The sequence below is a fragment of the Mucilaginibacter sp. PPCGB 2223 genome, from assembly GCF_001705515.1.
Classification (GTDB): Bacteria; Bacteroidota; Bacteroidia; order Sphingobacteriales; family Sphingobacteriaceae; genus Mucilaginibacter.
In genome coordinates, this window is the sequence record NZ_MDJS01000006.1 from 1 (window position 1) to 57,671 (window position 57,671).

The window sequence follows — 57,671 nt, forward strand, 5'->3', positions numbered from 1 at the left end:
TGCCCGGGAGTATCAAGTAGCAAGTATCGAGTATCAAGATGGGGGTGAGCAAGAAGGCGGAAGCATGAAGCGAGAAGCTTTTTTGAAGGATGGAACTGAAAACATCGAAAATATGCTTACAATTTCCTCCCTGGCTGGGAGAAGTCCGGAAATCGGAAAGTCGGGAAAGACCGAAAGTAAAAAGCATCTTGCGGACTTTCGGACACCGGACTTTCGGACTGAAACTGCGTTAGGGATGGCAGCGGATACCGGCCCGTGGCTAAGGCCTGTGCAGTATGAGCGTACAGCCCGGGCCGCAGGCAACGCCCTTTAAAAATTCAAAAGGAAAAACTCAAAAGTCAAAATAACTTGCAAACGTCTCTGCCTGTGGGGTGCTGAAATAAGTTCAGGGCGGCTTTTTGGTTTTCTGTCAATTTGGCAAAAAACGCCCCTTTGGAACAGGTATTGTTAGCCTTTACGCCGAACTATAGTAAACAAACAAATCCAAAATAATAACTATGCAAGAAAAAGGAACGATCTCGATACATACCGAGAACATTTTCCCGATCATCAAAAAGTTTTTATACTCCGATCATGAGATATTTTTGCGCGAGCTGGTGTCGAACGCTGTCGACGCGACGCAAAAGATCAAGCGCCTGGCCTCGCTCGGGCAATACAACGGCGAACTGGGCAACCTGCAGGTTGAGGTAGCTTTCGACGAAAAAGCAAAAACCATCACCATCAGCGATAATGGTTTGGGCATGACCGCCGAGGAGATCAAAAAGTACATCAACCAGATCGCTTTTTCGGGCGCTACCGAGTTTATGGAGAAGTTTAAAGATGCCAAAGACGCGAACGAAATTATCGGCCGCTTTGGTTTAGGCTTCTACTCGGCATTTATGGTGGCCGATAAGGTGGAGATCCAAACCCTGTCGTACCAGGATGGCGCCGAAGCAGCCCGCTGGATTTGCGACGGCAGCACCGAATTCGAGATAACCGAAGGCAGCCGAACCACCCGCGGTACCGATGTAATACTGCACATCAACGCCGAAGGCGAGGAGTTTTTAGATAAGCACCGCCTGCAGGAGATACTGAACAAATACTGCAAGTTTTTGCCCGTGCCGATCAAATTCGGTACCGAAACCGAGCGCGAGCCTGATGGTGAAGACGAAGAGGGCAAACCGAAATATACCGAGGTTATTGTCGATAATATCATCAATAATACCAACCCGATCTGGACCAAAGCGCCTTCGGAACTGATCGACCAGGATTACCTGGACTTTTATAAAGAACTTTATCCATTCTCGGAAGAGCCGTTGTTCTGGATTCACCTCAATGTGGATTATCCGTTTAACCTGACGGGCGTGCTATACTTCCCGAAAGTGAAGAACGACTTTGAGATCACTAAAAACAAGATCAAGCTCTTCAGCCGCCAGGTGTTCATTACCGATGAGGTGAAAGACATTGTGCCCGAATTCTTGATGCTGCTGCACGGCGTGATCGACAGCCCGGATATCCCGCTGAACGTATCGCGCAGCTTCCTGCAAGCCGACAGCAATGTTAAAAAGATCAACAACTACATCACCAAAAAGGTAGCCGATAAACTGGCAGAGCTGTTTAAGGCCGATCGTAAATCGTTCGAGGAAAAATGGAGCGATATCGGTTTGTTTGTGAAATACGGCATGATCAGCGAAGATAAGTTTTACGATAAAGCCAAAGATTTTGCCCTGCTCACCAACACCGCCAACGAATTCTTTACTTTGGACGAATACCGCGAAAAGGTAAAAGCTACCCAAACCAATAAGGATGATACCGTAGTTTACCTGTACACCAACGACCCGGCCAAACAGGATACCTTTATACAGAGCGCCAACAAAAAGGGTTACGATGTGCTGCTGATGAACTCGCCCATCGATAACCATTTTGTGAGCCAACTGGAGCAGAAGCTCGAAAAAACAGCGGTAAAACGGGTGGATGCCGATGTGATCGATAAACTGATCAACAAAGCCGATACCCCGGCGCATGCGCTCACCGAAGAGCAATCGACTAAGGTTAAGGCGATCTTTGAAAAAGCGATCACCAAACCGAATATGAAGGTAGAGATCGAAAGCCTGAGCCCCGATGAGTTACCGGTAACCGTTACCATGGACGAGTTTATGCGCCGGATGAAGGATATGGCCGCAATGGGCGGCGGTATGAGCTTTTATGGTTCGCTGCCCGATAACTACAAGGTATCCATCAACGGCAACCACAAGCTGATCAGCCGCATATTAAACGACGAGAACGAAGAAGAACAAACGGCCCTGGCCCGCCAGGCTTTTGACCTGGCCCTGCTTTCGCAAGGGATGTTAACAGGCGCTGAGCTGACTGATTTTGTTAACCGGAGCGTTAATTTGATCTAAACAGAATTAGATATAGAGTAAAACAGCCCCGGCTTTTAAAGCCAGGGCTGTTTTTATGAAGCATCATTCGTCGACTCGAGACTTTAGACTCAAGACTCCGGACTAATTCCCTACCACACTGCTACGCGCTCGGCTTCAGGGCGGTAAAGCTTGTCGCCGGGCTTAACATCGAAGGCTTTGTAAAAAGCTTCCATGTTTGACAGCGGGCCGTTTACACGGTACATTTCGGGCGAGTGCGGGTCGCTGCTGATACGCATACGCATGGTCTCGTCGCGGTCCTTAAGGCGCCATACCTGTGCGAACGACAGGAAGAAACGCTGATCGGGCGTAAGGCCGTCGATCTTGGTATCGCCTTTACCCTGCGGCGTGTTCTTGAACGCCTGGTAAGCAATGGCTATACCGCCAATGTCGGCCATGTTCTCGCCGGTGGTCAGGCTGCCGTTAACGTGCAAGCCATTTAACACGGTGTAAGCATCGTATTGTTTAACCACCACTTGCACGCGTTCTTTGAATTTTTTGTTGTCGTCGGCGGTCCACCAGTTTTTCAGGTTGCCATCTTTATCGTATTGTGCGCCCTGGTCGTCAAAACCATGGGTCATTTCGTGGCCGATTACTGCGCCTATAGCGCCGTAGTTGATGGCGTCGTCGGCATCCTTATCAAAGAACGGGAACTGCAGGATACCTGCCGGGAACACGATCTCGTTGAACGATGGGTTGTAGTAAGCGTTCACGGTTGGCGGCGTCATGCCCCATTCGGTACGGTCGACCGGTTTGCTCAGTTTGTTGATCATCTCCTTATAATCGTGTTTGGCTATTGATTGCTGGTTGGCAAAGTAGGTTGCCTTGTTGATGGTTACGTCGTCGTACTTTTTCCACTTGTCGGGATAGCCTATCTTTTTGGTAAAGGCCGCCAGTTTTTCTTCAGCTTTCTTTTTGGTTTCGGCGCTCATCCATGGGTTTTTCTCAATGCGGTCCTTATAAACAGCCTGCAGGTTGTTCACCAGGTCGAGCATGCGTTTTTTAGCGTCGGGAGTAAAGTATTTTTCAACGTATACCTGGCCAAGCAGTTCGCCTAAGCCATTATCAACGCTCGATACCATCGATTTCCAGCGTGGTTTAGGCACTTTCTGGCCGCTCATGGTCTTACCCCAGAACTCGAAACGGGCATCGCGGAAAGCTTTGCTCAGGTAAGGGGCCGAGCCATTCAGCTCGCCGAATTTCATTTCGGTTTTCCAGGCGTCTATCGGCTGGCTTTTCAGCAAACCATCCAATGCTACATAATACTTAGGCTGGCCAACCAAAATAGTATCGGTTTTGGCGCCAAGGCGGTTCAGGACGTCTTTCAGGTCGATATCCGGCACCTGTTTCTGAAAATCGGCAACGGCAAATTTGTTGTAGTTTTTAACCGGGTCGCGCAGTTCAACCGGGGTCGAGTGCGATTTGGCTATCTCGGTTTCCAACTTCAGCACCGCATCGGCGTTTTTTGCTGCAGTTGCGGCATCAACACCGGCAAGCGTAAAGAGCTTGGTGGCATATTTCACAAATTCGGCGCGGATCTTCACGCTCGCGCTATCTGTTTTAAAGTAGTAATCGCGGTTAGGCAGGGTTAAGCCCGACTGGCCGAACTGCGCGGCATTTTTGGTGCTGATCTTGTCGTCGGGCGCAACTGCGAACCCGAACAGAAAGCCGTCGCCGGTTTTGAAACCATCAGCCGAAAGCGCTATGAGGCCTTTGTAATCTTTTACCGCATCAATTTGGGCAAAGATGGGCTTCAACGGGTCGGAGCCTAATTTTTCTATCGATACGGTATCCATGCCGCTGGTGTAGTAATCGGCTACCTTTTGCTCGTTCGATCCATCAGGGTTGCTATGCGAAGAAAGGTCTTCCAGTATCTGGTGAAGGTTTTTCTGGTTATCATCGTACAGTGTGTAAAATGAGCCCCAACCGGTTTGCGATGCCGGTATTTCGGTATTTTTCATCCATTTACCATTGGCATACAAAAAAAAGTTGTCGCCGGGTTTAACGGTGGTATCCATACCGCTTTTGTCGAAAAATACAGTCCGGGCAGGAGCAGAATCTGTACTGGTTTTGTTTTTGCACGACACGGCAAGGGCTAATGGGATTGCCAGCCACACAGAGGATCTTGTTTTCATGAAATAATGATTTAATCAGTTTTTTTGAAAGTTAGAGATTATATTTCTGAAAGCCAAAACCGGCATCGTTAAAAGGTGATTTTCACACATCAATAAAACAAAATATTGCTATAGTTTCAATCTGTTTTTTTGTGACGCCTAAATTCAGGTGCCAGGCAACTATACCGGCACCTGCAGCGTAATTCCTGTAATAAATTGATGAACGAGCGCAAAACATTGGTGATACTGAGCCCCGGCTTCCCCGAAAACGAGGCCGATACTACGTGCATGCCGTTTAGCCAGGTGTTTGTGCGCGGGCTTAAGCAAAGCTATCCGCAACTCAATATCGTGATTGTTGCGTTCGAATATCCGTTCAAAAAATCGTCTTACAGCTGGGAAGGTATACCTGTGATAGCTTTGGGCGGCAAGAACCGCAGCCGTTTATACCGCTGGGCCAACTGGACGCGTGTATGGAAAACGCTGACCAGGCTTAATAAGCAATACCAGGTTATCGGTTTGCTGAGCTTTTGGTTTGACGAATGCGCTTTTGTGGGCCATCATTTTGCGCGCAGGCACAGGCTTAAGCACTTTAGCTGGATGCTGGGCCAGGATGCGCGGCCGGGCAACCGGTATTTCAGATGGATAAGGCCCCAGAGCGGATCGCTCATCGCTTTATCCGATTTTGTAGCGCAACAGGTATTGGATAATTACGGCATTTTACCGGCCAATACCATCACTACGGGTATAGATGTTTCGTTATTTAAACCTGGCGCCGGGCAGCGCGATATCGATATCCTGGGTGCCGGGTCGCTGATCCCGCTAAAGCAATATGATGTTTTTATCGATGTGGTAAAATTCATGAAAGAATTCATACCTGATATTAACACCGTTATTTGTGGCAAAGGGCCCGAAAAAGAACGGCTGCAAACACTCATCAGGCAAAACAGGCTTGAAGGCAATATTACCTTGCGGGATGAGGTGCCGCATGCCGAAGTACTCTCGCTGATGCAGCGCTCGAAGGTGTTTTTGCATACCTCGTCGTACGAAGGGTTCGCTGCAGTGTTCCAGGAGGCTTTGTACGCCGGGGCACAGGTGGTTTCGTTTGTTAAACCTATGGCCGGCAGGATCGAACACCTTCACCCGGTTAGCGATTTAGTTGAAATGTGCCATAAGTTACTGGATATATTCGACGCGGCAGAGCCCGATCACGAGCCTGTACTGGCTTACCCCATTCAAAAAACGGCAAGCAGCATTATGCAGTTATACGCGTAAACCGGCGGCAATCGCTTCAAACTTTCCGGCTATCGCTTCGAACGAGAGGTGCGACTCAAAAAACGCCAGCACTTTTTCGCGTTCGGCAGTCATATCCAGCCGTTCTGTTTTGGCCAGGGCCGCCAGTAACTGTTGCTGGTTGCCTGCCTCGTACAGCAGTCCTGTCCGGCCATCGCCGGTCATGGCCCTGAACGAGAAAATATTGGTCAGGATGGGTACGCACCCGCAGCTCATAGCCTCGCAAACGGCTGTACCGCTGCCTTCATAGTGCGAACCGGATACCATGAAATCGGCGCTGTTGTACCAGTAAAGCAATTCGTCGTGGGGCTTTTTACCAACAAGAGTTACCGTATTGCCATTTGAGTGGATGTTGAGGATGGTTTTTATGTCGTTCAGCAATTCTTCGGTATGGTAGATCATGTACAACCTGGCGCGGGGGCAGCTATCGGTAAACCGCAAAAAGGCCTTTACTACATTTAGCGGATCTTTATTATGATCAAGACGGCCTACCCATAAAAAAGACGGGTCGCCTGTCATCCCGGTTTTTGTCCTGGCAAGCGACGGGTCTATGGGGTAAAAGCCGGATGATATTTCCATCACCTCGTGGATTTTTTTTGCCGAAGCCAGGTTACCGCGTTTTACCCAATCCATGCCCATCGTTTTTGAGGCAAACAGGTAAGCGCCTATATAACGGTCGGCCAGCCTTTGCAATACTTTTCGTATGCCGGACGATGGCTTTTCGGCATGGTTCTGGGCCATGATCTTAACATTCCGCGGAAGCGAAAAACGCAATTGAATAACTTGCAGCGGGTTATGCAGTCCGTGTACCACCACAATATCCGGGTTTAAACCTTTAAGCAACTGATGCAGCTTTCGCGGAAAGTGCCGGCTGCGGGCGCCAAAGTTTACAAATTGGTATTGCACACCGTTTACCTCGCACGTATAATTGTCGCCGATCTGCTTGATGCGGATCACCTCGTGATTGTTTTTAGCCAGGCACGAAAGTATACCAACATACCCCCCGATCTGATCGAACCAGGCATCGGGTTCTTTAAAACCGGGGTCGTAACTGTAGCTTACAAAAACAAATTTCATAATCATTAGGATTACCGTTTTTATATAGCAATGGTTGCCTCCGCCAAAAGCTAATTACCGACCGGCAAAGCAACCATAGCCTGCTCCCAACCGTAATCTAAATAAAATGGCCGGATTGAATTTATGATAGGATTGCTGATCAAAAGCTTATTTTTTGAACCCGGTGCGGTACGGACCTTTTTTGTAACGCGCCTGCGCGAGGCCGATATCGGCGAACGGGTTTTTTTAGAGAGCCGGGGTGCCTGTATCGATGTAACCAACCGGCACAGCATGATCTGCCTCGATCCGTTTTGTATTGCGGTATGGCTGCCTCCGGACCAGGCGCCGGCATTGCACACGCAGCAGGTAAACATTCAATTTAGGCAGGAGAAAAAGTGTAATGCCGAAATGCGCGTAACACGCATAGAAGAATTACCTGCCGGTAACGGGCGGCTGTTGTTATACCGGCTCGAAAGTGTAAAGAACCACCAATTAACGGCGCTGCACCGGCTGGCGCTGTTCGGCTATTTTTTACGGTCGAAAACAAACACCTATCAAAGCCGACGCGTGATCAGCTCGCTATACTCGTACCCCAGGCAAATCATTATGGTTTCGTACCAGGATAACGATTATTACAACATCTTCCCGATGGATATCCAGGGGTATATCCCCGAGGCAGGCCTGCAGCTTTTGGGCCTGCGTACCACCAATATAACGCTCGATAAAATTCTGGCTGCTAAAAAGGTAGTGATCTGCGATACCGATAAGATCGACCTGGAAACGGTGTACCGGTTAGGGAAACACGGCAGTAAATCGCCAACAAAAAAACAGGATATGCCTTTTGATATCAGCGATAGCGAGATATTCGGCTTCCCGGTTCCGGCAACGGCGGCATCTTATAAAGAGCTTGAGATCATAGGGCACCGCAAAATGGGATACCACATGCTATTGCTGGGTAAGGTGGCTAACCAGAAGGTCATCACGCCCGATGCTGCATCGTTGTATCACGTAGGTTTTCTGCAGTTTCAAAAAAGCAACTATCAAAAAATAGATGGATTATACTAAAGCCCGTTTGGTTGTTACCGGGTCAATGGTATCTACAGGGAATGCGGCCCCGGGATGGTAACTTTTTACCTGGCCGATCAACCCGGGCAGGTCGCCCTGCACGTATTTACAGCTATTACCAACATAGATTTTACTGTAAACCCCGGTATCTGTGCCATTATTTTGGACCTGATCATACATTTCTTCGTCGAACAGGCGGATATTACCCTGGTGGATAACCATCAGGATATCGGCCGGTGTAAGCCCGCCCAGGTCTTTATCGCGGGCTATTACGATATCAGCATCCCTGCCGGGCGCTATCTTACCGCTGTTGAGCTTCCACACCTTAGCGGGATTCTCGGTCAGGGTATCATATAACTCCTCATCATTCATCATGCCGGTTTTTTGCGCCAGGCGGATGTGGTCCCACAGGTCCCAGGCCGAGGTCAGGGTCGAGTCGGTACCGAATAAGATAGGCAGGTGCTTTTTGATCGTGCCGATATCGGCGGTTTTATTGAGCAGGTAGTAGTTTGATGCCGGGCACCAAACCAAAGCTTTAAAACTGCCGGCCTGGCTGGGTTTCATGGCTACGCCATGTACGGCAACCAGGTCGCGGTTAAACAGCGCCCACCGCACCAATGTGTTGATCTCAATAAATGCATGAATGTCTGACCCTTCACCGACATGGATTACCGCCGGTACTTTAGCTTTCAGCGGGTTATTGATCCGCAGTTTCCAGTTCTTTTCGAGCGCTACCGAATGCAGGCTTTGGCATCTATCGAACACCGTGATCAGCGGATCGTTGGTTTGCAGCCGCTCGCCATGGTTAACAACCGTGGTAATGCCGCAAAGCAGGTTTTTGTAGATACCCCACTGCGTACGCAAATGTTTCGGGATGTTCAATACGGCATCTATTTCAGCTTTATAGTTATCATGGATGTATTCGCTCCATTCGACATAGTTACGGTATATTCTGTTGCCTAACTGCGGGAAGAGGTTAAAATCCAGGTGATCGTGCGAGTTGATCAGACCCGGAAAAACAACGGCATTTTTAAAAGTAAAACCGGCTGCGGCAGGCTCCTGCGATACAGAGATAATCTCTCCGCCCGAAATACCGATGCTTACCATCGCATCGCCCCCCATCAACCGCGCGCCGCTAAAAACCATCACAAACGTTTTAAGTGTATACCATAGATCATGGGCCTGCCCTCAAAATCATTGTAAACATGCAGGGCGTCCTGTTTCTCGTAAAAATGTTTAACCGATTCGTCAATCACCCGCTCGGTTTCGCTTATCACGGTAAACCCGCTCCTGATGAACAGCTCTTTTAAGTCAGCAGTTGAATGCACATGGTTACGTATACCGATCAGCTTACGATCGTGCTGAAAAGTGCGTTTACCACCCGCCGCCAAAGCCTGCGGGTGAAAATCGGTAATGATGATCTCGCCCTGCGGCTTCAGTATCCGGCACCATTCGAGTAATGCGTATGCTAAATTTTCGATGTGTGCGATGGTAAGCGTCGAGATAATCGCATCGTAAGTGGCATCGGGCACATCGGTCAAAAAGTCATCACTGATGATCTTTACCAGCCCGGCGTCGGGGAACTTGATATGCAAGCGCTCCAGCATCCTTCCCGAAACATCGTAACCTGTAAGGTTACCCACCTGTTGCTGATAAAGCAAAGGCCAGTGCCTGCCGGTACCGCAGCCAATATCGGCAACATTTTTACCTTTCAGGTTCACGGTAGTCATCAACTCGCCAAATATCCGGTTGTCGAGGTAAAACATTAGGTTATCGGGCTGGTCGTCATAACTGCCGGCCCACAGGTCATAGGCCTCAACCGATCCCTTCTCGTGAATCAGCGCAGTATTGCGGCGGATAAAACCCCTGATGGTTTGCAGTACAGACATTCGTTATAAAAATTATTTATACAGGGGATACGGCGTGTTTTTTACAAGGGTTGCCCTCTATTTTATTTTTAGGCGAGGCAACGCTGTTTTTACGGGCAACGTAATCCCTGATACAATACATTAATTGATGCAATGAATAAGGTTTTGCTGTTTAATCCACGGAGCGCTAACAATACCTTCAGGATACCCAACTCCATCCTGAATATTGCCGCATCTATCGAGGGCAAATACGATTGGGTGATCGTGGATGGTAACCGCGAAACCGATCCGCAGCAAACCATCCTCAATTACCTGGCCACCGGCGAGTTTAAATACCTGGGGTTTAGTGTAATGCCCGGCCCGCAACTGCGCCAGGCCATTCCCATCGCCAAAACCGTAAAACAGCAGTATAAAAACACCACGATGGTTTGGGGAGGGTACTTCCCCTCGAACCATGCCAGGGTGGTGCTTGATTCGGGCTACGTCGATTTCATCATCAACGGCCCCGGCGATAACTGTTTCCCAAGGCTGCTGGATGCGCTCGAGAATTTTCAGCCGTATGAGTTTTTGAAAAACCTGATCTACAAAGCCAACGGGCAGATTGTAAAAAATGCCAAAGAGGATCTGATCGACCAGGATTCGCTCCCGCCGCTGCCCTATCACCGTTTGGACCGTTTTTACCCGATCGAAAAATATCTCGGTAAAACTTACTTAGGCGAGAAAACCTTTGCCTATCACAGCAGCATAGGCTGCCCGTTCACCTGCTCGTTTTGTGCGGTTGTGCCTATTTACGAGGCGCGCTGGAAAGCCAAATCGGCAAACAATGTATACCAGGATATAAAATATATCAAGGATAAATGGGGCGCCGATTCGATCGAGTTCCACGATAATAACTTTTTTGTATCCGAAAAGCGCGCCGTCGAATTTTCGCGTCTGATGAAAGACGAGAACATGGTATGGTGGGGTATGGCCCGCATCGATACCATGAGCAAATACTCCGACGAGTCGCTGCGCACCATCCGCGCCGCAGGATGTAAATGCATTTTCTTTGGCGCCGAAAGCGGTAACGACGAGGTGCTCGCGCAGATGGATAAGGGCGGCACGCAAACCGGTGCACAGATATTAGCGTTTGCCGAAAGGTTAAAAAAATTCGATATCATACCCGAATACTCCTTTGTGCTGGGCACGCCTGCCGAAACGCCCGAAAAGGTAAACGCGCAGATCGACTTTGATATCGACTTTATCAAAAAGATCAAAGCGGTGAACCCCAAAACAGAGATTGTAATGTACACCTACAGCCCGGTACCTACCGAAGGTTCGGAATTGTATGAGCAGGTAATTGCCGGAGGCTTCAAGTTCCCCGAAAAGCTGGAAGACTGGGTAAGCCCGGCCTGGGAAAACTTCGACCTGCGTAAAAACCCGCTCACGCCGTGGCTTACACCCGAAATGATCGATAAGATACGCAATTTCGAAACGGTACTCAACGGCTATTACCCAACCGTAACCGATATCCGGATGAATAGTTTAAAACGCCGCGCCATCCGGTTTTTGGCTGGTGTGAGGTATAAGATCAACGTGTTCGATTATCCGTACGAGATCAAGCTGCTGCACCGGTTGTGGAGATACCGCCAGCCCGAGATACAGGGTTTTTAATTAATGACTATGGCTTCGTTACTGCATACCTATAAGCGTTACCACACCCTGCAAACCGATGTGATTTCGGCCCTGCCGGTAGTGATACTGATGCCGCATAGCGCCTGTAACTGCCGTTGCGTAATGTGCGATATCTGGAAGGATAACAAAAACCTGAAGCAGCTAACTGAAGCTGATGTAACCGGCCTGATGCGCTCTCTTAAAAAACTGGGCACACAGCAGGTGCTCATGTCGGGCGGCGAGGCTTTATTGAATAAGAACTTCTTCCGCCTGTGCGAAATACTCAAACGGCAAAATATCAGCATCAGTTTATTATCTACAGGGCTCACGCTAAAGCACCATACCGACGAACTGCTCCGATGGGTCGACGATATCATCGTTTCGATAGATGGCGATGAGCCTTTGCATGATGCCATCCGCAACATCCCCGGCGCTTTCGCCAAATTGCGCGAAGGTGTGCAATACCTCAAAAGCCGCAACCCCGATTATAAAATAACCGGCCGCAGCGTCATACACCGTATCAATTTCCGCAACTGGGAGAATATCATCATGGCGGCAAAAGAGATGGGCCTCGACCAGGTGAGCTTTTTACCGGCCGATGTAAGCAGTGAAGCCTTTAACCGCCAAACCGCCTGGGCCGAACCCAAACAACACGAAATATTACTGGCTGAAGATGAGTTGCCCGAGTTACAGCAAATCATAGCGCGCATCATACCCACCATCGACCGGGGCGAGCGTTTTATTGCCGAAAGCGATACCAAGCTGCGCGATATACATGCGTACTATGCGGCCTTTTACAATATCAACCCGTTCCCGTTTAAAAAGTGCAACGCACCCTGGGTATCGGCAGTTGTCGAAGCCGATGGCAGCGTAAGGCCATGTTTTTTTCACGACACTATCGGCAATATTCATGATGATGAACTGGCGGATATCCTGAACAGCGATACTGCCATCGGTTTCCGCAAAACATTAAACATGGGCGGCAACCCAACCTGCGTAAAATGCGTGTGCTCGTTAAACCTGCACCCGCGTACCAATTTAAACTGAACTATGAGCACGGGGCCGATCAGCAATACAACCAGCAGATTGTCGCGGATTAAACCGCTGCATATTATTGTCGTACTGGTGGTGCTGCAACTGTTGCTCAGCTTGCTGACCAATGGTTTCACTTTGTCATCAGATGAGGCGATGTGGCATTATATCGGCCGTAACTGGTTCAGGCATGGGCTGGTTCCATACCGTGGTGGCGTAGATATTAAGTCGCCCGTGCTTTTTGCAGTTTTTGGGGTTTCCGATTGGTTATTCGGCATCAACTATTGGTTTCCGCGGGTGCTGGGCGTTATCTGCCAATCGATCGGCATATTTTACATTTATAAAATAGCGGTCAAACTTGCCGGAGACCGTGCGGGCGTACTGGCCATATCCTTTTACGGCCTGGCCGTCCTCTGGCATTGCGTGGATGGGCGGTATACCTCCTACGATGAAACCTACGATGTATTGTTCATGATCCTGTCGGCATATTTTTATATCGATAAAACAAATAAAAGCTTTTTAATAAGCGGGGTTTTGGCTGCGATAGCGGTTGGATTTCGTTTATCGGCAGGTTTCGGCACGGCGGCTTTGCTCATCAACCTGCTTTATCATAACCGCAGGCAAGCCCTGTTTTTTTGCATAGGCGGCTTAACAGGTATTTTGCTTTTGGCAGCAGGCTATGGCCTGGCCGGGATCGATCTGTACAGCATTTACAGGTATGAAATCGGCGATAATTTCGGCCCGGGCAGCACAACCGATCATGGTTTTTTATGGCGGATGCAGCAGATGCTGAACACGTTCTTTTATTCGGAGCTGGTATTGTTCTATCCTTTTGTACTTATCTATCTGTTCGTCAAAAAGAAGGCCGACTGGCTGGTGCTGTGGCTGGTATTTCAATTTATAGCGATGAACGTGGTAGGCAATTATGCCCGTGTGCAACTGCGTGATCTGCTGCCTGCTTTTTCGCTGATGAGTGCGATTGCCATGGCGCATATTGTCGAAACTTACCGGGTACCGATGAAATACCCGATGACCATCATCTGGCTATGTTTTCTGCCCAAACCATTGGAGCCTTTTGTTAATTTTAAAAAGCTGTTCGTAACCGAACAGGTGAATACGGATGCCTACAGCCACCCGCCTTTTATCCAGCCTGATGAGTACGTTTGGAAAAAACTTGGTTTATGGATAAAAGCAAACACCTCTGTTGATACCAAAGTATTTATAGCGGGATATAGCGCAACCCCGCTATTATATTCGGAAAGGCTTTCGCCGACTATTTATTTTAATGCTACGCAAACCCAGTTGGCTAAACAAACGCTTTACCGGGATATTGCGTTAAATAAGCCTGGGATGATATTAGTGCCATTATTCCCGGAGTATAAGCAATATATAGACGCCGACCTTCGCAATTACATCGACCGGGTTGTCGCGAAAAATTACCATTTAGACCGTACCCTGTACAGTTATAATATTTATCGACTCAATTAGCCATGAATAAGATCCTGTTCAGCCACTCGTACTTCTTAAGGTTCGATCCCAAACAATGGGAGCTGGGCCAGCCGTATGCGCCCCTGGGCACGCTGTACGCCGCAAGCCTGATGCGAAGGAACGGGTATGAGGTTTCGCTGTTCGATACCATGTTCGCGAGCGCTGCGCGCGAGGTTATGCCCGCCTTATTACAGCATCAGCCCGATCTTTTCGTGGTGTACGATGATGGCTTTAACTACCTCACCAAAATGTGCCTCACCAATATGCGCGGGGCCGCTTTCGAAATGTTCAGGCTGGCAAAAGAGCAGGGCTGCACCGTTATCGTATCGAGCAGCGATTCGACCGATCGCTATAAAGACTACCTGCACGCCGGCGCCGATTTTGTATTGATCGGCGAAGCCGAAACCTCCCTGCTTGAGCTGGCAAACGCTATTAAACAGGGCGCAACTGATTATGACCATATTGAAGGCATAGCTTTTACCGAAGGCAGCTCAATAAAAAAAACCGCCGGCCGGCCTGTATTAAAGGATCTCGACATACTGCCTTTACCCGCCTGGGACCTGGTCGACATCGAACCCTATCGCGAGGCGTGGCTAAAAAGCAAAGGTTATTTTTCGATGAATATGGGCACCACACGCGGCTGCCCTTTTAAATGCAACTGGTGCGCCAAGCCTATTTACGGCAGCCGGTATAACTCGCGCAGCCCGGAAAACGTGATAGCCGAGCTTAAATATCTCAAACAACATTATAACCCCGGTCACATCTGGTTTTGCGATGATATTTTTGGTTTGAAGCCGGGCTGGGTACACCGGTTTGCAGAACTGGTTGCCGAAGAAAACCTGCATTTTAAATATAAGATACAAAGCCGTGCCGACCTGCTTTTGAACGATGACCAGATAGAAGCCCTGGCGGCATCGGGCTGCGACAATGTATGGATAGGCGCCGAAAGCGGTTCGCAAAAAATACTGGATGCCATGGATAAAGGCACCACCATCCAACAGATACGCGAGGCTACAAAACTGCTAAAGAAACATCTGATCAAACCCTCGTTTTTTATCCAGTTCGGTTACCCGGGCGAAACAAAAGCAGATATCAGCCTTACCATTAAAATGATAGCTGAGCTGTTGCCCCACGAGATCGGCATATCGGTATCATACCCTTTACCCGGCACGGTATTTTATGACAGGGTAAGAACCGAGCTGCAGAAAAAAACCAACTGGACCGACTCGGACGAGATGGCCCTGATGTACAAAAACACCTACTCACCGGCCTTTTACAAACAGTTGCACCGTTATGTACATCAAAACTATCATCAGCACCTGGCTAAGGACAGTTTGCTGAAGCTGATCAGAAATCCGTTGGCAGCAACTTACAACAATTTAAAAAAGGCAGCTTCCATACTGTATTATGTTCCGCTTGCGCTGATCGAAAAGTATAAGCTGCAGCGTGCAGAAAGGCTGACGGCATGACGGAGATCGGCAACCCGGTTAATGAGCAGGCATCTGCCGAAGCGTTCAGCAAACAGTCGGTGGTATTTGATGATATCTACGCCGGCAATACTATTGTTGCTTACAAACGCGAACGGATACGATCGCATGTATTGCAGCATTTGCAACCGGGCAGCCACATCCTCGAACTCAATAGCGGCACGGGCGAAGATGCCTTGTTTTTTGCGCAGCAGGGGCACAGTATCCATGCTACCGATATTGCGCCCGGTATGCAAAACCGCCTGCGGCAAAAGATTCTGGAAGCCGGTATGCAAAATAAGGTAAGCGCCGAGTTACGCTCGTTTACCCAGCTCGATCATTTGCAAAACCGCGGCCCGTACGATCTGATCTTCTCCAACTTCGCGGGGTTAAACTGCACCGGTGAGCTGGATAAAGTACTTGCGTCTTTCGCGCCTTTACTAAAACCACGCGGTATGGTAACCCTGGTTGTGTTGCCAAAATTTTGCTTATGGGAAGCATTGCTGGTTTTTAAAGGCAAATTTAAAACGGCTGCGCGCCGTATGTTCAGCAGCAACGGCGTAACCGCGCATGTTGAGGGAACTTATTTTAGATGCTGGTATTATAACCCGTCGTACATCATCAATTGTTTGAAGGATGATTTTGATGTATTAGGCATAGAAGGCTTGTGTACAATCGTACCGCCATCATACATCGAAGGCTTTGCCGAAAAATATCCGCGTATCTACCGCTTCCTGAAAGCTAAAGAAGAACGCCTGAAGAGCTCCTGGCCCTGGCGCTTCATCGGCGATTATTATATTATTTCGCTGCGTAAAAAAATGGTTTAACTGTGAGCAAAACCTGCTTCGTAGCTTTGCAGCAAGGCACCAACCTTGTTCTGGTAACGATCGATCAGCTTATTTTGAAAATTGGTTGGATCGGGTTTGGCACAATGCTCGCTGGCGTCCATCCCCATAATAACCCCGCGCGCATTGCGTTTGTGCTGCTGCGATTTGCGGAGCCATCGGCTGGCCGTGATGTGCATAAACTGCCTGTCCAAAAACGAACCGAACCGGTTATTCAGCAAAGCCTCTGCCACTGTTTTAATCAGCGTGTTCTTCACGGGTTTGGCCGAGGTTACACGCATGCAGTTATTAGGCAGGTAGGTGCGTGTCCAGGTATTGGCCGAGTAAAATTTCTCAAAAGCGATATCGCCTTCAATGGGTATTAAGGTAGCTACCTCTATAGCTGTATAAATGTTCTTCTCAACAATTTCGAGCCCCTGTTCATCGATAAAATAATTCATACAGAACAGGTGCTGCTTGTTAACCAGGAAGGTCATTTTTTTGAAGAAGTGCAGCAATGTCCTGGCAATCCACAACCGGTTGCCGGTCGTAATGATAAACAGGTCGATATCCGATTGCTCATCGGCAAAATTTTTGGATAGTGAACCCGAAATACCGATCCCACGGACATAAGGAAACCGTATCAATAAGCTACCCACCCGCTCGGCAACCTGGATAAGCTCCGTTGCTTTTTTATTACCCGCGCTGCGCCTTTTGGCTATGCCCAGGTCGTTTTTGAGCGTATAAAAATTATCGAACTTATAAACCGCACGCTCAGCTATCAGCGATAACAAAGCATTCGAAAAAACCGCCGGGTCATACCTTTGCGAAAGGAACAGGAATATTTCGGACTGTGTTAACGGGTAATTAAACACATCAAAATAAGCGAGGGCCGCTAATATGTTTTTTTTGATGTCCGACACGATTTATAAAGTTTAAATACTTTTTAATATACCCGTTTAAAAACACCCGGCTTGCTTAAAATTTCACTCGGGGGCGCTTAAGTAACAACCGTTGAACCCTGTGCTATATCGCGCCCCGTTGTGAAAAATCAAACCTTGTTCAATCCAACAACTACATGGAATCTAACATAATATAACACGTACAGATTAGCACACAGGTTGCCCATCAGCCAAAATATTTTTTTGTATTAATGCCGGTTTTGATACGGTTACATCCTGCTGCGAAAAAACAAGCAGAGGAAAAAACACACCATAAAACATAGTGCCCTTATCAACGTCGAAAATGTTTTCGGATAAAGATACCACGGCGATCAGCAGCATAAAGGTTATAAATACCACGTCGGCCGCTTTGAACGCCATGTTAAAGCCGTAACCCAGGGTTAGCAGGTAAATAAGCAGGCCCCAGATGCCCGATTTCAGCCAGAAACTTAAATACTGGTTGTGCGAGTTCAGGCCGTTTAAAAAAGAGTCGTAAAGCTTGTTTTTAAAAAAAGCATCCTTTAATAACGGGATCTCCGATCCGGGGCCATAACCGATAACCGGTGATTTTTTGATCAGTTGGATAACGACTGCCCAGCGTGTTATCCGCGAGTCGGTGGCTTCGGGGCCTCTCTTTTCCGAGAGGTCTTTACCGAACGAAGTGAAATAACGCTCCTTAAAGTTAGGCGAATGCGAGATCACGATTATCGCCAGCAGGGCAATGCCAACAGAACCGGTAATAAACCCAATACGTTTACGCCCGGTAAGCATCACCACCGGCAGCACAAAAGCAATGGCCGCAAACATAACCGCCACAACCGATTTTGCACCTAACTGGATAAGCCCTGCAATTAATATCGCACAACAAAAAATATACAACGCTCTTGTTGCGGCAGGCAATGGTTTAACAACCACCGATAAAAAGCTCATGAGCGCAATGGCTACCTGCATCGAAAAAAAGGTAGCATGCATCCCGATCGGATCCGAAAAATTATGATTGGTAAAGGCGTGTGAAAATATAGCCTGCAGCGGGAAATGAAAATACCTGATCAGATAAAATGCGTAGGCGAATAAACCGCTTACCGTAACCGTGCACGACAGTGCAAATAAAATAAGGAGCTGGCTGCGGTATTTGCTGATGTTTAACGGGTTAAGGCAGAAAAGTATCGGGAATATAAAAATGGCTGCCTGCCGCCCCATGTCGTTAAATGCCTCACTTTTATAGTGGCTGTAGACGGATGCGAGAACCGTAACCAGGAATACCGACTGCAATAAAAAAGTGCGTAAAGTGATAACCGGTTTAACCTCACTTTTTTTTAGATGTATCAGGGTATGCAGGGCAAAGCTTGCCAGGATGATATGGCTGTAGAAATAATCGAACGGCAGGCTGACCAACAGCAGCAGCAAATGGTAAAAGCTTATTTTGTTGGCCAGCGTATCATCAATGAACAATAGCTTTCGCATAATTTGAATGATAATAACAATCGATGATATATTCTTCGTACTGGTCGATGATGTTTTCCCAGTTAAACTGGTATTGTATTTTATGCAGGTTGTTTTTAACCATGCGGCTGCCTGCTTCATCGCGCTGTACGGTCTCCACAATTTGGCGCACCTCGGTCGAATCGGAAAAATAAAACGCGTCCGAATTAAGTACTGCCTTGTTGAACGGATTGTTATGCGCCGCGATCAAAGCCTCGCTGGCCATGGCTTCCAATAACGATGGATTGGTGCCGCCCACGCTGTGCCCGTGGAAATACAGGTACGAGTTGTTTTGCAAGGCGCGCACCTTCTGGTTATCAAATATCGCTCCCTGGAACTGTATGCGCTCGTCGTTTTTAAAGCGGTTGGTAATAAACTTGCCGAAACGGTTGGAGGTATCGCCCAGCACCTTAAAATCTTTTTTCGAGTTGCTTGTATTAAAGCCTTCCAGTATGGTTTCGATGTTGTTTTCGGGTTCCATACGCGCCATCAGCAAAAAGTAATCGGGGTTTACATTTCCGGGCAGCTTTCCCGATTTTTCGTCTTCGGTCAGCAAATCGGCGCCGTAAGGGATGTAGCGGCTGTCGATGCCGTATTTTTCGCCCAGGTAGGTTTTAATCGCTACCGCATCGCTGATGTAATAATCGCTGTGTTTTACGGCCAGCTTTTCGGCATATTTTAAAAACTGCTGTACCGGTTTCGAGTATTTTGAACGCTTCCATTCCATGCCATCCATATTGGTGATGATGACGCTTTGGGGCGGATACATCTTTCCCCATATTGAGCTGCTGGTATAACCCATAATGAGTACCACATCGAAGTTTTTTCTGCGGGCATCTTTAATACAGTTATAATCGTAAATAAATTGCCCAGCCGTGCCGATCACGTATTCGGGGTCGTAACAATGTACAATATCGACGCCGTTCCAGGTATCGTGCTGGTAAGGATGGTTGTGCGAGTTGTACACCGTTACCGAGTGGCCGCGTTTAACCAGTCCGGCCGATACGTACTCGGATATGTGTTCGAACCCCCCGTAAAAATTTGGGATGCCGCGTGTGCCTAATATTGCAATTCGTAGTTTCATAGTTGGTTATCAGTTTGTAACAGATCATAAAATAGTTCGCTGCTGCGCTGCCATTGATATCGGTTGGCTACGGTTTCAGCTATGTGGTTTAGGGTGGTTTCGGTTGGCGGGGCATCTATCATCTGCAGGTATTGATGCTCAAAATCGTACTCATCTTCGGGGTTAAAGGTGTGAGGTTCAAAAAAATCAAAATTGCTCATGGCTGTCGCCGATGAGCATAATACCGGCGCCCGGCAAATGGCGGCCTCGAGCGGAGGTATGCCAAAGCCTTCGGCTTTCGAAGGGTAAACAAACAGGCGGCAGGCGCTGTAAAAGGCAGTCAGGTCGTCCTGTGCTACCTGCGGCAAGCAGAAGAACAGCGCTTTTTGTTTGGGCGTAAGTGTTGCGATCAGCCCTTGCAGGGCGTCTACGTTAACCGAGTCGTCCCCGATAAATACCAATGCGATGCCGCGGTCGAACAAACCAAGGCTGATGTGCTTTTTTAACAAGAGCGCATGGTTTTTTCGCGGCTCGACCCGGCTCACGTAAAGTACGAAATTGCGGATGCCGAACTTTTCAGCTATCAATTCTGCCGCAGCCTTTTTATCATAGCCAAACTTTGCGAAGGCCTCGTTTACACCATTGGGGATAACATGTATCCTGCTCGGCGCGATATCGTAATACCGGGCTATTTTTTGCTGCGAATAGGTTGATACAGTGGTTTTTATGGCGGCATCTTTAATGCTTTTGCCGAACAGAAAATTACGTGCCGCGCGATACGTCCACGAAAAATCGCCGGGGAATGTTTTATACAGCACATCGTGCAGGGTAACAATGTACCTGCAGTTATCCTGCTGCCGCGGCGATATGTACTGAAAATGCGCAAAGTTAAACCGGTGCTGCTTCAGGTATGCCGGGATATCAAATAAAAATCGCCTGAGGCCCCCGTTCTCCTTTTTATAGGGCAAAATATTGACGGGGTTTACCGATGGAAACGCCGCCTGTATGCGGTCGGCATGGTAGGCTCCCCAATAGATATCAAGCTCAGGGTGCAAGCCGATGAGGCTGGTATATAATTCCCTGATAAAGGTTTGCGTACCCTGAAAGCCCGCATCAAAAGCATGGGCATCAACAAATATTTTCATCCGGCTGCTCATAGTCTGTTGGGGCTAAGTTTATGCAGCCAGGCTATGAGCCTTTCGGGCAGATAGCTTACCGTGTATAACAAATAGTTGTCAAAACGCAGCGGGTATATCCTGATGGCCTTGCGTACATGCTTACGGGCCTTTTCGGGCTCATAATTGTTAGCTAAAAATTTCTTCCCGCAAAGGGCATGGTACGATCCCTGCTTAATTTTCCAAACATCCTGCTTTTTAATGATGGCGAGCAGTTCGTCGGCCTCATGGGTGGTTATCGACCCGCGTTTTATAGCCGTGCGCTTAATCTCGCGGAAACGTTTGCCCCGCCACCGCTCATCAATAGTTACCGAAGCAGGGTTAAGGCGGTATTTGATGAGCGGCTGGGGCATATTGTATAATTTGCCCGCTTTGGCGATGTTGGTCCAGAGCAGGTAATCTTCAAAATTGTGGGCGTTATCAGGGTAGCCCCCGGCATTGCTTACGCTTAGCTTTTTGTACATTACCGTTGGGTGCAGAAACGGGCAGTAGAAATACAGCTTGGCCATAATTTCATCGTGCGTATGCGCGATGCATTTAAAATTGAACAGGAAGTCGCCGTTCTCGGTAATGTACTCGGCATCGCTGCCTACCAGGATGTATTCGGGATTGTTTTGCAGAAAATCCAGCTGCTTTTCGAGCCTTTCGGGATAACAAATATCATCGGCATCAAAGCGCGCAATGTAAGGCGCTCCGGCATGCTTAAGCCCGGTGTTTAAGGCTGCGGCCACACCCATGTTAGGCTGTTCGATCAGTTTGATGCGCGGGTCCCTAAAGGTTTTAACGATGTTGCGCGTGCCATCTGTCGAACCATCGTTTACGATGATCAGCTCAAAATTAGTATAGGTTTGCTGCAGTACCGATGCGATAGCTTCGGCTATGTAATGCTCGGCGTTATAAGCGGGCATTAAAACGGTGATCATCGGGTTAGTTTCCATGGGGCATTAAAGTTTGGTTTTCTTTAATATTCAGAAACATCATCAGCTCAAACATCACCACAACGGATAATTGCTCAAACCAATAGTCGATGAAAAAGAACGTACCTATCACAAATAACAGCGGGATACCATAAGTGAGCACCCGGTAATTGCGGGCAAAAAACCACAGGTAACCGGTAATCAATGCCAGTAAACCCAATAGCCCGTATTCAGACAGTAACTGATCGTATACCGACGAGGGATTATTGGTGATGGAATGCAGGCCCAGGTCGCGGCTGAAAAAGTTCATGTACAGATCGAGATGGTTGCTTAAAAAGGCCGGACTGATATAGGTGTACTTTTCGGGATATTTGCCGCGCAGGCCCAAACCCGACGCCCTGAAAGCTATCTTCGACGAAAAGTTGCCTATCCCCATACCGGTCAGCATCTCAGCCGGGTTGTGGTATAAGATCAGTACAGATTGAATGAGCCCGGTTAGTTTACCCGGAAAACCGGCCACATATTTTTTGTGCGACGATAGCGGCAACTGCGAGGGGTGCGCGGCAATAAAATTGAGCAGGATTTGCTTTTCGGGCTCAATTACCCAGGCCGGTCGAAACTCATAAGCATACTTCCATCGGGGTTTAATGGTAACTTTCTCCGGGATGGTTGTTTTAACAGGTTTTTGTCGGGTAGTTGCCCGGTTAAGGCTGTCGAGATACAGCGTCGCAAATTTTTCGCGCATTTCTTCAAAATTCAGCGTGCTGTCGGGCCTGCTGGTGATGGGCCTTACCGTATCGAGCCTGAAGCTGGTATCCACCGGTATGTGCATGGCGCGTTCGGCCTGTTCATTAACGTACCTGATGTTTTGAGGGGATATCTTAAACATAAACACCACAAAAAGCATGGCGCAAATAACGATGAGGCTTTTTTGGTCCCTGTTGCTGTTGAAGGCGTAAATAGCCGCCAGCACAAACAGCAGAACCGCCGTTATTAAATTGCTGGTCGTAAGCAATAAGGTCACCATGCAAACCAGCAGCATAACGGGCTGCTTTTTAACTAAAAAATAAATAACTCCTAAAACGTTCAGCGCACCGTTGGTTGATGAAATATCAAAAGTGAGCCCTTTGATATTATCGCCGGTGTTAACAAAGTATAATTGATGCAGGCCCTTAAAAGTGTATGGGTTAACATCTTTAATCTGCCATATGATGAGCAGTAAATTAACTATCGAAACCAGCGCATTAAGTATAAAAAACAAGCTTATAGTGCGATGGATGGTTTCGGTATCGTTTTGTTCGACCATTAGTTTAACCTGGTGTACCGCCAGGATAGAGAGCCCCCAAAAACCTATCCCGGTAAGGAAGACCAGCCAGTAATTAGGGTTTTGATAGCTTTGGCTGATAACGAGGCCAAGCACTGCAATGGGTATAATAACCAGGTAAAAAAGAGGGAGGCGCGAATTTTTTAACGCAAACCCGAATTTGAAATCGAATTGCAGCAGGTAAGCAAAAACAATGGCCAATACTTTTGCCTCGAGTTTGATGTTTAAAAACAGCACCAGGAACACCAATAGTTTCCAATCGGCATAGCTTTTCAGTTTGTTAAAATCAAAACTTAGTTTAAACATTTCTCGTCGGCCGTAATTCAAATCAATATATTGGCACAGTTAAAACAATTACGGCACGGTTTTTCAATAGGTTGCCTGCTATGTGCCTTTTTAAGTGTTATTTAAGGCAGAAAGCAACGGGGCGGTACCAAACCAACGTATACCAGAAAAACACAGCAAACTATTGGCAAAAAATCAGCTATTCGGACGGGTGTTATCATCGGGCATGCAGGCGGTGGCAGTGCAGGTTTTAGGCAGCGTATTTTTCTATTTCGTTTCGGTTTATATCTCTAAAAACGATTTCGGCCTGATCAGCTGGATGAATGCGGTATGTGTTTTGCTGACCACCTTTTTAGGTTTTGGGTTAGAGCAGGTGGTGGTGCGGCGGGTTGCCGCCTCAAAGCAGTCAGACTGGGCCGCAACGGCTTTTTTCGCCCATTCGATAGCCGGATTTATCATCACTCTCTTACTATTGTTGCTGCTCAGAAATCAGCAGGGCATCTATCGTTACCTGCCCTGGTTTTTTGCGGCGCAGGGACTCGCCTATCTCGCGGTGCCCCTAAAGCAATTTTTAAACGCCAAAGAACGGTTTACACCTTACGGCATAATCGCTTTGATAAGCAACGGCGGTAAAATAGCAACCGCTTATCTGCTGCAGCAAAACGGGATGTTAAACCTAAACAACATTATCCTGGTGTTGACAGGCTTTGCGGGGTTTGAGCTGCTGTGCTTGTTTTTATACGTTGCCCTGAAAACCACCTGGAGTTTCAAACTACATTTTAAAGCGTATACCAGGCTCATCAAAGAAGCATCAGCGCAATATATTTCGGTGATATTTGATACGAGCTTATCGAGGATGGACTGGATATTGATGGGTTTTTTGGCGAGCAACGCGGCCCTGGCCGATTACAGCTTTGCCTATCGCGCTTTTGAGCTGGCCCGGCTGCCTATGCTGATCATCGGCCCGCTGATTTTACCGCGACTGGCAAGGTTGATGACTGGCAAACTATCAGCACAAAATGAACAGCAGATTAACGACTTTGCCGGCGTTGAACTGTTTTTAGCCGCGCTGATACCCTTAGTGCTCAATGTTTTATGGGTTCCGCTGGTTGGTGTTTTTACGCATGGGCGCTACGGCGCTACCAACGCTACCGGGTTTTTGCTGCTTTCGTTATGCGTGCCTGTTCAGTTGTTTATTAACCTGCTTTGGTCCATCAGCTTTAGCGCTAAAAAGTACAGGCAGATTACAACCATAACTATTGTATGCGCGCTGTTAAACATCGGGTTAAACCTTGTTTTAATACCAGTATGGGGTGGGGTTGGAGCGGCAGTTTCCTTTTTGTTAACTACGGTTTTGCAAGGCGGGATGTATTATAACCTGGCTCGCAAATTAATCAACGGCGTAACGTTATGGCCTGTTTTTATATTTATTGCAGGAGCTCCGGCTATTTATCTTTTTGTTAGCCGGATAAACGTACATTATGTTTTTCAGCTGGTGATCGCGATCGGTCTTTATGCCTTACTGGGCATACTGTCGCGGCAGCTAAGCAGGCAAAAAACAGAAGGTTTTAAACAGTTTTTAACCCAATGAATATACTTTACCTGTGCGACGAATACCCTCCAGGCCAACATGGTGGCATCGGCACCTCTGTGCAGTTACTGGCCAGGCAGATGGCCGTGATGGGCCATCGCGTAATTGTAGCAGGTTTATATCCTTTGGGTTATGGCGGCGCGGATGAATTTACGGATGAAAGTGTAAAAGTTTACCGCTTTAGGTTGGACCTGGATGCGCCCTGGTTTGAAAACCGCGACAGGCTGCTGGTCCGTATCGTGCGCAGGTTGCTGAAAGTTACCGGCATGCTCGAACGCGACATCAGGAAAAGCCTTACCCGGTATCATAGCCTGCTCGAAGAATTGATCGCCAGATACCAGATCGATATAGTTGAAATGCCCGACTATAACGATTATGTTAAATTTTGCCGGGGATATGTGCCTTTCCCCAAACTGTCAGTTCCGGTAGTCGTAAAGCTCAACGGGTCGTTAACCTATTTTGCCTGCGAAGCTGATAAAGATGTTGCCGTTAACATCAAACAAATGGAGCAAACTATTTTAAAACAGGCCACAGCCATCAGCAGTGCCAGCAAGTATACGGCCCAGAAAAGCGCCGAGTATTTTGGTTACGACAAGCCTATCGAAGTGATCCATAACGGTATCAATACCCATGTGTCGGCAGGCGATGTTGCCCGCGATCCTCACCAGGTGATCTTCACAGGCAGCCTGATGGCCAAAAAAGGGATATACCAATTAGCCAAAGCCTGGAATATGGTTAACGCCGGCCGGCCCGATGCCCGCTTATTGATTTTAGGGAAGGGCAATCAACATAAAGTAACAGAATATTTAACGCCATCAGCCCGCCGAACCGTAACTTTTACCGGGCATGTAGATACACAAACTTTGTACAGGTATCTATCAGCATCGGCCATAAGTATATTTCCATCCTATGCAGAGGCGTTTGCATTGGCGCCGTTGGAAGCTATGGTTTGCGGTACAGCCGTGATCAATTCGAACCGGACATCGGGGGCCGAATTGATTGACGACCAGGTCGACGGAATTTTGATAGACCCTGACGATATTGTACAAATGGCCGCTGCAATGGTTTACCTGCTTACCGATACCCATGAGTGCGAAAGACTGGCGGCGGCTGGAAAATCAAAAGCCGAACATCATTTCAGTATAGAAAATATCGCCGGTGAAAACCTCGGTTTTTACAGCAGGGTATTAAGCGGGATGTATAACGGGTTGTAATACAGTTAAAAACGAAGGATGGTCTGTTGTTTAATCGCGGAAAATGTATTTTGTCTATAATTATACCGCCCGGCTATAGGCATTATCTATGCTGTAATCCTTCTCGCGGTAATTGCTGTAAATAAGATTTGTATTCTCCATTTTCTTCAGAAAATAATACTTTAACCGGGTGTGTTTAATAGCCGACTTCGCGATCTGCCAGCCTTCCTTCCCATCCAGGAAACCAAGAAAAAAGATATAATTTTTAACAAAGTTAAACAATGGCGACAGGTACAGCTTGGTAAATGTGGCCCGCTTTTGATTATTATAGCATCCCTGGGCGCTAAGCCGTGCATAATGCAGTGCTTTCTCGCGGCATTCTGTACCGTTGCTTACCGAATAGTGGTGCAAATGCCCTTTCAATCGTTTGATCCTGGTCTTGCCGGGCAAAATCAGGGTTTCGTGCACCGGCGACTCTATCCACCGCACTTTAGTCCGGTTAAACAGCCTGATGTGGTGATCGCGGCCCCACTTGCCAAAACGGATCAGTTTTTTTCCAAAGTACGACCGGAAGCGGATGTCGTAAACAATCTCGGGGTCGTTCAGCCTGAGGGTATATAAGGAGGTGATCAAATCCTGGTCGGCTACTTCATCGGCATCCAGGCTCAATATCCAATCGTGCTTTGCCAGCTCAATACCTTTGTTTTTATTGGCGCCATAACCATCCCAATGCTTTTGGTACACCCGGCAGCCATAGTATTCGGCTATCTGTAAGGTCGCATCGGTACTATCATTATCAATTATCACAATATCGTTGGTAATAAGCCTGGCCATTGCCAGGGTATCGGCAATTATCTCAGCTTCATTCCTGGTTATGATCACAACCGAAACAGGTATCATAGTCATTCAGTGTTTGTATAAAACATCACGTATTGCAAATTGAAAAGGTTGCTTGTAACAAAAAATATTTGCGTTTTTAAGTAAGCTATAGTTGTATTTTTTGCGGAAGTATTGGTATATGTTGCTGTATATAAGCGTGTTATTTAATTTTTTTTAATTTTTTTGAGAATAGCAGGCAACCTTTTATAAAATGCCTACGTGATGTATGCAGATAAGGTAAAATTATAGGGAGCTAACCGGTTATAACCCAGATGGGCGAAGAAGAGTTATATCGATTGATAGACGGCTGTGTCAAACAGGACAGAAAAAGCCAGAAGATGCTGTATAAAGCGTTTTACGGCTTTTCGATGGCGATATGCCTGCGCTATACCGGCGATAGAGATGAAGCTGCCGAGGTGCTGAATATGGGTTTTTTGAAGGTTTTTACGCATATAAAAACCTATGATATTACAAGGCCATTTAAGGGCTGGCTGGGTAAGATAATGACCAACGTGTCTATCGACTATTACCGCGCCAATTTAAAGATGGCCTATAGCGACGATCTGGATAAAGCAGAGCATTTAAGCGATGGCGAGTTTGCCGACAGGAAGTTAAACTACGACGATCTGCTGGCAATGGTTCAGAAACTGCCGCAGGCTTACCGCACAGTATTTAACCTGTTTGCTATCGATGGCTACAGCCACGATGAGATAGGCGAAATGCTGGGCATCAATGCCGGGACATCGAAATCGAACTTACATAAAGCAAGGCAAAAGCTTAAACAAATGATATTGGATTCAGAGCCGGCAACAAATACCGGCCATGGTAATTACAGCGGATTAAATTATTCTCCTATTGTAGCCATTAGTAAATCTGAAGTTGGCAATGGTTATTATAATAATGGGATTAGGTGATGAAAACGGAAAAAGATTTAGATAACCTGTTTAAAAAGGGACTCGAGGAACCCGGTAACTACAGAGCGTACCGTGAGGACGATTGGGATGCCCTTGAAGCAATGCTCGATAAAGAAAAGAAACGGGGCATTGTTTACTGGCTGCCGCTATTAAGTGGCGTGGCAGCAGTATTGCTATTGGTTTTTGGCTGGCATTTTTTTACGCCGGCTGCAAAAAACCTTGCTGACAAAAAACAAGTGGCCAGTGTTACAAAACCAGCGCCGGCAACCCGGAATACAGAAAGTTTTACAGTAAAAAAACCAGGTTTAGTTAATGATGTTCAAGGTAACCCCGGTAAAAACGACCGGCAGATACAGCAACAGGCAGTTCTCGCAAAAAAAACTGGGCTATCAACCCATGTAACCATTACTAATGGTAGCCCAAATAACAAATCGTTCTTAACCTTATCTGCTGTTGATGCCGGCCGCGCTACCGGGCTAAACGTTGATAGCAGCAATGCATCCGGCCGCTCAGCCGAAGTTTTGGCTGCTGTTGATACCCGGGTTTTTGGCAATGACGGGTTAAACAAGGATGTTGAATTTGGGACAGTGAATAACTTACCTGTCAATAATAGTGCTCAAAAAGTGGCCGATACAAAAATAAAAATATCGGGCTTTCATCCGCAGTATGCCTTAACGGTGCTGGCTTCATCGGCGCTCAATGGTGTTGCCACGTTCGATGGTGGCAAGGTTGGCGCTGCCGGAGGTCTACTGTTCTCGGTTGGTGTAACCAAACGTTTTACCATCAGTACCGGCGCGGTATATGCAAAAACGCCTTACAATACCGAGTTTTATAACTATCATACCAGCTATCCTTTTAAAGTAAACCCCGAAACGGTAAACGCCGATTGCCGGGTATTGGATATCCCGCTGAACATCGATTATAAAATTGCACAAAAGGGCAGGAATTCGTTTAGTGTAGGCTCGGGCTTGTCGAGCTATGTAATGCTGAGCGAAAAATACCATTACAACTATGCCAATCCTAACCCATACTGGCTTACTGATGTAAGCTTTGCGAACAGGAACCAGCATTTTATGGGGGTTCTTAATTTGGATGCTACTTATCAGCGACAGCTTAACTCAAAGCTGAGTGTAGCACTGCAGCCTTATCTGAAATTACCTTTAACCGATATCGGTAACGGCCAGGTTAAACTGATGACAACCGGTATATCGGTAGGTATGAGCTGGAATATGAATACCCTTAAACATTAACCAATATGAAAATCATCGGCTTTATATTACTTGCAGGCTTAAGCATCTTTAACCAGGCGGGGCAAGGGATTTTCGTTTGTAAAAACGCCCGGATAACCCTTTTCTCAAAAGCGCCCATAGAAGATATCGAAGCTAAATCAGAAAAAGGTACGTCGGTATATAATTCGGCCACCGGCGATCTGGTTTTCAGCGTGCCTGTCAGCTCATTCGTTTTCCAAAAAAGTTTGATGCAGGAGCATTTTAACGAAAACTATATGGAAAGCGATAAATACCCTACCGCAACTTTTAAAGGTAAGGTAAGCGGTACGGTAGATGTAACCAAAGACGGTTCGTACCCGGTTAATGCCACGGGTGTATTAACTGTACATGGCGTTAGCCAGAACCGGACCATACCAGGCACTATTACTGTAAAAGGCGGCGTGGTAAGCATGTCGTCGGAGTTTATGGTGAAATGTGTCGACCATAAGATCACGATACCGACCATCGTGTTCCACAATATTGCCGAAAGTATTAAGATAACGGTATCGGCAAACTATGATGCCTACAAAAAATAACAAATAATCCTCCACCCACTCAACTTAATTACAATGAATAAGTATGCCCTTATTTTTGCGTTTTTGCTTACCTCGATAGGCGTGAGCGCACAAAACACCGATTCGCTGATGAACGCGTTAAACGCCGGCGACAAAAAGAACGAACCTGTAATTGCTGCATTTAAAGCAACAAGGTTGATATTTTCGCAAACTACCGAAACTGTAAAAAAGAATAATCTTAACTTTTTAATACTGCACCGTTTTGGTGATATAGGTACTGCCCAGGGAGGCGCCCAAACCGATTTTGGTTTAGATCGGGTACAGGATGTTTATATCGGTTTTGAATATGGCTTAAGCGATAATTTCAACCTCGATTTTGGCCGCAGTACCATAGGTCAGTTAATAGAGCTCGACGCCAAATGGGCCGTTTTGCACCAGACAACAAATAATAGCTCGCCTGTTGCCATAACCCTGTATGGCGGCCTTGGCGTACATCCTTATGGCTATGGTTTGTATAACTCGTTTGGCGACAGGATGTCGTACATTGCCGAAGCCAGCTTTTCGCGCAAGTTTACGTCAGGCTTTTCCCTGGTAGTATCGCCGGTATATGTGTCGAATAATACGGCATACCCACAGGTTACCGGCGCCGACAAAAACTTTTTATCGATAGCTGCAGCAGGCCGCCTAAAGGTTACCAAGCACATGAGCATCCTGGTTGATTACGAGCATCCGTTCTCCGATTTCCGCACCGGCGATCATGGTTTTTACGATCCGCTGGGCTTTGGTTTGGAAGAAGAAACAGGAGGGCACGTGTTCACGCTCAATTTCAGCAACTCCAACTCGATATCGCAGATCAACAACCTGAGTAACACGCAACAAAGCTGGACAAAAGGCCAGTACCGTTTTGGCTTTACCATCTCGCGCATGTTCGATCTGAGACCTAAACAAAAAGGCGAAACCGAAAAATACTAAGGATATGGAACGTCAGGAATTTTTATCGAAACTGGGCATAGGTGTTGCCGCAGTTTGTGTGGGATGTGCTTTTGCTTCGTGCTCAAAAAGCAATAACGGGCCAAGTAGCAGCGGTGGCAATGCACCTGCCCCGGGTAGTGGTACAGTGTTTACTGCCGACCTTAATACCGAGCTAACCTCGGTTGGCCAGAACAAAGTATCGAACGGAGTGATCCTGGTGCGCATTGCAGCCGGGAACGTAGCGAGCTCGTTTACAGCGGTGCAGGTTGCCTGTACCCACGAAGGCACAGCCATAAACTATAATACCGGTCAGGGAATATTTATATGCCCTAACCACGGCAGCGAGTTTAGTACCAACGGTAGCGTATTGCTCGGGCCGGCAGCCGCAAACCTTCAAAAATATAACGTAAGTATTGCAGGTAATATCCTCACGGTAACAGCGTAAGCTATTTTTTGAGGCTGTTTTGCACGTACCACTCGAGCGTAAGCTCTTTGATGCTCTGGTTAACCCCGGCAAATATCTCGGCCTGGTCGCGTGCCTGTAATATGCCCAGTATCTCCACCTGCAATTGTAATATTACATCCAGCTTGGCGCTGTTAAGCGCCAGTTGTTTGATGGTGATGGCATCGATGTTAAATTCTTCGGCCGCTGGCGGGTTTTGTTGATCTTTCATGATAACGCAACAAATAAACGCTGGTTATGATTTAGGTTTGGCGAAATTTATTTGGTGATATCTCGCTAATCCTTAAGTAGTTCGTTGGCAAGGTATGGGGCAAGATACATCAGCCTCGATGCATTTTCGAGATGCCAGAAATGGATCAGTTTATTCATGTTCCCGCCTAAAAGCGGGCCCATAATGTACAGGTTAGGCGCGGCTTCAAAATGCTCGTTCACTTCAAAACCCTTGCCAGAAAGGTTCATAGCCGCCAGCTTTTTATGCACCAGGTTGTAAATGAGTGGTGATGCCGACCGGTCGAGGTTATCAGAGCCGCTGCAGTTGATAACGGCTTTGAAGGTTAAAGGGTATGTTTTCTCTGTGCCCGACGAGACCTCTTCGTACCGCAAAACAACGCCCTCGTTACGGGTTTGCATTTGGATAAATTTACCTTTGATAAAACTTACTTTCCGCACGTCGGCCAGTTGTTGTGAGCCTGCTTTATACTCCGGCCCCGACCGCCTGAACATATTGCTTAGGCGCATGCCGTGTATTCCAAAAAATTCCTTCTTCGCGTCATCGCCCAAAGCTTCCATCAGCTTAAGCGTATTGCCAATAACGGTTGCGATATAGGCAACATTTGCGCCGTTTTTTATAGCCGGTTGCAGGTCGGCGGCGGCGGCGTCAACCAGGGTTTTGAGATTGTAGCTCCCTTTGTTTTGCAGCGCCTTAAGCGAGGGGGTGGGATGTTCATCCAAAGTTTCGGTTGATATGTGGTATGGCAATGCGCCGCTCGGCGATATCAGTACCAGGTTATTGATAAGACCGTTAACCTGGGGCAAGCCTTCGAGTAAATATAAAAGTTCGATACTGCTCGCGTTCGATCCGATGATCAATACATTGCGGTTCTCAACCCAATCGGTCTGGGTTAACGCATCTTTTACCTTTTCGATGTTTAGCGGTACCGATGGCTCATAAATATCATTGATGTAAGTTACCTGAGCGGCGTTTACTTCATCAACGGGTTTAACCACCGCCGAACCCGTAGCGATGACCAGCTTACGCGATATGATATAACTTATGCTCTTATCCGGGTGCTCAAGTTTTACCTCATAATGCTTGTTACCGGTAACCCGGGCATCGATGGCTTCGGCATGTATGAGGTTTATTTTGGCAAGTTGTTTTTCTTCAATTTGCCTGTGCAGCTTTGCTATAGTGTTATGAATATACCAGCCAAAAATAAACCGCGGAATGTATACTGTCTCCCAATCGTTCTTGGCGATAAGGGGAAGGTTGTTTTTTAACCAGCGTTCGGCTGTTATGCCGCCGTGTTCGCGGTAATAAGTTTCCCAGTCGTTTTGGTTTTCCTTAAACCACCTGAAAAAAGCCGGGCGCTCGGCTTCGTAAATAAAATCGTTAACACAGGTGATGGTTAAAGCATTTACCGATGAGCGGGAGCCGTAAGGTATGCCTTTCCAAAACTCCCGGTTCTTTTCAATTACGGTTATCTCCGGTCGGGTGTTGCCTGCTTGTTCAGTATTTAAGAGTTTACGGAAAAGCTGTATCAAAGTAGCTGTACAGGCTATGCCGCTCCCGATGAAAGTAATATCTGCCGGTTGTGATTGTCCGCTCATGCAAAATGATTTAAGGCATCAATAACTTCCAGTATTTCCTCTTCTGTATGGCAAAACGAGCAGGGCAGGCTTAACGTGGTATCGTGTATCTCGTCGGCAACCGGAAAATCCTTTCCCACAAAAATGCTTTTTAATGCTTTTTGGCGATGAGGCGGTACCGGGTAGTGAATTACGGTACCTATACCTTTATCAGCAAGGTATTGCTGCAGGCGGTCGCGCTCGGGGTGCCTGATGTTAAAGATATGGTATACGTCGAAATGGTCGGGATGCTTTGCCGGCAAGATATACTGCGGCGACAAATTGTTAAGATACAGGCCGGCCAACTTTTGACGATGTGCATTCATCTGACCCAGGTATTTGAGCTTTACGCTTAAAAAAGCGGCCTGCATCTCATCCAACCGGTTATTATAGCCAATAGTATCGTGGTAATATTTTTTGTCGGAGCCATAATTACGCAGTTTTAATAAAGCGCTGTTGTACATGGCTTCGTTACAGATGATGCCTCCGGCATCGCCCAATGCGCCTAAATTTTTGGTGGGATAAAAACTGAATGCGCCAAATTCGCCAAAGGTACCTGCTAATTTGCCTTTATAGGTTGCGCCGTGCGCCTGCGCGCAGTCCTCCACCAGGTACAGGTTGTGCTTTTGTTTGATGTGCATAATAGGGTCCATATCGCAGCATTTGCCGTACAGGTGCACAACGAGCAAAACACGGGTATCGCGGGTAATAGCCTGTTCGATTTTATCCGGGTCGATGTTATAGGTATTGATATCCGGGTCAACCATTACCGGTTTTAAACCCGCTGCAATAACCGCTAAAACAGTGGCGATATAGGTGTTGGAGGGTACGATCACCTCACTTTCGGCGGGCAGGTTTAAAGCCCTGAGCGCCAAAACAATTGCATCAAGCCCGTTTGAAACCCCGATACAATTTTTTGCATTGTGATATCCTGCAAACTCTTTTTCAAATACCTCAAGCTGGTGGCCGAGAATGTAATGCCCTTTTTCGATCACTTCATCAAATCTGGCTCTGAAGTCCGCCTCAAAAGGGGCATTTAACCGTTTTAAATTTTCGTAAGGTATCATGGTTTGATGATCGGTTCTTCGTGGTCGTAGTCGGAGTGATCATAATGGGTGGACGATACGCCCATCAGTATTGCACCGGGGCTAAAGTTATACATCATGTGCCAGTCTAAGGGTTCAACGATTAAACATTGCGACGGGTCGTTCAAAAAATACTCCTGCCGGGTTTTACCGTTGTTGATCGCGACCGTGAAACTGCCGCTCACACAAAACAGGGCCTCAATTGTCTCGTAATGTAAATGCCCGCCGCGGTTAGCATCGTCGGCAATATCGTTAATGTAATATAAGCGCCTGATATCGAAAGGTAATACCCTGTCGATCGGCGTCAGGCGCCCGCGCTCGTCGGTAAAGGTTTTTAATTGGATAAGATATGCCATAAATTAAAGGGGGATGCCGTTGGCCCGATCTAACAGATCAAGAATATGTTCGTCGGTATTGATATCGAATTTGCGGCCGAACAGGCTATCGGATGCCATGATCCTGTCGTAGTCTTCGGTTAATAAAACTTTTGGGCGCGCGCTTCCCGGCGGCCAGTCGATATACCGGTAGTTTTTATTAACCACGCGATCCTTAAAATCCGAGTTCATGATAATGCTTTGAAAAATAAACTCGTCGCTGCCCCAGGTATATCTTAAAAAGCGGCTCAGCTTTTTATTCCCGTCGATGTAATTAGCTACATAAGCGGCGCAATCCAAGCTCAGTGTCCAAAAGGTCTCCTTCCCGTAAAGGTGCATATCTACCGGAAGCTTACGTTTAAAGGTAAAAAAGTTGACGATCTTTTCGAGGCGGTGACGGCCTTTAAAGCCCAGATCGGTGAAGTGATAACGGTCGACCCGGGCTTTGGCTTCTGTCCAGTCGGTTTCAAAATCCTGAAACAGCATAAACTCACTGCCGGTATTTTGCTGCAGGAAATCTGAAATATAGGCCGCCGGTTTTATCGGGTAGTCCTGGCCGGTGACGAGGTTTAAAAAATCATATTTTATGCCCGATGCCACCACTTGCCTGATACAACTTAACGCAGCCTGCACAGTTGTATAGCCTGCCCATTTAATATCTATCCGGTCTTCAATAAAATATACGTTTGGAATATCGAACAGATCACGGTGCGTTTGGATGTCGACCTTTTTATCTACGTGGATATAAAAATCAAAATCGCCGTTGTTAAGGCATTCGATCAATCGCCTGGTTTGTTTCGCGGACGTGTAGGTAACAATAAGGATAGCGAATTTCACTTGTGGCAATAGTACAGGGTTCGATAGTAAAAATATCGATTTATTATTTAAATGCAATAACTATTTTATTAATTTAAACAAGCAAAAAACTCTGTTTGAACGCAAGCAAGGCAATATGTTATTGTATAAGTTAAATAGCCTGATGGATTTTAATATAAAATATCCTGCAGGATGAGGCCTGTGAATTTATTACCTTGCAACTGTTATCAGCCTGAAGCAGGATGATCATAAAACCCGATACTCAAAATGCACTCCGGTATAACCTGTATCTCTGTTAATGACGCTCAATGGACAAATAACGAATTTAACTTTCGAATGGACGGCAGTGTCGATGTATGGCGGATTGCTATCAGCAAAAACATATTAGCTGTAAATGATATGCAGGCGCTGCTTAGTGATGACGAACATCAACGCGCCACACGGTACTATCAGCAAACCGACCGGGAAAGATTTATCATCAGTCGCGGTGCGTTACGTATGCTGCTTGGCAGGTATTTAAATACGCATGCTCGGGCCATAGTTTTTGAGATAGGTGCCGATAAAAAGCCATTTGTTAAAAATGGAGCCAGGCGTGATATTCATTACAATACAGCACATTCGGGCGATTATATTTTGATCGCGATAGCTAAAGAACCGGTTGGGGTCGATGTTGAGTGCCTGGAACCTATGTTTCCGTACCAGGATATACTAAGGCATAGTTTTGGCCACGACGAGATAAACTGTATCGCAGGCTCAACAGATCCGCTTAAAATTTTTTATACGCTATGGACGCGTAAGGAAGCCCTGTTAAAAGCAACCGGGAAAGGTATTGATGACGATATGAAGCATATTCCGTGTACAGATGGCAGGCATAGTGTAGCAAACTCCTTAATACGTTCAGATAATAACTGGCTGATAACCAGCTTTGATGTTGATAAAAACTATGTTGGCGCACTGGCTTTTGGCAGGCCTGGTGTTAATTTCAGGGATCTTGAACTGGCCATTAATCATACTGGCAAGCCGTAATATATCCAAAGTTGATAAAATGTTTCCAATAACAATTTTTTTTATCATTTATTGAAACAAAGTTTCAACTCCTCCGTATAAATAAAAGAACACTATCTACTTAAGAATGAAAGTTGCTACGCAAAACCGGCGGCCATGCTGCCGAAAGTGCCATATTGAATTTGAGGAGCGTATAAGGCGTGGGCCATTAGCGAAATATTTATTCTTTTGGTTGCCCCTTAAGCGGTACATATGCCTTAATTGTTTACGGCGGTACTATGTACTAAGCACAACAAGCACACATACACGCATTTTAGAAAGTCAATATTACGATGCACCTAAACAGACGGGCATGGCAGATGGCACGGTTTACAGGTTAAGTTCGAGCAATACCGGGCAGTGATCGGAATGCCGTGCTTCAGATAATATTGCCGCCCGCTTGATTAAAGGCTCGAGCGGGGCAGTGGCCATGTTATAATCTATGCGCCAGCCTAAGTTCTTGGCTCTCGAATTTGCCCTGAAGCTCCACCAGGTATAATTATGCGGCTCTTTGTTTAAATGTCTGAAAGTATCCACAAAACCCGATTGAATAAAATTTTCCATCCATTCACGTTCTTCCGGTAAAAAACCCGACGAATTAGCATTTGATTTGGGGTTGTGGATATCGATAGGCCGGTGGCAGATATTGTAATCGCCGGAAATGACCAGGTTAGGATAGGCCCATTTCAACTGATTAATATAGGCGCCAAATTCTTCCAGGAAACGATATTTAAATCCCTGGCGCTCATCGCCGCTTGAGCCTGATGGGAAATAAACGCTCATTACCGATACATCATCAAAATCGACACGGATATTGCGGCCCTCGCGGTCGTAATCGGCAATGCCACAGCCAAACTCTACATGTTTTGGCGTTTTTTTGGTAAAGATGGCCGTGCCGCTATACCCTTTCTTCTCGGCGGGATACCAGTAATGCTCATAACCCATTTGCTCAACCAGCAGCAGGTCGGTTAGCACATCGGGCGTGGCTTTGATCTCCTGCAAACAAACCACATCGGCATCGGTAGCCTGCAGCCACGCGAACCAGTTTTTTGTAATTGCCGAGCGTATGCCGTTTACGTTGTAGGTGATAATCTTCATTACTATTTGTCTATTCCTAATAATTTATCCAGTTGTTTGCACTCGCGTTTGCTCAAAAGTTCAACCGTCATAGGTACGTCGGCTTTCGGGCGGTCGCGTTCGTCTTTGGGCACGGCGGCAATCCTGTCGACCATATCTAAGCCGGTAACCACTTCACCATAAACGGTATAGTTACGATCGAGGCTCGGCGTACCGCCAACGGTTTTATAAATTTCGCGCTGCGATGCCGGGATCTTATAATTCATGCCGTTAAAGCGCGGCAGTTTTTCGGTTTTGTCGAGATCGGCATCGGTATAACGTTTACCTTCCACAATATAAAATTGAGAGCCGCTCGAAGCCTTTGCCGGGTTATCATCTCGCGCGGCAGCCAAAACGCCCCGTTTATGATAAAGGCTGTCGTTAAATTCGGCCGGAACGGTATACTTTGGTCCGCCGTTACCCAGTTCGATACCCGGTTTGGCGTTTTTTGAATCCGGGTCGCCGCCCTGGATCATAAAGTTTTGAATAACGCGATGGAACAGCGTGCCGTTAAAAAAACCTTCTTTGGTTAGTTTGATAAAGTTATCGCGGTGTTTGGGCGTTTCGTTATACAGGCGGATGATGCATTGCCCATAACTGGTTTTAATACGCACGTATTGGTTTTTGGGTGGTTTTGCAAAAGCTGCCGCAATAAAGGTTAACGACAGTAACAGTGTAAAAACTCTTTTCATTGGTTAAAAATATCTTCAAAGTAATCGATCATCAGCGATTTGATGATCATCTCCTGTTCGAGCAAGGTATAAGCCGGGATTGGTTTTACCAGCTGCCAGTGTGGCCAGCCATCCTGATCAAGCCCTTCTAACTCGTAAAACCCAAGTTTACTAAAAAGACGGCAATTAGCAATGTGCATCAGCTCTTCTTTTTGGCGTTTGCTGAATTTTTTTGGTCCTTGCCCCAGCTCCTGCACGCCGATCAAAAACAACATTACCTTGATATCGGGTATCTCGGTATCAAAATACTCAGCAATTTTTTGCTGTAACTCTTTCCATTTACTATTTACTTCGGCAGGTGTCATGCCGGCAAATATACGGTTAGTTGTTTCATTAGTTTAACAGGGGCTTGCAGCACCAACAAAAAAGGGATGCCTGAAAGGCACCCCTTCGTATTTTCTTAAATCAGGAACTCACTTTAACGTAAAGCTGGTTTTACCCATGGTAAAACCATCGGCGTAAAGCAATACGGTATACACCCCTTTTTGGAAAGCGTTGGGGTTTGTCCACTCGATGGTATAGCCGCTGCCATCGTCCTTAAAATCGATGGCGGTTTTGTAGGTGTACTGCAGTTCCTGCCCGTCTGTCTGGAAGTTACCCGAGTCCGTACCGGTTATCAGGTTTCCTGTCGGGTCGATCACCCGGACAAAAACATCGTGCAGGCGTTTCTCGGCCACAGCATTGCTGGCCACGGTAAAGTCGATCTTGATCTTTTTTGTAGCAGCGGCCCGGGTTTTAGCCACCTCTTTGCCGCTCGAGCGTACCTTTAAAGGCGTAATATTGATATTACCCACCTTTAATGCCGAAGCGATAGTTACCTTGGTATTCAGGTCTTCGTTTTGTTTTTGCAGGGTACTGGCCTTTTCGCTCACGGTAGCCAGGTTGGTTTTCAAGGTGTCTCGCTCAGATGTTAAAGAAGCGTTTTGCTTTTTCAGGTCGTCGATATCGGCGGTATATTTGGTTACGAAGTAGCGTAACTGTTTGACATCTTCCTGTGCTTTGGCCAACTCTTCGGCGGTAAGCTTGCCGTTATAAAGCTTTACACGCAGGCTTTTTATCTTGGCTTTAAGCGAATCGTTGCTGGCTATTAAAGCTTTGGATAATTTGGCCTTGCCGGTATTGGCTTGTTCGAGCTGGTTCTCCAGGCTGTCGATCTGTGTTTCGAGGTGAGTTTTTTGTGATTGCAGGCTCTTGTTATCGTTTTGGTATACTATCCGTGCATCATCGCTCTTTTTATTATTGAACCATAAATAAACGTTGGTTATTAATAAGGCCGCAAGCACGACAATTAAAAAATAAACAACATTCGAATTTTTTTTGGGGGGGTGGTTTTGCTGTTGATCCATAGCATCGGTTAATTTAATTGGTCTTCAGAATAAAAAACGTCTCTTATTGGTAAACTATTATGGTTAAGTGTTAACAAGCGCCCTAATATATGTTTTTTAATCATTTTTTAAGCTGTGATTTAGCGCATCGGTGTTATAACGCCTATTACACACGTTAACTTTAGTAAAAATAAAATCCGCGCAAATTGTTTGCAGAAACTGTAATTATTTATTCAAACAAAAGCGTAGCAGTTAAATTTATTAACCATTAGCCGGGGATTGATATCTTTGCAGCTCCAAATTTTTGTAGCCTGATGACTCTAAAAAAACGATCGGTACTAACCTTCCTTATTTTCTTTGCTGCGATAACAGGTATGAACGCCCAGGTTAAGCCCGATCCGAAACGCGAGTTTCGCGGGGTATGGATAGCCACGGTAAGTAATATCGATTGGCCAAGCCCCAAATCGCCCACTCAAAAACAAAAACAGGATCTGATCGATATTCTGGATTCGCACCAGGAAACGGGCATTAACGCCATTATATTCCAGATACGGCCCGAGGCCGATGCCCTTTATGCCAAATCTACCGAGCCATGGTCGCGCTGGTTAACAGGCAAGCAGGGCTTGGCGCCCGACCCGTTTTACGATCCGCTTGAATTTGCCATTACCGAAGCACACAAACGCGGCATGGAGCTGCATGCCTGGTTTAACCCGTACCGCGCTACTTTTTCGCCCAACGAATCGCTTTTAAGTCCGAACCACATCACCAAAATACACCCCGAGTGGTTTTTAACCTATGGCGGCACCAAGCTGTTTAACCCCGGGATACCCGAGGTGCGCGATTACATTGTTCAGATCATCCTGAACGTGGTTGATAATTACGATATAGACGGCGTGCACATGGACGATTATTTTTACCCGTACGCTATACCGGGCCAGCGCATCAACGATACCGAGGCTTTTAATAAATATAACAATGGCATCACCAATATCGAAGACTGGCGCCGCGACAATGTGAACCGCCTGATCAAAATGCTGGCCGACAGCATACACGACCATAACCCGCGCATGAAATTCGGCATCAGCCCTTTCGGGATATGGAAAAATAAACGGGCGGCCGATCCGGAAGGCTCTGCTACACACGGCGGCGATTCGTACTACGAGTTATATGCCGACTCGCGCAAATGGCTCAAAGAAGGCTGGGTAGACTACATTGCGCCCCAAATTTACTGGCCATTCGGTAATGCGGCCGCAGCTTTTGATAAACTGGTAGACTGGTGGAGCGATAACGCCTACAACAGGCATTTATATATTGGGCAGGCGGCCTACCGCATTGGCGAACTGCGCAAAACATCAGGCTTCCATTCGGCCGCCGAAGCGCCGAATGAAATGAAATACCTGCGCAAAAATGATCGTGTGCAGGGTAGTATCTTCTTCAGTTCGGCATCTGTCACTTCAAACCCGTTGGGCTTTACCGATTCGCTCCGCGAAAATTATTACAATAACCCGGCCTTGCCGCCGGCGATGATCTGGCTCGACTCGATAGCGCCAAACGCGCCCAAGCATTTTGATATTACCATCAAGCCGCGCTCATTCGTCCTCACCTGGCAAACGCCCGACCTGGCCCGGGATAAAGAGCCTGTTTATGGTTATGTGATATACCGTTTTGAGGATGCAGGGGTAAAATTACCGATGGACGACCCTGCCAACATCCTGCACATCCAGTACGATGCCTCGACAAAATTTGAGGACAAGACCATCGAAGCCGGCAAATCATACACCTACGTCGTCACGGCTATCGACAGGCTGAAGAACGAAAGCTATCCATCTAACCCGGTGAAGATAAGCACGAAGTAGTTTTTGGTGAGTGGTGAATAGTGAGCGGTGAGGCTGGCTGCTAACTATTCATAACCGAACCGCAATTGATATCAAGCGTTTGGCCTGTGATGGAGCGCTGACTGAGCAGATAGGCAACCAGGCTGGCAATCTCGTCGGGTTGACTCATACGGCGCAGGGGTACACTTTGCATGGCGATATCGTAAAACTCGTCTTTGGTGATACCGATACCGTCGGCAATGCCTTGCAACCCTTCCTGGCTCATTTCGGTATCTACCCAGCCCGGGCAAATGGCGTTCACCAGTATTTTTTCGGGAGCGAACTGCACCGCCCACGAACGCATCAGACCTAATAGCCCGGCCTTGGAAGCGCAATAGGCTGAATAATTGGCTACTCCCAATCGCGCCAGTACCGACGACATAATGAGGATATGTTTTTCAGCACCGTCACCTTTGCGGATGTTGGGCAAAAAGGCATTCACAAAGTTATAGGTGCCGGTAAGGTTGGTTGCGATGATATCGTTCCAGCGGTCGTTATCGCCCCAGTAGTTTTCGCCGCCGATGCCCGAGTTGGCCACCAGGCCGTCGATGGTGGTATCACCCAGTTCGGATGCTGCATGCTCCAAGCTGTCTTTACTGCGGATGTCGGCTATGAGTGTGCGATGATCTTCGCCCGGTAACATGCCAAGAGTTTCGTTCAGAGCCTTCTTTTTGCGGCCAAGTAGGATACACCGGTTGCCCGATTGTGCTAATTGTATAGCTATTGCGCGGCCAATGCCGCTACCCGCCCCGCTGATGATATATGTTTTTGCCATGATGCCTGATTTATTGAAAGATCAAATATAGAGATAGGCGGGAATTATTTTGCTGTCTGCACAACAGGCCATCCGTCTTTATCCCACATTAACGGCTCGATGCGCAATTTCGACCGGCCATTATCTGCAGCATCATAAGCATGGAAGACGAGATAATCCACACCATCAAAAGTACAAACAGCGTTATGCCCCACGCCGTACCAGTCTTTATCGCCTGCCAAAACTAAGGTACCGCCGCCTTTGGCCATATCTGTGCCATCACGGTCGAGGTACGGGCCGGTTATTCTGGTACTGCGGCCGATCATCATTTTGTAATTGCTTTTTGGCCCGCGGCAGCAATAATCCCAGGATACGAACAGGTAATAATATTGCGCATGTTTAAAGATAAACGGCCCTTCAATGGCTCCGCGCCCGGCCGTGGTATCATTGCTGCTGTGCGATAATCCGGCCCGGTTGGCGATGGTCAACCATGGTTTAGGCTGCGCTGGAGATTTGAGGTCCGCACTCAATTTAACCAGCTTGATCCCATCCCAAAACGAGCCGAACGACAACCACGGCACATTCTTTTCATCGAGGATCAGGTTAGGGTCGATCGCATTGAAATGATCCTGACCGGGAATGGAACGGATAATCTCGCCCTGATCTTCCCATTTAAAATCGGGCGAATCGGCATGTAAAGTTTTATTAGTGGCTAAGCCGATAACCGACGTGTTTTTGCCGAATACCGACACCGCATAAAACAGGTGATATTTGCCGTTGTAATAGGAGATATCAGGCGCCCAAAAGTCATTCGGCCGGGCTTTGGGGATTGCTTTGGCTGCCCAATCGGGTGTTTGGGCGAATACGGGTTTTTCGCGCTTCCAGGTCTGCCGATCTTTCGACGACCATACGGTTATGCCGCGGCCTGTACAAAAGATATAATACAGGCTATCCTGTTTGATCATTACCGGGTCGTGCACCGGGATGAGGGGTGCAATCTGGCCATATCCACGCAAAGCGAATAACAGAATGATTAACAGGCCAAGCCATTTTCTCATTTCACTAATTGGTAGATATCCTTATAGTTGCGCCCCAGTTCTTTATAATCCAAACCATAACCCACCACAAATTTGTTCTCGATTTCGAAACCCACGTATTCCAGTTCGGGTATATTGTGCTCCATTGCATCTGGTTTGTACAGCAAGGCGCAAACGGTTATCGATGCAGGATTTAACGATTTCAACTTATCGACCAGGTAGCGCAGCGTATTGCCGGTATCTACAATATCTTCCACCAGGATCACGTCGCGGCCCTGTATGTCTACCTTCAGGTTAAAATCTTCGGTAATGGTACGGGTAGTGGCTAAACCACCGTGGTACGACGACAGCTTCATAAAGGCCACATGCAACGGGATAGGAACTTGTTTTACCAGGTCGGCCATAAACATAAAGCTGCCGTTTAAAACACCTACAAAAACGGGCGTATTGCCTTTGTATTTTTCTGCTAAAGTATTGCCAATTTCAATGGTGCGCTGCGCGATGGTCTCATAACTGATCATCGGCTCAAAGGTGAGTTCTTCTATCCGGATATTCATATGGCTAAAGTAGCTAATTTGTTTACAATTGGCTTAAACTCAATGCCCGAATATTCGTTTATCTTTGCCGGCTAATGGATTACCAGGTTTACACATTGCCCAACGGCATCAGGCTGTTGCACAAACATGCCGTATCGCCTTTGGCGCATTGCTGCTTTATAGTAAATGCCGGTGCGCGCGATGAAGCGCCGGGTAAAGATGGCCTTGCGCATTTTATCGAACACCTGCTTTTCAAAGCTACCGAACGCCGTAATACCGAACAGATATTAAACCGGCTTGAATTGGTTGGGGCCGATCTGAACGCTTATACTACCAAGGAGTATACCTGTATCCACGCTTCGTTTTTAAAGCAGCACCTGGAGCGGGCGATAGACCTGACAGAGGATATCGTTTTTCATTCTACCTTTCCCGAAGAAGAACTGGTAAAGGAAAAAAGCGTGGTTTTGGACGAGATCGCATCGTATCTCGACCAGCCTGATGAAGCCATACAAGATGATTTTGAGGATATGCTTTTTAAGCATCATCCGCTTGGCCGCAATATTTTAGGTACTGCCGATTCGGTAAGTGCATTGAGCAGGCCGGATGTGAAGGATTTTGTCGCACAAAATTACAATACCCATCAAATGGTTTTTGCTGTTTTAGGCGAGTACGATTTTAAAAAACTGGTAAAACTGGCTGAGAAATATTTTGGCCATATTCCGGAAAATGCACGTGGTAAGAACCGGGTGAAGCCACATATCAACCCTTCGGAGGTAGCGCGTTTTTCAAAACCGATATCACAAACGCACGGCGTCATCGGCGGGCAGGCGTATGCTTCATGTGATAAGCGAAAGAACGGTTTATTGTTGCTCAACAACATTTTAGGCGGCATGGGGATGAGCTCGAGGCTTAACCTGCAGATACGCGAAAAGTACGGCATCGCTTATAGCATCGAATCGAACTATTCCACGTTTTCGGACACAGGTATTTTCTCCATCTATTTCGGTACAGATACCGAAAAGGCCGAACGCGCGGTAAAGCTCATCCACAAGGAGCTCAAAAAACTGCGTGAACAAAAGTTGGGCACTTTGCAGTTGGCCCAGGCCAAACAAAAGTTTTGTGGCCAGATAGCCCTGGGCGAAGAGAACCGTATCGGCCTCATCATCGCCATGGCTAAAAGCCTGCTGGATTTTGGTTATGTAGACAGCATTGCGGAGGTCTTTGCCAAGATTAATGCGGTTACGGCTGAAGAAATGCAGGATATCGCCAATGAGATATTCGACCCGGCAAGGCTGACTACTTTGCTATTTGAGCCTAATGATTAAACTGCTATTTTTGTAGATTATGAAATTACCCATTATAGCCTACGGCGACCCTGTTTTACGGAGAAAAGCTACCGATATTGAACCCGATGAATATCCGCACATCAAACAACTGATTGAGGACATGTACGAGACGATGTACGGGGCCAAGGGAGTTGGACTTGCCGCGCCGCAGGTGGGTTTATCTATGCGCTTGTTCGTGATCGATGCGTCGCCGTTTGATGATGACGAACCTGAGCTTAAAGATTTTAAGAAAGCGTTCATCAATGCACGGATATTGAGCGAGGACGGCGAAGAGTGGCCATTTAACGAAGGCTGTTTAAGCATCCCCGAAATACGCGAAGACGTGTATCGCAAAAAAAACCTGCGTATATCGTACTACGATGCCGACTGGAAACACCACGAAGAGAGTTACACGGGATTAGCCGCACGCATCATCCAGCACGAATACGACCATATCGAAGGCAAGTTATTTACCGACAAGCTTAACCCTTTACGCAAACGCCTTATAGAAAAAAAGCTGAACGATATTTCGAAAGGAAATGTTTCGGTTGATTACCGGATGAAATTTCCGGCGGCTAAGAAGGGGCGTTAATTATCGTCGATCCCCCGGCTTTTATTACCTGCGGCTATCTCTTTAATCAGGGCACCCCAGGCAAAAGGGTTTAACAAGGGGTTGGGCATCAGCGAGTGCTGGTTTACCATATTGTTGTGCATATCCTGGAAGTTCAGCGTCTGATGGTCCTGCGCGTTTAACGGCAGCGACCGCTCTAACGCGGCTATTGATTTACCACTCAGGTTTTTGCGGGCTATCTCCAGGTCGTCATCAGCAATTTTCATCGCCAAAAAATCTTTATGAAACTCATCAGTAGTTGCCCATGGGAAGATATGAACTACAGGCAGGTGCACCGATTGTGAGCGTAAGCGCACTTCAACAGTGTAGCTTTTTTCTTTAAGGTGAGATGGGATCACCACTATTGCCGAGGCATAACCTATCGAGGTAAATTGCAGGGTATCGTTTTCGTGCACTACAAAAGAAAAATAGCCTTTATAGTTAGCCAGGTTACTTTGTTTAGGATTACTGATATTAGTTACAGAGGTGTAAGGTATAATACTGGTACTGTCGCTGTTCAGTACCACACCGCTAAATTGCACCAGCGGCCTCTCGGGCTTTTGCTGCGCAAATGCCGACACCGCCACGAGGCTAAACAATATGAAGAACAAGCGCTTCATTGTGAATAACTGTATTAATTTATTATACTCAGTTAACGTTTAAAAAGTTTTAACCGGGATACAAATCAAATAATTTTTGTCCGGTTAGTTGTTATAACACCGGCTAATTTAACAATCTTTAACTTATCTCAAATTTTCGGGCAATACCGCCGCCGGATCATCCATATCCGTCAGATTAGTTGCGTCGACGCCCGTGATCTCGGGCACGGCTTTTTTAATAGCCTGCTCTATACCTGCCTTTAAGGTCATGATGCTCATCGGGCACGACCCGCATGCACCCAAAAGTTTTAATTTAACTACTTTGTCAGGCGTTATCTCTTCCACCGAAACATTGCCGCCATCTGTTTCCAGATACGGGCGAATTGTATCTAAGGCTGCCTCTACCTGTGCTAACAAATCCATTTTTTTAATTTTTATAGTATAAAGATACTAATTTATTGTATAACTGCTGTTTGTGCGGCCGCTTTGGCATTTACAATCGCTACCTGCTGTGCAACTTTTTTTGCCATATCGATAAACGCGGCGCTCATCGGGTTATTATCGTCGAGTATAAGGGGTTTGCCCGAATCGCCGGAATCTGACACGCTTTTTACCAGCGGCAACTGCGCCAGCAAAGGCACGCCGATCTGGTCGGCCAGCTTTTTACCGCCGCCTTCGCCAAAAATATAATATTTATTTTCGGGTAACTCAGCCGGGGTAAAGTAGGCCATGTTTTCGACCACACCCAGCACCGGCACATTGATGGCATTCATCATAAACATACCCACACCTTTACGCGCATCGGCCAGGGCCACGTTTTGCGGTGTAGTTACAATTACTGCGCCAGCTATCGGGAAGCCTTGCGTAATCGTGATATGGATATCGCCTGTACCCGGCGGCAGGTCGACAACCAGGTAATCCAGCTCGCCCCAGTCGCCATCGTTAAATAACTGTTTTACCGCGGTTGACACCATCGGCCCGCGCCAAGGTACGGGCTGATCCGGATCGGTAAAGAAACCAATGGAAAGCAGTTTGATGCCATATTTCTCAATCGGCTCGATGCGTGTTTTGCCATTTTCAAGCTGCGATGCCCGTGGCTTGGCACCTTCCAAACCAAACATAATAGGCACCGACGGGCCGTAAATATCCGCATCGATCAAACCAACCTTTGCACCGGTTTTAGCCAAACCCAATGCCAGGTTGGCCGCCACGGTTGATTTGCCCACCCCGCCTTTGCCCGAAGCCACGGCGATGATATTTTTAATACCCGGCAAACTGTTACCGCTTTGCGTGGTCACGCGCGAGGTCATGTTGATCCGTATATCAGCATCTTTACTTACAAAATGCAATATGGCGTTGCGGCATGCGTTCTCGATCATGGCCTTTAAAGGGCAGGCCGGTGTTGTTAATATGATGGAGAAACTTACTTTGCTGCCTTCGATACGGATATCTTCAACCATGTTCAACGTTACCAGGTCTTTTTTCAGATCGGGTTCTTCAACGTGGCTCAGGGCAGCAAGTACTTGTTCTTTAGTAATTATCATTTTTACAATTCGGATAAAATGTAAAACAGCCTGTTAAGGTGTTTGTTACGGTATAGTTGTTTACAATAAACTTTGTAAAGATAAGATTATTAGTTTTGGAAAAATTTACTGATGCATCTACCAGATAAAAAGTACTTCCGCGTTGGCGGTATAGTTTTGCTAACGATAGTTGTTTTGATTGTAATAGCCGGTACCATTGCCTGGTTTAAGCGCGAAAATCTACTCCACAATGCGATTGACAAAGCTACGGCAAAAGCCAAAAGAGATTATAATTTAGATGTAAAAATAGGCTCGGCACACTTTACGGGGCTTAGTACCGTTGCTTTCGACGATATCACCATTGTACCGCAAGGTCGTGACAGTCTGTTAGATATCAAGAATTTTGAAGTCGAAGTGAGGCTATGGCCATTACTCTTTGGCAATGTTAAGCTGGCATCAGTTAAGCTGGATAAAGGCTGGCTCAATTTGACCAGCGTACACGGCGTAAAAAATTTCGATTTTTTATTTAAAAAGAAACGCGATACCACCGAAAACACCGGCGGCGATATATCCGTTGTGGCTAACGATCTCATCAACCAGGTGCTTTATAAAATACCCGATGCGCTCAACCTGAATGATTTTATCATTAAGTTTCACGACGACAGTACCAGCGTGAACGTGCTTGCCAAAACCGCGCGGATTGAAGATAGTGACCTAAGCTCTACATTCATCATCAATAACGGCGAATCGACCCTGCATTTTGCCGGTAAGATGCGCCCCAGCGATAAATACATCGATGTAAGGCTTTATGCCGATAATAAAAAGGTGGAGCTGCCTTTTATAGAAAAGAAATTCGGGTTGAAACTCAGTTTTGATACCATTGGCACCAGGCTGGATAAGGTTGAACGCAGCAACGGCGAAACACGTATTTATAGTTCCTGGTCGGTGAGCAACCTGCTCATCAACCACCCGCGCTTGGCTACAACCGATATCGTTGTGCCCAACGGATCGATAGACGCTAATATCTTTATCGGAGAGCACTATGTATCGATAGACAGTTCATCGGTAATCCATCTGAAAGACATTGTTGCAAGCCCATACGTAAAATACACCCTTAAACCAGCTAAAATCTACGAGTTAAAGTTAGCTATGCCGATGACCGACGCACAGAAGATGTTTAACTCCTTCCCCAAGGGGACTTTTGACGCGCTGGAAGGCATCCAGGTTAGCGGGAAACTGGCCTACAACCTGAGCCTTTACCTTGATAGCACCATGCCCGACTCGGTGCGGTTTAATTCGGAGCTAAAACAAGAGAACTTTAATGTGGTTAAATACGGCAATACCAACTTTGATAAACTGAACAGCCCGTTTGTATATACGCCTTACGAAAACGGCAAACCTATGCCATCGCGCACCATCGGGCCCTCAAACCCCGATTATACCCCGCTCGAAAATATCTCGCCGTACTTGCAGCACGCGGTCATGTCGGCCGAAGACCCTACATTTTACAGCCATCACGGTATTATACCCGAAGCCATCCGTAAATCGATAGCGATTGATTTTAAGAAGAAAAAGTTTAATCGCGGCGGTAGTACGATATCCATGCAATTGGTTAAAAACGCTTTTTTAAGCAGGCAAAAAACCATGCTGCGAAAAATTGAAGAAATGCTGATCGTGTGGATGATCGAGAACAAACACATCGTCTCGAAAAACCGGATGCTGGAGGTTTATTTCAATATCATCGAATGGGGCAACAACGTTTACGGTATCGGCGAAGCATCGCGCTATTATTTTGGTAAAAGCCCTGCCGAACTCGATTTGGGCGAGAGTATTTACCTGGCCAGCATCGTACCTAAGCCTAAAGCCGGGCTATACGCTTTCCAGCCCGATGGCAGTTTGAAGGATTATCTGCGCAATTATTTCCGTTCGCTTGGCGACAGGATGGCCAACCAGCATTACATCAACCTGATGGATAGCCTGAATTATGGCTTTGCTGATGTGCGGTTGAAATCGAGCCAGCGCAGTCATACCATTATCGCTCCGGGTGATACCGCCGCCATTATGAAAGCCCTGAAGCAGGACCAGGATGACGAGGAGGAGGATAACGCCATCCCGGTTATCCAACCCGAAAAGAAACCGAACTTTTTCCAGCGCCTGTTTGGTAAAAAAGATACTACACATAAAAAGGAGCCGGTAATTGATACTGCCGGGAAAACCAAAAAACAAATACGCCAGGAAAAACGCGCCGAACGCAAAAAAGAGAAAGAGGAAAAGAAAAAGCTGATGGACCGTGGATTATTTTAATTTCCGGCTTTGTTGATCGGCTTCAGGCGCAACATCCTGACCACTTTAAACCTGATCGGGCGTATCAGCAGGAACACCAGGAATAAAAAACCCACAAATGCAGCCACAAGTATGGTAGCAGTAAAAAACCAAACCATCAGGTCTAATGTTGCGGCCCCGAATATCCACATGTACCGGATGATATTTGCGGTAAGGAAATTGCTGAAACGGAACCTTACCGGTTCGTCAAGGTCTATTTCTTCAACCCTTTTGTAAAAAACGTAGTTCGAAATAATCGGGAACAGTATCGTTGCTGCAAAGGCAACATATAACAAAGAGTTATCGTTGCGGTTAAGGATGTTGGCGCCTACATGCTTATTTAAACAAACGATGATTATAACGAATACTGCAGTAATAGCCGCAAACACCGCATGAATTACCTGGAGTTTTTTATACGCTCCGGGGTCCAATTCATTGTTACCGATCTTATTCATTTAAAGTTTAATCAATTTGCTTAACTCAATACTATGCAATTTGTTTTTCACATCTGTACACAGCTCTAAGATTAATATCGCGGCAAATTTACATCTTAAAATCGTACCACGATAAAAAGAAATCTCCCGCAAACATAGCAATAAGCATCGAACTTATTACACGGCAATAAGTTGCTTTATTATAACTATTTTAAAAAATCTTTATTAAAACACAGTGTATCAAAATCCAGGCCGTTAGCCTTATCGTGTAACCCCTGTCACACAAAAATAAAATGGAATACGAGAAGCCATCATATGAGTATTGCCTGTTAGTAAAAACGCAGTACGTTTGCTTTGTAGAGTTTCCCGGATATACCAACAACACAATTATACAAAATATATCAAAAATACCGAAACCCTTTTTTTGATTAACCAATGAGCAATATGGGTGTGCCGTAAACCCGGAACAACGTTTACCTTGCTGCAACACCACGCATGTTAAGCGTCCGTTTGCATTCGTTGCATAACCAGGTTTCGCGGTAAAAATTGTTATGTCCTTCGGCATCGGCCATGATACAGGTTTTATTAACGCAATGCGGTAACCAAAGTAAAACAGTCAGCTTTGGCTCATCAACACCACAGCAGGCAGCAGCATGCAATATGATGTAACAAAGGGCCGGCAAAAGTATTTTTTTCATTACCCCGTTAAAAACTTGAATTAAACCTATATTTTCGGCATGTTGCGGCCGGCGCTAACTACGTATTACTATTTATACGCATGAAACGATTTTGTAACCTTTTCATTTTTACTATTGCTGCCTTTTGCTTGTCGTGCAAACAACCTGCGAAAGTTGAGCACCCTTCGTTTAAAAGTGTTATCGGCATCCATTATACCGAGGTGCGCCGCACATTTAAAAATGGCGTGATATTTAACGGGCAGGGCTTCCAACTGGCGCCCGACTGGCGTTTTACCTTTGTATCGGCCGATTCGATCAATATTTACAGCCCCGAAAAGAAACGCTTTTTTAACTGCCCGGTGATATTCGACCACGATTCGGTATTCAATATAGCCTGGGCCTGGCTTAAATTGAAGAAACTCACCAAAGACAGCATCAAATTCCAGGTGCTACACGTAGAGAATAAGGTAATTATCGACGACCGCTCGAACCTGTACATGACCGTTTACTCGGATGATTACATCAAGAACAAACTGCATACCGATGCGCAGACATTACAAAGGCCACGGCGTATCGACACTTTGTTCATCAAAGCTAAAATAGCTCAGGCAGTACGAAACCCCGACAGTTCATTCGCCGGGGCAGAACAGCCGGTGATAAAAAGCAAGAGCCCGCTATTGACCATAAAAAGAGTAGAAGCCCCCGTCGATTCGGCTGTGAGCACCGATCCTAAAGCCGATTATATTAATCCCGAATACGACATCACCATCAACAAAGCCTACAAAGATTTTAATTACTCGTTTGTGGTTATTGTTGACGCTGCGGGTGCTGTACATTTCTGGCGGTCGACAATTGTGCCTGTTGACAAGGATTTTGAGACATGGCAAAACCGGATGATGACAGGTATTGTAAACGGTTACTTAAAGCTCTATTTAAACGTTACTCCGGGCAAAACCCTGGGCCTGCCTCACAATAGCTTTGTAGTTTTAAACGTTACAGGCAAGTCTGGATAAAATGGTTTTAGCTATATTAGCCGTAGCGGTATTTTTATTTTATGAGCAGCAGCACCTACACCAAACGCCTTTCGACCCGGATTTTATTAGCTTTTTTATCGCTGGTGATTATACTGGGCATCGCAGCGCTTTTTGTACGCGATTCGATCTCAAAAAAACTCGAAACCCTTGCCACACTGGCCCATAACGCTGAGCACGACCAATCGCGCCCCGAAGAAACGCTGCTTTTGTTACACAAAGCCGAGGATGATTTCCAGCGATCGCTCATCAGTAACAACAGCCAGGACATAGCTGCCTACCAGAACGAATTGGCCGCAGCTTTTGGTAAAATAGATACCCTGCTCAGGCAGCATACCGATACTACCGGCCTGAATTCGCAACAAAGGCAGCAGGTTAAAAACTGGTACGGGCAAAAACTGCAACTCTCGGCTCGTTTATCTGTGGTGAGGCACCAGTTCGATTCGTTGCTGAACAGCGTAGAGATAGCAGACCAGGGCGACGCCACGGTACATGCCAGCCAGTTTGGTAAAACGAGCAGGACGATCGAATCGGTAGCATCGGATACAGTGGTAAAGTCGGTTAAAAATAACAGGGGTTTATTGGGAAGGCTAAAGGATGCCATAACCAATAAAAGCGGTACGACGAATGTGATCGAGATCAATCACCGGCACAATAAACAGATTATCGATTCGCTTACGCGGAACATCAACAAAAAAAACCGGACCGCTTATCTGCGGATATTAAAGCAACTGCAACAGCAAAACAAAACTTTGCTGATCACCCAGAAGCAACTCATCACACTTAACATCCAGATCATTACCGAACTTGAACGGGTGATCAATGATCTGAAAGAGATAAACTATACCCTGGCCAACCAAATAAAAGGTATGGCCTTTCAAAACTACCAGGAAACAACGGGTTCGCTTAACAGGTTTTTCCTCATAGCCTTATTCCTGGTATTGTTATTTGCCACATGGCTCATCGTATTCATCTTCAAGCTCGATCGTTCCGAACTTAGTTTGCGGCAGGAGAACGAACGGGCCATTGTACTGGCGCAGCAAAAAATGGATCTGCTGGCGCATATGAGCCACGAGATACGTAACCCTTTAACGGCGATCAAGGGCTTTTTGCACATTTTCAGTAAAACTGATCTTAGCCCCAGGCAGGCAGAAATGCTGGGTTCGATCAGGCTCTCGTCCGACATGCTGCTGCATACCCTCAACGATACCCTCGACGCTGCCAAAATGGAAAGCGGAGAATTTACGATTAACAACGAACCGTTTAACCCCGATTTTATATTAAGGCAGGTTGTTGACAGTATGGCTTTCAGCGCAGCCAAAAAGAAGCTCGAGCTCGTTTACCGGTTTGATGGCGATAAGGAAAGCATGGTATCGGGCGATAGTTTCAGGCTGAAGCAGGTCATGATCAACCTGCTAAGCAACGCTATCAAATTTACCCAGACAGGTTCGGTACATGTAAGTGCGGCCATTAGCCCCAGGGATGGTAAAAGCTGGCTCAATATTGCTGTTGCCGATACGGGCGCCGGCATAAGCCCCGAACAACAGACCGACCTGTTCTCGAAATATTACCAAACCAGCAGCGCAAAAGGGAAAACCGGCACGGGCCTGGGCCTGTATATCTGCCGCCAGCTGGTGCAGCTGCAAAACGGGCAGATCAGTGTAAAAAGTACCCCGGGGCAGGGTACGACCTTCAGTTTCGGTATACCATACCAGGAGGTAGCAAGCGGTGCCCGTGTATTGGCAGCCGATAAGCCATCGAACCTGCTCAACGGTTTGAGGATACTGGCCGTTGCCGATAACGAACTCGACCGGATGTTCCTCAAAGTGATGACCAGCCAATGGAACATCCGCTTTTTTGAAGCCTCGGGCGGTAACGATGCCCTGGACACGATACAGAAAGAAGAGGTGGATATTGTGTTGGCCAATACCACTTTGCCGGATATGGACGCTCACCGGCTGATCGGCATAGTACGCGAACTGGGCTCGCCATTGAGCGAAATACCATTCATTGCCATCATAAGCGATGAAGAGGCTGATTGGGATGCGGGAGCAGGTAATGGTTTTGCAGGCAAAATAACTAAACCCTTTACCGAAACCGAGCTAATGCGCCAGATGATAACAGCATTGAATACCGATAGCGAATAGTTGCCGGTTGCAATTGCGGTGGACAGACATCTGATTGTAATAATTACAAGTTAAAAATTGTTAAAAATTGCGCCGGCGTATACAAAAAGCGTAATATTATGGCCTGTAAGGCGTTGCATAGCCAAAATTAATTGAGTTATTGCCCTGCTTTGCTATTTTTGCACCAAACAATGGCTACTTGTACCATCATATGAAAAAAAACATAACTATACTTTTTACTTTATTCATCGCATTAATAACTGTAAATGTACAAGCTCAGGATGCGCCCGTAGGAAAAAATTACCTGGGTATTTACCTGGGAATATCGCAACCAATGGGGGTGTTTAAAAGCACCGATTATTATAATAACAACGCCGGTATGGCAAGGGGGAACGTGACGTACGGCATCAGCTGGGCGCATTATTTTACCAAACATGTTGCGGCTATTGCCGATATTTCTTTCCAGGACCAGGGCAGGCCAAGCAGCGATGTTTTACAAACGCTGTCGGGAGGGTATAACAGCGATTTTAATGCACAATCAACCACGGTTACGGTTACGGAGCGTTATCAAAACCTTAATTTGCTGCTTGGGCCACAGTACTCTTTTTATTTCGGTAAATTTTCTTTTGATATCGGCGCGTCGGCCGGCCTTTTAAAAAGCTTTGATACGCCCGAATACGAGGTGAACGTATATAAACAGCTGGTTAGCTCAACAACCCTCGAATCAACTACGTTTTATCAGCGCAGCTCGCGCGCTTCGGCATTTGCTTATAGCGGTCATGCAGGGTTGCATTTAAATTTGAGCGATGGGTTTGGATTTGCACTTACGGGCAAATATGTCGGCTGTGATGGTATCGCCATAACAAACGAAAGCAACCCGTACAGCAATGGCCGTTTGGTTACCAAACAGCCCATTAATGTATGGCAAAGTACATTGGGCATATTCTTCCATTTCTGACAATCGATACCGCTTACTTTTCGCGATACTCGTAAACAATAACCACATTGGTTTTAGGTTGTAAAAAGCACAGCGTATACCCATGTGGTTTTTGCTTTTTATACTCCCGGTAGTACAAAAAACCCCGCTCGTTATCGGGTATAAAAGGGCATATCGCTTTCAGCTTCCAGTTGGGCGGGTAGTTTTTGAATGTAAGTCTTTTTAAAAGGGTAACCTTGTCAGCACTACTGATATTGGCTTCCGCATACGCATCGTGCTCGGTATAGATTGTAGACCGTAGCTCGTAATGTGTTACACCGGTAATATCGGCAAGTAACCTTTCGGGATAATTAGCCTGTTCATAGCGGATGTATCCGTATGACCCACCCGCAACGAGGATGATAGCAATAAGGCCGATGAGGTAGAGCTTTTTCAATGGATTTATTGGTATTATTTAGAACCGCCTATTCTATTTTATTTGTTGAATCTTGATACCCTGCGCTTTAAATAAATGTTTTAGTTGCTCAAGATTTTCGGCACTTACTTCGTTGGTTTTCACAAAGATCGCCAACATTTTACTGGGATATAGCAATAACCAATCATTGGTTATTGCAACCTTATGTAGCTTCGACCATTTATAGTCAGACGAAAATGATTCGCCCTTTACTTTTACGCCCTCGTCAGAAAACTCATAGGCAATCAGTTCCTGCACCATCAGATTACTTTTAAAGCTTCTTTTGGCAATCAGGAGAATTGTTACAGGCAGGGTAATGGCCATCGTGACCAGAATTACTCCGAAGGAATAATAGTCAGAATCGAGGATGGTATAATAGTGTACCATGTTCATGATGATAGATGCCAAAATGAAGAGGACGGCAAATGCGGAAATAATAACCACCCATTTTTTTGCGTAGAGTATTTTAAAGTTTAGCTTCCTGAATTCAGGATAGGTCATTTTAGAAGTAAAAGAAAACGTATTCATATATTTTTGTAAATGATTCTTTGATTGTCACCCCGCCCAATTCTCCCTGTCCAAACTGCGGTAATGTATCGCTTCGGCCAGGTGTTCAATCTGTATGGATTCGCTGCCGGCCAGGTCGGCAATGGTGCGGGCCACTTTCAAAATACGGTCGTAAGCGCGTGCGGAGAGGCCGAGCTTTTCCATAGCCTTTTTGAGCAGCAACTGCCCGGCATCATTGATGACGCATATCTCGCGCACCATTTTGGTGCTCATCTGGGCGTTGCTGTGCAGGCCTTCCTGTTTGCCGAAACGCTGGGCCTGTACATCGCGGGCTTTGATCACACGCTCACGTATCACGGCGCTTTTTTCGGATACCCTGTCCGACGAGAGTTCGTCGAAATTTACCGGGGTAACTTCCACATGCAGGTCGATCCTGTCGAGTAGAGGGCCCGATATCTTGCTCAGGTATTTCTGTACTACGCCCGGCGGGCATACGCACTCCTTTTCAGGATGGTTAAAATAACCGCAGGGGCAGGGGTTCATACTCGCGATCAGCATCAGGCTTGATGGATATTCTACTGATAATCTTGCGCGGCTTACTGTCACCTTACGCTCTTCCAGCGGTTGGCGCATTACTTCTAAAACGCTGCGTTTAAACTCGGGTAATTCGTCCAGAAACAAAACGCCGTTATGCGCCAGCGATATCTCACCGGGTTGAGGGTTGCTGCCGCCTCCAACCAGGGCCACATCACTAATGGTATGGTGCGGCGATCGGAAAGGCCGTACAGTGACCAAAGCATCGCTTGCCGATAGTTTGCCAGCTACCGAGTGTATCTTGGTCGTCTCCAGCGATTCGTGCAGGCTGAGCGGCGGCAGTATGGAAGGCAGCCTGCGCGCCAGCATGGTTTTACCGGCTCCCGGCGGGCCGATCAGGATCACGTTATGCCCGCCCGCCGCGGCTATCTCCAAAGCGCGCTTGATGTTTTCCTGTCCGCGTACCTCGCTAAAATCGCTGTCGTAATTGTTGATGCTGTCGAAAAACTCCTCGCGGGTATTTACGGTTGTTGGCTTCAATTGCAGGTCGCCGTTGAAGAACCCCGCTATCTCTTTGATGCTTTCTACGCCGTAAACTTCCAGGTCGCTTACTATTGCGGCTTCGCGTGCGTTTTGCTTAGGCAGGATAAAACCTTTGAAACCTTCTTTTCGGGCCTGTATGGCAATGGGTAAAGCGCCTTTGATGGGCTGTACGCCGCCATCCAGCGATATCTCGCCCATAATCAGGTATTTGTCCAGCTCTTCGGACTCTATTTGCCCTGAAGCCGCCAGTATCCCGGTAAGGATGGTCAGATCGT

The 57,671-nt window shown here is 46.7% G+C and carries 55 protein-coding genes (1 of these 55 running past the window's edge); 24 read left to right on the forward strand and 31 right to left on the reverse strand.

Going from position 1 to position 57,671, the window contains the following annotated elements:
• Both BEL04_RS24540 and htpG read left to right on the forward strand, forming a co-directional pair.
• Positions 1-313: hypothetical protein (locus BEL04_RS24540; protein WP_217493672.1), on the forward strand; the 313-nt coding region annotated here is incomplete at its 5' end.
• Between the two features lie 184 nt (positions 314-497).
• Positions 498-2,381, forward strand: coding sequence for a molecular chaperone HtpG (gene htpG / locus BEL04_RS23230; RefSeq protein ID WP_066008075.1), 1,884 nt, complete (start codon positions 498-500; stop codon positions 2,379-2,381).
• A gap of 110 nt (positions 2,382-2,491) precedes the next feature.
• On the opposite strand, the gene BEL04_RS23235 is transcribed toward htpG, so the two are convergent.
• Positions 2,492-4,534: a M13 family metallopeptidase gene (locus tag BEL04_RS23235; RefSeq protein WP_066008077.1), complete on the reverse strand. Its 2,043-nt coding sequence runs from the start codon at positions 4,532-4,534 to the stop codon at positions 2,492-2,494.
• A 198-nt stretch (positions 4,535-4,732) separates the two neighbouring features.
• Between BEL04_RS23235 and BEL04_RS23240 the strand changes: the two genes are divergently transcribed.
• Positions 4,733-5,785: a glycosyltransferase gene (locus BEL04_RS23240; protein ID WP_066008079.1), complete on the forward strand. Its 1,053-nt coding sequence runs from the start codon at positions 4,733-4,735 to the stop codon at positions 5,783-5,785.
• Here the strand turns inward: BEL04_RS23240 and BEL04_RS23245 are convergent.
• Complete coding sequence (locus tag BEL04_RS23245; RefSeq protein WP_175404138.1) at positions 5,774-6,880, reverse strand: glycosyltransferase family 4 protein; 1,107 nt, start codon at positions 6,878-6,880, stop codon at positions 5,774-5,776. The genes BEL04_RS23240 and BEL04_RS23245 overlap by 12 nt on opposite strands.
• A gap of 123 nt (positions 6,881-7,003) precedes the next feature.
• Here BEL04_RS23245 and BEL04_RS23250 point away from each other — a divergent pair, with 123 nt between their 5' ends.
• Positions 7,004-7,924 carry a hypothetical protein gene (locus BEL04_RS23250; protein ID WP_139113161.1) on the forward strand — a complete coding sequence of 307 codons (921 nt, stop codon included), beginning with the start codon at positions 7,004-7,006 and terminating at the stop codon, positions 7,922-7,924.
• On the opposite strand, the gene BEL04_RS23255 is transcribed toward BEL04_RS23250, so the two are convergent.
• Together BEL04_RS23255 and BEL04_RS23260 are read right to left on the reverse strand one after the other, a co-directional pair.
• The gene (locus tag BEL04_RS23255; protein WP_066008085.1) at positions 7,916-9,070 is read right to left on the reverse strand and encodes an amidohydrolase family protein; all 1,155 of its coding nucleotides are present in this window, start codon (positions 9,068-9,070) and stop codon (positions 7,916-7,918) included. The genes BEL04_RS23250 and BEL04_RS23255 overlap by 9 nt on opposite strands.
• Positions 9,070-9,813, reverse strand: coding sequence for a class I SAM-dependent methyltransferase (locus BEL04_RS23260; protein WP_066008086.1), 744 nt, complete (start codon positions 9,811-9,813; stop codon positions 9,070-9,072). The genes BEL04_RS23255 and BEL04_RS23260 overlap by 1 nt, the downstream gene beginning before the upstream one ends.
• A 132-nt stretch (positions 9,814-9,945) precedes the next feature.
• Here BEL04_RS23260 and BEL04_RS23265 point away from each other — a divergent pair, with 132 nt between their 5' ends.
• From BEL04_RS23265 to BEL04_RS23285, 5 genes are read left to right on the forward strand one after another with little or no spacing between them, the layout of a single operon-like run.
• Complete coding sequence (locus BEL04_RS23265) at positions 9,946-11,445, forward strand: B12-binding domain-containing radical SAM protein (protein ID WP_066008088.1); 1,500 nt, start codon at positions 9,946-9,948, stop codon at positions 11,443-11,445.
• Between the two features lie 9 nt (positions 11,446-11,454).
• Positions 11,455-12,492 carry a radical SAM protein gene (locus BEL04_RS23270; RefSeq protein ID WP_175404140.1) on the forward strand — a complete coding sequence of 346 codons (1,038 nt, stop codon included), beginning with the start codon at positions 11,455-11,457 and terminating at the stop codon, positions 12,490-12,492.
• Between the two features lie 3 nt (positions 12,493-12,495).
• Positions 12,496-13,965 carry a glycosyltransferase family 39 protein gene (locus BEL04_RS23275; RefSeq protein WP_066008089.1) on the forward strand — a complete coding sequence of 490 codons (1,470 nt, stop codon included), beginning with the start codon at positions 12,496-12,498 and terminating at the stop codon, positions 13,963-13,965.
• Between the two features lie 2 nt (positions 13,966-13,967).
• Entirely contained in the window at positions 13,968-15,434 is a 1,467-nt protein-coding gene (locus BEL04_RS23280; protein WP_066008090.1) for a radical SAM protein, read from the forward strand.
• Positions 15,431-16,258, forward strand: a complete 828-nt coding sequence (locus tag BEL04_RS23285) for a class I SAM-dependent methyltransferase (protein WP_066008093.1) — start codon at positions 15,431-15,433, stop codon at positions 16,256-16,258. The genes BEL04_RS23280 and BEL04_RS23285 overlap by 4 nt, the downstream gene beginning before the upstream one ends.
• On the opposite strand, the gene BEL04_RS23290 is transcribed toward BEL04_RS23285, so the two are convergent.
• The 6 genes from BEL04_RS23290 to BEL04_RS23315 form a co-directional block, all read right to left on the reverse strand.
• On the reverse strand, positions 16,255-17,178 hold the full coding sequence (locus tag BEL04_RS23290) for a nucleotidyltransferase domain-containing protein (protein ID WP_066008095.1): 924 nt from the start codon (positions 17,176-17,178) through the stop codon (positions 16,255-16,257). The two genes, BEL04_RS23285 and BEL04_RS23290, sit on opposite strands and share 4 nt — an antisense overlap.
• A gap of 186 nt (positions 17,179-17,364) precedes the next feature.
• A complete protein-coding gene (locus BEL04_RS23295) occupies positions 17,365-18,660 on the reverse strand; it encodes an O-antigen ligase (protein WP_083228046.1) in 1,296 nt (431 codons plus the stop codon).
• Positions 18,638-19,762: a DUF1972 domain-containing protein gene (locus BEL04_RS23300; protein WP_066008099.1), complete on the reverse strand. Its 1,125-nt coding sequence runs from the start codon at positions 19,760-19,762 to the stop codon at positions 18,638-18,640. Before BEL04_RS23300 ends, BEL04_RS23295 begins: the two co-directional genes overlap by 23 nt.
• Entirely contained in the window at positions 19,759-20,898 is a 1,140-nt protein-coding gene (locus BEL04_RS23305) for a glycosyltransferase family 1 protein (RefSeq protein ID WP_066008101.1), read from the reverse strand. The genes BEL04_RS23300 and BEL04_RS23305 overlap by 4 nt, the downstream gene beginning before the upstream one ends.
• A complete protein-coding gene (locus BEL04_RS23310) occupies positions 20,895-21,854 on the reverse strand; it encodes a glycosyltransferase (protein WP_066008102.1) in 960 nt (319 codons plus the stop codon). Before BEL04_RS23310 ends, BEL04_RS23305 begins: the two co-directional genes overlap by 4 nt.
• Positions 21,844-23,463, reverse strand: a complete 1,620-nt coding sequence (locus BEL04_RS23315) for a hypothetical protein (protein WP_066008103.1) — start codon at positions 23,461-23,463, stop codon at positions 21,844-21,846. The genes BEL04_RS23310 and BEL04_RS23315 overlap by 11 nt, the downstream gene beginning before the upstream one ends.
• A gap of 163 nt (positions 23,464-23,626) precedes the next feature.
• Between BEL04_RS23315 and BEL04_RS23320 the strand changes: the two genes are divergently transcribed.
• A complete protein-coding gene (locus BEL04_RS23320) occupies positions 23,627-25,033 on the forward strand; it encodes a lipopolysaccharide biosynthesis protein (protein WP_139113163.1) in 1,407 nt (468 codons plus the stop codon).
• Positions 25,030-26,247 carry a glycosyltransferase family 4 protein gene (locus BEL04_RS23325; protein ID WP_066008112.1) on the forward strand — a complete coding sequence of 406 codons (1,218 nt, stop codon included), beginning with the start codon at positions 25,030-25,032 and terminating at the stop codon, positions 26,245-26,247. Before BEL04_RS23320 ends, BEL04_RS23325 begins: the two co-directional genes overlap by 4 nt.
• A gap of 60 nt (positions 26,248-26,307) precedes the next feature.
• On the opposite strand, the gene BEL04_RS23330 is transcribed toward BEL04_RS23325, so the two are convergent.
• Positions 26,308-27,132: a glycosyltransferase family 2 protein gene (locus BEL04_RS23330; protein WP_066008113.1), complete on the reverse strand. Its 825-nt coding sequence runs from the start codon at positions 27,130-27,132 to the stop codon at positions 26,308-26,310.
• Between the two features lie 245 nt (positions 27,133-27,377).
• On the opposite strand from BEL04_RS23330, the gene BEL04_RS23335 reads away from it, so the two are divergent.
• The 5 genes from BEL04_RS23335 to BEL04_RS23355 are packed head-to-tail and all read left to right on the forward strand — an operon-like array spanning position 27,378 to position 31,219.
• Positions 27,378-28,019 (forward strand): RNA polymerase sigma factor, encoded by a 642-nt coding sequence (locus BEL04_RS23335; protein WP_066008114.1) that lies wholly within the window; start codon positions 27,378-27,380, stop codon positions 28,017-28,019.
• Entirely contained in the window at positions 28,019-29,269 is a 1,251-nt protein-coding gene (locus BEL04_RS23340; protein ID WP_066008116.1) for a hypothetical protein, read from the forward strand. Before BEL04_RS23335 ends, BEL04_RS23340 begins: the two co-directional genes overlap by 1 nt.
• A gap of 5 nt (positions 29,270-29,274) precedes the next feature.
• Entirely contained in the window at positions 29,275-29,823 is a 549-nt protein-coding gene (locus BEL04_RS23345) for a YceI family protein (RefSeq protein ID WP_066008118.1), read from the forward strand.
• Between the two features lie 33 nt (positions 29,824-29,856).
• Positions 29,857-30,774: a DUF5777 family beta-barrel protein gene (locus tag BEL04_RS23350; protein WP_066008119.1), complete on the forward strand. Its 918-nt coding sequence runs from the start codon at positions 29,857-29,859 to the stop codon at positions 30,772-30,774.
• A gap of 4 nt (positions 30,775-30,778) precedes the next feature.
• A complete protein-coding gene (locus BEL04_RS23355; RefSeq protein WP_066008125.1) occupies positions 30,779-31,219 on the forward strand; it encodes a ubiquinol-cytochrome c reductase iron-sulfur subunit in 441 nt (146 codons plus the stop codon).
• Position 31,220: 1 nt separating this feature from the next.
• Here BEL04_RS23355 and BEL04_RS23360 read toward each other — a convergent pair whose 3' ends face one another.
• The 5 genes from BEL04_RS23360 to BEL04_RS23380 form a co-directional block, all read right to left on the reverse strand.
• A complete protein-coding gene (locus tag BEL04_RS23360; RefSeq protein WP_066008127.1) occupies positions 31,221-31,448 on the reverse strand; it encodes a hypothetical protein in 228 nt (75 codons plus the stop codon).
• A gap of 65 nt (positions 31,449-31,513) precedes the next feature.
• Entirely contained in the window at positions 31,514-33,064 is a 1,551-nt protein-coding gene (locus BEL04_RS23365; protein WP_066008131.1) for an FAD/NAD(P)-binding protein, read from the reverse strand.
• A complete protein-coding gene (locus BEL04_RS23370; protein ID WP_066008133.1) occupies positions 33,061-34,149 on the reverse strand; it encodes a DegT/DnrJ/EryC1/StrS aminotransferase family protein in 1,089 nt (362 codons plus the stop codon). Before BEL04_RS23370 ends, BEL04_RS23365 begins: the two co-directional genes overlap by 4 nt.
• A complete protein-coding gene (locus BEL04_RS23375) occupies positions 34,146-34,523 on the reverse strand; it encodes an FdtA/QdtA family cupin domain-containing protein (RefSeq protein WP_066008135.1) in 378 nt (125 codons plus the stop codon). Before BEL04_RS23375 ends, BEL04_RS23370 begins: the two co-directional genes overlap by 4 nt.
• Before the next feature lie 3 nt (positions 34,524-34,526).
• Positions 34,527-35,378, reverse strand: coding sequence for a beta-1,6-N-acetylglucosaminyltransferase (locus BEL04_RS23380; protein WP_175404141.1), 852 nt, complete (start codon positions 35,376-35,378; stop codon positions 34,527-34,529).
• A 246-nt stretch (positions 35,379-35,624) separates the two neighbouring features.
• On the opposite strand from BEL04_RS23380, the gene BEL04_RS23385 reads away from it, so the two are divergent.
• Positions 35,625-36,383 (forward strand): 4'-phosphopantetheinyl transferase superfamily protein, encoded by a 759-nt coding sequence (locus BEL04_RS23385; RefSeq protein WP_083228047.1) that lies wholly within the window; start codon positions 35,625-35,627, stop codon positions 36,381-36,383.
• A 348-nt stretch (positions 36,384-36,731) separates the two neighbouring features.
• On the opposite strand, the gene BEL04_RS23390 is transcribed toward BEL04_RS23385, so the two are convergent.
• The 4 genes from BEL04_RS23390 to BEL04_RS23405 form a co-directional block, all read right to left on the reverse strand.
• Positions 36,732-37,499 carry an exodeoxyribonuclease III gene (locus BEL04_RS23390; protein ID WP_066008140.1) on the reverse strand — a complete coding sequence of 256 codons (768 nt, stop codon included), beginning with the start codon at positions 37,497-37,499 and terminating at the stop codon, positions 36,732-36,734.
• A 2-nt stretch (positions 37,500-37,501) separates the two neighbouring features.
• On the reverse strand, positions 37,502-38,209 hold the full coding sequence (locus BEL04_RS23395) for a peptidylprolyl isomerase (RefSeq protein WP_066008141.1): 708 nt from the start codon (positions 38,207-38,209) through the stop codon (positions 37,502-37,504).
• A complete protein-coding gene (locus BEL04_RS23400) occupies positions 38,206-38,553 on the reverse strand; it encodes a hypothetical protein (RefSeq protein WP_066008143.1) in 348 nt (115 codons plus the stop codon). Before BEL04_RS23400 ends, BEL04_RS23395 begins: the two co-directional genes overlap by 4 nt.
• Before the next feature lie 108 nt (positions 38,554-38,661).
• Positions 38,662-39,531: a hypothetical protein gene (locus tag BEL04_RS23405; RefSeq protein ID WP_254659625.1), complete on the reverse strand. Its 870-nt coding sequence runs from the start codon at positions 39,529-39,531 to the stop codon at positions 38,662-38,664.
• A 356-nt stretch (positions 39,532-39,887) separates the two neighbouring features.
• Between BEL04_RS23405 and BEL04_RS23410 the strand changes: the two genes are divergently transcribed.
• Positions 39,888-41,429 (forward strand): glycoside hydrolase family 10 protein, encoded by a 1,542-nt coding sequence (locus BEL04_RS23410; protein WP_066008147.1) that lies wholly within the window; start codon positions 39,888-39,890, stop codon positions 41,427-41,429.
• A 40-nt stretch (positions 41,430-41,469) separates the two neighbouring features.
• Here BEL04_RS23410 and BEL04_RS23415 read toward each other — a convergent pair whose 3' ends face one another.
• Genes BEL04_RS23415 through hpt form a run of 3 tightly spaced genes read right to left on the reverse strand, consistent with a single transcriptional unit; the run spans position 41,470 to position 43,795 of the window.
• The gene (locus BEL04_RS23415) at positions 41,470-42,222 is read right to left on the reverse strand and encodes an SDR family NAD(P)-dependent oxidoreductase (RefSeq protein WP_066008148.1); all 753 of its coding nucleotides are present in this window, start codon (positions 42,220-42,222) and stop codon (positions 41,470-41,472) included.
• A 44-nt stretch (positions 42,223-42,266) separates the two neighbouring features.
• A complete protein-coding gene (locus tag BEL04_RS23420; RefSeq protein WP_066008150.1) occupies positions 42,267-43,259 on the reverse strand; it encodes an arabinan endo-1,5-alpha-L-arabinosidase in 993 nt (330 codons plus the stop codon).
• Positions 43,256-43,795, reverse strand: coding sequence for a hypoxanthine phosphoribosyltransferase (hpt, locus tag BEL04_RS23425; RefSeq protein ID WP_066008152.1), 540 nt, complete (start codon positions 43,793-43,795; stop codon positions 43,256-43,258). The genes BEL04_RS23420 and hpt overlap by 4 nt, the downstream gene beginning before the upstream one ends.
• Positions 43,796-43,869: 74 nt before the next feature.
• On the opposite strand from hpt, the gene BEL04_RS23430 reads away from it, so the two are divergent.
• Together BEL04_RS23430 and def are read left to right on the forward strand one after the other, a co-directional pair.
• Entirely contained in the window at positions 43,870-45,099 is a 1,230-nt protein-coding gene (locus tag BEL04_RS23430; protein ID WP_066008156.1) for a pitrilysin family protein, read from the forward strand.
• Between the two features lie 19 nt (positions 45,100-45,118).
• Positions 45,119-45,691, forward strand: a complete 573-nt coding sequence (gene def / locus BEL04_RS23435; RefSeq protein WP_066008158.1) for a peptide deformylase — start codon at positions 45,119-45,121, stop codon at positions 45,689-45,691.
• On the opposite strand, the gene BEL04_RS23440 is transcribed toward def, so the two are convergent.
• The 3 genes from BEL04_RS23440 to BEL04_RS23450 form a co-directional block, all read right to left on the reverse strand.
• The gene (locus BEL04_RS23440; protein WP_066008161.1) at positions 45,688-46,329 is read right to left on the reverse strand and encodes a hypothetical protein; all 642 of its coding nucleotides are present in this window, start codon (positions 46,327-46,329) and stop codon (positions 45,688-45,690) included. The genes def and BEL04_RS23440 overlap by 4 nt on opposite strands.
• A 123-nt stretch (positions 46,330-46,452) precedes the next feature.
• Positions 46,453-46,731, reverse strand: coding sequence for a NifU family protein (locus BEL04_RS23445; protein WP_066008162.1), 279 nt, complete (start codon positions 46,729-46,731; stop codon positions 46,453-46,455).
• Between the two features lie 32 nt (positions 46,732-46,763).
• Positions 46,764-47,852, reverse strand: coding sequence for an Mrp/NBP35 family ATP-binding protein (locus BEL04_RS23450; protein ID WP_175404142.1), 1,089 nt, complete (start codon positions 47,850-47,852; stop codon positions 46,764-46,766).
• Between the two features lie 111 nt (positions 47,853-47,963).
• Here BEL04_RS23450 and BEL04_RS23455 point away from each other — a divergent pair, with 111 nt between their 5' ends.
• Positions 47,964-50,135, forward strand: coding sequence for a transglycosylase domain-containing protein (locus BEL04_RS23455; RefSeq protein ID WP_066008163.1), 2,172 nt, complete (start codon positions 47,964-47,966; stop codon positions 50,133-50,135).
• Here the strand turns inward: BEL04_RS23455 and BEL04_RS23460 are convergent.
• On the reverse strand, positions 50,132-50,608 hold the full coding sequence (locus tag BEL04_RS23460) for a hypothetical protein (protein WP_066008165.1): 477 nt from the start codon (positions 50,606-50,608) through the stop codon (positions 50,132-50,134). The genes BEL04_RS23455 and BEL04_RS23460 overlap by 4 nt on opposite strands.
• Positions 50,609-51,060: 452 nt before the next feature.
• The gene (locus tag BEL04_RS23465; protein WP_066008167.1) at positions 51,061-51,285 is read right to left on the reverse strand and encodes a hypothetical protein; all 225 of its coding nucleotides are present in this window, start codon (positions 51,283-51,285) and stop codon (positions 51,061-51,063) included.
• A gap of 80 nt (positions 51,286-51,365) precedes the next feature.
• On the opposite strand from BEL04_RS23465, the gene BEL04_RS23470 reads away from it, so the two are divergent.
• The 3 genes from BEL04_RS23470 (at position 51,366) to BEL04_RS23480 (ending at position 55,379) form a co-directional block, all read left to right on the forward strand.
• Positions 51,366-52,277: a hypothetical protein gene (locus tag BEL04_RS23470; RefSeq protein ID WP_066008169.1), complete on the forward strand. Its 912-nt coding sequence runs from the start codon at positions 51,366-51,368 to the stop codon at positions 52,275-52,277.
• A gap of 41 nt (positions 52,278-52,318) precedes the next feature.
• Positions 52,319-54,442: a hybrid sensor histidine kinase/response regulator gene (locus BEL04_RS23475; RefSeq protein WP_066008170.1), complete on the forward strand. Its 2,124-nt coding sequence runs from the start codon at positions 52,319-52,321 to the stop codon at positions 54,440-54,442.
• Between the two features lie 190 nt (positions 54,443-54,632).
• Entirely contained in the window at positions 54,633-55,379 is a 747-nt protein-coding gene (locus tag BEL04_RS23480) for a hypothetical protein (protein WP_066008173.1), read from the forward strand.
• 13 nt (positions 55,380-55,392) lie between these two features.
• On the opposite strand, the gene BEL04_RS23485 is transcribed toward BEL04_RS23480, so the two are convergent.
• The 3 genes in view from BEL04_RS23485 to BEL04_RS23495 are tightly spaced (at most 33 nt apart) and all read right to left on the reverse strand, a layout consistent with a single transcriptional unit that may run on beyond the window.
• Positions 55,393-55,794, reverse strand: coding sequence for a hypothetical protein (locus BEL04_RS23485; protein ID WP_066008175.1), 402 nt, complete (start codon positions 55,792-55,794; stop codon positions 55,393-55,395).
• A 33-nt stretch (positions 55,795-55,827) separates the two neighbouring features.
• Positions 55,828-56,340: a YcxB family protein gene (locus tag BEL04_RS23490; RefSeq protein WP_139113164.1), complete on the reverse strand. Its 513-nt coding sequence runs from the start codon at positions 56,338-56,340 to the stop codon at positions 55,828-55,830.
• A gap of 27 nt (positions 56,341-56,367) precedes the next feature.
• A protein-coding gene (locus tag BEL04_RS23495) for a YifB family Mg chelatase-like AAA ATPase (RefSeq protein ID WP_066008177.1) crosses the window boundary here: on the reverse strand, positions 56,368-57,671 show its 3' portion. The gene runs 235 nt beyond the window's last position; only the last 1,304 of its 1,539 coding nucleotides appear in the window; its start codon lies beyond the right edge, outside the window; the stop codon is at positions 56,368-56,370.

What these genes read in the sequence shown, in the direction of transcription:
- htpG (WP_066008075.1), top strand. Translation starts at nt 498, where the DNA reads ATGCAAGAAAAAGGAACGATCTCGATACATACCGAGAACATTTTCCCG.
- BEL04_RS23235 (WP_066008077.1), bottom strand. Translation starts at nt 4,534, where the DNA reads ATGAAAACAAGATCCTCTGTGTGGCTGGCAATCCCATTAGCCCTTGCC.
- BEL04_RS23240 (WP_066008079.1), top strand. Translation starts at nt 4,733, where the DNA reads ATGAACGAGCGCAAAACATTGGTGATACTGAGCCCCGGCTTCCCCGAA.
- BEL04_RS23245 (WP_175404138.1), bottom strand. Translation starts at nt 6,880, where the DNA reads ATGAAATTTGTTTTTGTAAGCTACAGTTACGACCCCGGTTTTAAAGAA.
- BEL04_RS23250 (WP_139113161.1), top strand. Translation starts at nt 7,004, where the DNA reads ATGATAGGATTGCTGATCAAAAGCTTATTTTTTGAACCCGGTGCGGTA.
- BEL04_RS23255 (WP_066008085.1), bottom strand. Translation starts at nt 9,070, where the DNA reads ATGGTTTTTAGCGGCGCGCGGTTGATGGGGGGCGATGCGATGGTAAGC.
- BEL04_RS23260 (WP_066008086.1), bottom strand. Translation starts at nt 9,813, where the DNA reads ATGTCTGTACTGCAAACCATCAGGGGTTTTATCCGCCGCAATACTGCG.
- BEL04_RS23265 (WP_066008088.1), top strand. Translation starts at nt 9,946, where the DNA reads ATGAATAAGGTTTTGCTGTTTAATCCACGGAGCGCTAACAATACCTTC.
- BEL04_RS23270 (WP_175404140.1), top strand. Translation starts at nt 11,455, where the DNA reads ATGGCTTCGTTACTGCATACCTATAAGCGTTACCACACCCTGCAAACC.
- BEL04_RS23275 (WP_066008089.1), top strand. Translation starts at nt 12,496, where the DNA reads ATGAGCACGGGGCCGATCAGCAATACAACCAGCAGATTGTCGCGGATT.
- BEL04_RS23280 (WP_066008090.1), top strand. Translation starts at nt 13,968, where the DNA reads ATGAATAAGATCCTGTTCAGCCACTCGTACTTCTTAAGGTTCGATCCC.
- BEL04_RS23285 (WP_066008093.1), top strand. Translation starts at nt 15,431, where the DNA reads ATGACGGAGATCGGCAACCCGGTTAATGAGCAGGCATCTGCCGAAGCG.
- BEL04_RS23295 (WP_083228046.1), bottom strand. Translation starts at nt 18,660, where the DNA reads ATGCGAAAGCTATTGTTCATTGATGATACGCTGGCCAACAAAATAAGC.
- BEL04_RS23300 (WP_066008099.1), bottom strand. Translation starts at nt 19,762, where the DNA reads ATGAAACTACGAATTGCAATATTAGGCACACGCGGCATCCCAAATTTT.
- BEL04_RS23305 (WP_066008101.1), bottom strand. Translation starts at nt 20,898, where the DNA reads ATGAGCAGCCGGATGAAAATATTTGTTGATGCCCATGCTTTTGATGCG.
- BEL04_RS23310 (WP_066008102.1), bottom strand. Translation starts at nt 21,854, where the DNA reads ATGGAAACTAACCCGATGATCACCGTTTTAATGCCCGCTTATAACGCC.
- BEL04_RS23315 (WP_066008103.1), bottom strand. Translation starts at nt 23,463, where the DNA reads ATGTTTAAACTAAGTTTTGATTTTAACAAACTGAAAAGCTATGCCGAT.
- BEL04_RS23325 (WP_066008112.1), top strand. Translation starts at nt 25,030, where the DNA reads ATGAATATACTTTACCTGTGCGACGAATACCCTCCAGGCCAACATGGT.
- BEL04_RS23330 (WP_066008113.1), bottom strand. Translation starts at nt 27,132, where the DNA reads ATGACTATGATACCTGTTTCGGTTGTGATCATAACCAGGAATGAAGCT.
- BEL04_RS23335 (WP_066008114.1), top strand. Translation starts at nt 27,378, where the DNA reads ATGGGCGAAGAAGAGTTATATCGATTGATAGACGGCTGTGTCAAACAG.
- BEL04_RS23340 (WP_066008116.1), top strand. Translation starts at nt 28,019, where the DNA reads ATGAAAACGGAAAAAGATTTAGATAACCTGTTTAAAAAGGGACTCGAG.
- BEL04_RS23345 (WP_066008118.1), top strand. Translation starts at nt 29,275, where the DNA reads ATGAAAATCATCGGCTTTATATTACTTGCAGGCTTAAGCATCTTTAAC.
- BEL04_RS23350 (WP_066008119.1), top strand. Translation starts at nt 29,857, where the DNA reads ATGAATAAGTATGCCCTTATTTTTGCGTTTTTGCTTACCTCGATAGGC.
- BEL04_RS23355 (WP_066008125.1), top strand. Translation starts at nt 30,779, where the DNA reads ATGGAACGTCAGGAATTTTTATCGAAACTGGGCATAGGTGTTGCCGCA.
- BEL04_RS23360 (WP_066008127.1), bottom strand. Translation starts at nt 31,448, where the DNA reads ATGAAAGATCAACAAAACCCGCCAGCGGCCGAAGAATTTAACATCGAT.
- BEL04_RS23365 (WP_066008131.1), bottom strand. Translation starts at nt 33,064, where the DNA reads ATGAGCGGACAATCACAACCGGCAGATATTACTTTCATCGGGAGCGGC.
- BEL04_RS23370 (WP_066008133.1), bottom strand. Translation starts at nt 34,149, where the DNA reads ATGATACCTTACGAAAATTTAAAACGGTTAAATGCCCCTTTTGAGGCG.
- BEL04_RS23375 (WP_066008135.1), bottom strand. Translation starts at nt 34,523, where the DNA reads ATGGCATATCTTATCCAATTAAAAACCTTTACCGACGAGCGCGGGCGC.
- BEL04_RS23385 (WP_083228047.1), top strand. Translation starts at nt 35,625, where the DNA reads ATGCACTCCGGTATAACCTGTATCTCTGTTAATGACGCTCAATGGACA.
- BEL04_RS23390 (WP_066008140.1), bottom strand. Translation starts at nt 37,499, where the DNA reads ATGAAGATTATCACCTACAACGTAAACGGCATACGCTCGGCAATTACA.
- BEL04_RS23395 (WP_066008141.1), bottom strand. Translation starts at nt 38,209, where the DNA reads ATGAAAAGAGTTTTTACACTGTTACTGTCGTTAACCTTTATTGCGGCA.
- BEL04_RS23400 (WP_066008143.1), bottom strand. Translation starts at nt 38,553, where the DNA reads ATGACACCTGCCGAAGTAAATAGTAAATGGAAAGAGTTACAGCAAAAA.
- BEL04_RS23410 (WP_066008147.1), top strand. Translation starts at nt 39,888, where the DNA reads ATGACTCTAAAAAAACGATCGGTACTAACCTTCCTTATTTTCTTTGCT.
- BEL04_RS23415 (WP_066008148.1), bottom strand. Translation starts at nt 42,222, where the DNA reads ATGGCAAAAACATATATCATCAGCGGGGCGGGTAGCGGCATTGGCCGC.
- BEL04_RS23420 (WP_066008150.1), bottom strand. Translation starts at nt 43,259, where the DNA reads ATGAGAAAATGGCTTGGCCTGTTAATCATTCTGTTATTCGCTTTGCGT.
- hpt (WP_066008152.1), bottom strand. Translation starts at nt 43,795, where the DNA reads ATGAATATCCGGATAGAAGAACTCACCTTTGAGCCGATGATCAGTTAT.
- BEL04_RS23430 (WP_066008156.1), top strand. Translation starts at nt 43,870, where the DNA reads ATGGATTACCAGGTTTACACATTGCCCAACGGCATCAGGCTGTTGCAC.
- def (WP_066008158.1), top strand. Translation starts at nt 45,119, where the DNA reads ATGAAATTACCCATTATAGCCTACGGCGACCCTGTTTTACGGAGAAAA.
- BEL04_RS23440 (WP_066008161.1), bottom strand. Translation starts at nt 46,329, where the DNA reads ATGAAGCGCTTGTTCTTCATATTGTTTAGCCTCGTGGCGGTGTCGGCA.
- BEL04_RS23445 (WP_066008162.1), bottom strand. Translation starts at nt 46,731, where the DNA reads ATGGATTTGTTAGCACAGGTAGAGGCAGCCTTAGATACAATTCGCCCG.
- BEL04_RS23450 (WP_175404142.1), bottom strand. Translation starts at nt 47,852, where the DNA reads ATGATAATTACTAAAGAACAAGTACTTGCTGCCCTGAGCCACGTTGAA.
- BEL04_RS23455 (WP_066008163.1), top strand. Translation starts at nt 47,964, where the DNA reads ATGCATCTACCAGATAAAAAGTACTTCCGCGTTGGCGGTATAGTTTTG.
- BEL04_RS23460 (WP_066008165.1), bottom strand. Translation starts at nt 50,608, where the DNA reads ATGAATAAGATCGGTAACAATGAATTGGACCCCGGAGCGTATAAAAAA.
- BEL04_RS23465 (WP_066008167.1), bottom strand. Translation starts at nt 51,285, where the DNA reads ATGAAAAAAATACTTTTGCCGGCCCTTTGTTACATCATATTGCATGCT.
- BEL04_RS23470 (WP_066008169.1), top strand. Translation starts at nt 51,366, where the DNA reads ATGAAACGATTTTGTAACCTTTTCATTTTTACTATTGCTGCCTTTTGC.
- BEL04_RS23475 (WP_066008170.1), top strand. Translation starts at nt 52,319, where the DNA reads ATGAGCAGCAGCACCTACACCAAACGCCTTTCGACCCGGATTTTATTA.
- BEL04_RS23480 (WP_066008173.1), top strand. Translation starts at nt 54,633, where the DNA reads ATGAAAAAAAACATAACTATACTTTTTACTTTATTCATCGCATTAATA.
- BEL04_RS23490 (WP_139113164.1), bottom strand. Translation starts at nt 56,340, where the DNA reads ATGAATACGTTTTCTTTTACTTCTAAAATGACCTATCCTGAATTCAGG.